43 protein-coding genes and 2 tRNA genes (1 of these 45 running past the window's edge) are annotated in these 57,671 nt (G+C 57.9%); 24 read left to right on the forward strand and 21 right to left on the reverse strand.

What is annotated here, in order from left to right; all coding sequences use genetic code 11:
• Nucleotides 1–65 precede the first annotated feature (65 nt).
• Nucleotides 66–140: transfer RNA gene (locus Q1K07_RS10980), tRNA-Gly, on the reverse strand.
• Nucleotides 141–167: 27 nt separating this feature from the next.
• Nucleotides 168–243, reverse strand: a tRNA-Glu gene (locus tag Q1K07_RS10985).
• Nucleotides 244–570: 327 nt separating this feature from the next.
• Between Q1K07_RS10985 and msrB the strand changes: the two genes are divergently transcribed.
• The 5 genes from msrB (at nucleotide 571) to Q1K07_RS11010 (ending at nucleotide 5,126) form a co-directional block, all read left to right on the forward strand.
• The gene (msrB, locus tag Q1K07_RS10990) at nucleotides 571–969 is read left to right on the forward strand and encodes a peptide-methionine (R)-S-oxide reductase MsrB (RefSeq protein WP_300310725.1); all 399 of its coding nucleotides are present in this window, start codon (nucleotides 571–573) and stop codon (nucleotides 967–969) included.
• Between the two features lie 127 nt (nucleotides 970–1,096).
• Nucleotides 1,097–2,149 (forward strand): ribosome biogenesis GTPase YlqF, encoded by a 1,053-nt coding sequence (gene ylqF, locus Q1K07_RS10995; RefSeq protein ID WP_300310727.1) that lies wholly within the window; start codon nucleotides 1,097–1,099, stop codon nucleotides 2,147–2,149.
• A 26-nt stretch (nucleotides 2,150–2,175) separates the two neighbouring features.
• Nucleotides 2,176–3,405 (forward strand): pyridoxal phosphate-dependent aminotransferase, encoded by a 1,230-nt coding sequence (locus tag Q1K07_RS11000; protein WP_300310729.1) that lies wholly within the window; start codon nucleotides 2,176–2,178, stop codon nucleotides 3,403–3,405.
• A 345-nt stretch (nucleotides 3,406–3,750) separates the two neighbouring features.
• A complete protein-coding gene (gene htpX, locus Q1K07_RS11005) occupies nucleotides 3,751–4,650 on the forward strand; it encodes a protease HtpX (RefSeq protein ID WP_300310731.1) in 900 nt (299 codons plus the stop codon).
• A 110-nt stretch (nucleotides 4,651–4,760) separates the two neighbouring features.
• Nucleotides 4,761–5,126 carry a RidA family protein gene (locus Q1K07_RS11010; protein WP_300310734.1) on the forward strand — a complete coding sequence of 122 codons (366 nt, stop codon included), beginning with the start codon at nucleotides 4,761–4,763 and terminating at the stop codon, nucleotides 5,124–5,126.
• Between the two features lie 142 nt (nucleotides 5,127–5,268).
• Here the strand turns inward: Q1K07_RS11010 and pdxB are convergent, their stop codons facing one another.
• A complete protein-coding gene (gene pdxB, locus Q1K07_RS11015; protein WP_300310737.1) occupies nucleotides 5,269–6,429 on the reverse strand; it encodes a 4-phosphoerythronate dehydrogenase PdxB in 1,161 nt (386 codons plus the stop codon).
• Nucleotides 6,430–6,544: 115 nt separating this feature from the next.
• Here pdxB and Q1K07_RS11020 point away from each other — a divergent pair, with 115 nt between their 5' ends.
• Nucleotides 6,545–6,826 (forward strand): hypothetical protein, encoded by a 282-nt coding sequence (locus tag Q1K07_RS11020; RefSeq protein ID WP_300310739.1) that lies wholly within the window; start codon nucleotides 6,545–6,547, stop codon nucleotides 6,824–6,826.
• Nucleotides 6,827–7,045: 219 nt separating this feature from the next.
• Here the strand turns inward: Q1K07_RS11020 and Q1K07_RS11025 are convergent, their stop codons facing one another.
• Nucleotides 7,046–10,240 carry an efflux RND transporter permease subunit gene (locus tag Q1K07_RS11025; protein WP_300310741.1) on the reverse strand — a complete coding sequence of 1,065 codons (3,195 nt, stop codon included), beginning with the start codon at nucleotides 10,238–10,240 and terminating at the stop codon, nucleotides 7,046–7,048.
• 14 nt (nucleotides 10,241–10,254) lie between these two features.
• A complete protein-coding gene (locus tag Q1K07_RS11030; protein ID WP_300310743.1) occupies nucleotides 10,255–11,514 on the reverse strand; it encodes an efflux RND transporter periplasmic adaptor subunit in 1,260 nt (419 codons plus the stop codon).
• A gap of 779 nt (nucleotides 11,515–12,293) precedes the next feature.
• On the opposite strand from Q1K07_RS11030, the gene Q1K07_RS11035 reads away from it, so the two are divergent.
• Nucleotides 12,294–13,262: a LysR family transcriptional regulator gene (locus Q1K07_RS11035; protein WP_300310745.1), complete on the forward strand. Its 969-nt coding sequence runs from the start codon at nucleotides 12,294–12,296 to the stop codon at nucleotides 13,260–13,262.
• Between the two features lie 39 nt (nucleotides 13,263–13,301).
• Here Q1K07_RS11035 and Q1K07_RS11040 read toward each other — a convergent pair whose 3' ends face one another.
• Both Q1K07_RS11040 and rlmKL read right to left on the reverse strand, forming a co-directional pair.
• Nucleotides 13,302–13,691: a glutaredoxin family protein gene (locus tag Q1K07_RS11040; RefSeq protein ID WP_300310747.1), complete on the reverse strand. Its 390-nt coding sequence runs from the start codon at nucleotides 13,689–13,691 to the stop codon at nucleotides 13,302–13,304.
• A gap of 4 nt (nucleotides 13,692–13,695) precedes the next feature.
• Entirely contained in the window at nucleotides 13,696–15,921 is a 2,226-nt protein-coding gene (gene rlmKL, locus Q1K07_RS11045; protein WP_300310751.1) for a bifunctional 23S rRNA (guanine(2069)-N(7))-methyltransferase RlmK/23S rRNA (guanine(2445)-N(2))-methyltransferase RlmL, read from the reverse strand.
• A gap of 325 nt (nucleotides 15,922–16,246) precedes the next feature.
• Between rlmKL and rmf the strand changes: the two genes are divergently transcribed.
• Nucleotides 16,247–16,453 carry a ribosome modulation factor gene (gene rmf, locus Q1K07_RS11050; RefSeq protein WP_149284152.1) on the forward strand — a complete coding sequence of 69 codons (207 nt, stop codon included), beginning with the start codon at nucleotides 16,247–16,249 and terminating at the stop codon, nucleotides 16,451–16,453.
• 200 nt (nucleotides 16,454–16,653) lie between these two features.
• On the opposite strand, the gene Q1K07_RS11055 is transcribed toward rmf, so the two are convergent.
• Nucleotides 16,654–17,667 (reverse strand): quinone-dependent dihydroorotate dehydrogenase, encoded by a 1,014-nt coding sequence (locus Q1K07_RS11055; protein WP_300310755.1) that lies wholly within the window; start codon nucleotides 17,665–17,667, stop codon nucleotides 16,654–16,656.
• Nucleotides 17,668–17,797: 130 nt separating this feature from the next.
• Here Q1K07_RS11055 and mgtE point away from each other — a divergent pair, with 130 nt between their 5' ends.
• Entirely contained in the window at nucleotides 17,798–19,153 is a 1,356-nt protein-coding gene (gene mgtE, locus Q1K07_RS11060) for a magnesium transporter (RefSeq protein ID WP_300310757.1), read from the forward strand.
• Between the two features lie 77 nt (nucleotides 19,154–19,230).
• Here the strand turns inward: mgtE and Q1K07_RS11065 are convergent, their stop codons facing one another.
• Together Q1K07_RS11065 and Q1K07_RS11070 are read right to left on the reverse strand one after the other, a co-directional pair.
• Complete coding sequence (locus Q1K07_RS11065) at nucleotides 19,231–20,673, reverse strand: FAD-binding oxidoreductase (protein ID WP_300310759.1); 1,443 nt, start codon at nucleotides 20,671–20,673, stop codon at nucleotides 19,231–19,233.
• A 42-nt stretch (nucleotides 20,674–20,715) separates the two neighbouring features.
• On the reverse strand, nucleotides 20,716–21,108 hold the full coding sequence (locus Q1K07_RS11070; RefSeq protein ID WP_149284148.1) for a nuclear transport factor 2 family protein: 393 nt from the start codon (nucleotides 21,106–21,108) through the stop codon (nucleotides 20,716–20,718).
• A 291-nt stretch (nucleotides 21,109–21,399) separates the two neighbouring features.
• On the opposite strand from Q1K07_RS11070, the gene Q1K07_RS11075 reads away from it, so the two are divergent.
• A complete protein-coding gene (locus Q1K07_RS11075; protein ID WP_300310763.1) occupies nucleotides 21,400–22,395 on the forward strand; it encodes an AAA family ATPase in 996 nt (331 codons plus the stop codon).
• Nucleotides 22,392–24,131 (forward strand): cobalamin biosynthesis protein CobT, encoded by a 1,740-nt coding sequence (locus Q1K07_RS11080; protein ID WP_300310765.1) that lies wholly within the window; start codon nucleotides 22,392–22,394, stop codon nucleotides 24,129–24,131. Before Q1K07_RS11075 ends, Q1K07_RS11080 begins: the two co-directional genes overlap by 4 nt.
• A gap of 19 nt (nucleotides 24,132–24,150) precedes the next feature.
• Here the strand turns inward: Q1K07_RS11080 and pta are convergent, their stop codons facing one another.
• Both pta and xsc read right to left on the reverse strand, forming a co-directional pair.
• Nucleotides 24,151–25,155, reverse strand: coding sequence for a phosphate acetyltransferase (pta, locus tag Q1K07_RS11085; RefSeq protein ID WP_300310767.1), 1,005 nt, complete (start codon nucleotides 25,153–25,155; stop codon nucleotides 24,151–24,153).
• A 147-nt stretch (nucleotides 25,156–25,302) separates the two neighbouring features.
• Nucleotides 25,303–27,126 carry a sulfoacetaldehyde acetyltransferase gene (gene xsc, locus Q1K07_RS11090; protein ID WP_300310769.1) on the reverse strand — a complete coding sequence of 608 codons (1,824 nt, stop codon included), beginning with the start codon at nucleotides 27,124–27,126 and terminating at the stop codon, nucleotides 25,303–25,305.
• A gap of 272 nt (nucleotides 27,127–27,398) precedes the next feature.
• Here xsc and Q1K07_RS11095 point away from each other — a divergent pair, with 272 nt between their 5' ends.
• Nucleotides 27,399–28,244: an IclR family transcriptional regulator gene (locus tag Q1K07_RS11095; RefSeq protein WP_300310771.1), complete on the forward strand. Its 846-nt coding sequence runs from the start codon at nucleotides 27,399–27,401 to the stop codon at nucleotides 28,242–28,244.
• 199 nt (nucleotides 28,245–28,443) lie between these two features.
• Here Q1K07_RS11095 and Q1K07_RS11100 read toward each other — a convergent pair whose 3' ends face one another.
• The 4 genes from Q1K07_RS11100 to Q1K07_RS11115 all read right to left on the reverse strand — a co-directional run bounded on the left by Q1K07_RS11100 (nucleotide 28,444) and on the right by Q1K07_RS11115 (nucleotide 36,321).
• Nucleotides 28,444–33,282 carry an NAD-glutamate dehydrogenase gene (locus tag Q1K07_RS11100; RefSeq protein ID WP_300310773.1) on the reverse strand — a complete coding sequence of 1,613 codons (4,839 nt, stop codon included), beginning with the start codon at nucleotides 33,280–33,282 and terminating at the stop codon, nucleotides 28,444–28,446.
• A 219-nt stretch (nucleotides 33,283–33,501) separates the two neighbouring features.
• Nucleotides 33,502–34,605, reverse strand: coding sequence for a tRNA (uridine(54)-C5)-methyltransferase TrmA (gene trmA / locus Q1K07_RS11105; protein ID WP_300310775.1), 1,104 nt, complete (start codon nucleotides 34,603–34,605; stop codon nucleotides 33,502–33,504).
• Nucleotides 34,606–34,657: 52 nt separating this feature from the next.
• Nucleotides 34,658–35,464, reverse strand: a complete 807-nt coding sequence (gene murI / locus Q1K07_RS11110) for a glutamate racemase (RefSeq protein WP_300310777.1) — start codon at nucleotides 35,462–35,464, stop codon at nucleotides 34,658–34,660.
• Between the two features lie 308 nt (nucleotides 35,465–35,772).
• Nucleotides 35,773–36,321 (reverse strand): hemerythrin domain-containing protein, encoded by a 549-nt coding sequence (locus tag Q1K07_RS11115; protein ID WP_300310944.1) that lies wholly within the window; start codon nucleotides 36,319–36,321, stop codon nucleotides 35,773–35,775.
• A gap of 273 nt (nucleotides 36,322–36,594) precedes the next feature.
• On the opposite strand from Q1K07_RS11115, the gene Q1K07_RS11120 reads away from it, so the two are divergent.
• Nucleotides 36,595–37,932 carry a replication-associated recombination protein A gene (locus tag Q1K07_RS11120; protein ID WP_300310779.1) on the forward strand — a complete coding sequence of 446 codons (1,338 nt, stop codon included), beginning with the start codon at nucleotides 36,595–36,597 and terminating at the stop codon, nucleotides 37,930–37,932.
• A gap of 135 nt (nucleotides 37,933–38,067) precedes the next feature.
• On the opposite strand, the gene lolA is transcribed toward Q1K07_RS11120, so the two are convergent.
• Nucleotides 38,068–38,706, reverse strand: a complete 639-nt coding sequence (gene lolA, locus Q1K07_RS11125) for an outer membrane lipoprotein chaperone LolA (RefSeq protein ID WP_300310780.1) — start codon at nucleotides 38,704–38,706, stop codon at nucleotides 38,068–38,070.
• Between the two features lie 215 nt (nucleotides 38,707–38,921).
• Nucleotides 38,922–42,395, reverse strand: a complete 3,474-nt coding sequence (locus Q1K07_RS11130; protein ID WP_300310782.1) for a DNA translocase FtsK — start codon at nucleotides 42,393–42,395, stop codon at nucleotides 38,922–38,924.
• Between the two features lie 337 nt (nucleotides 42,396–42,732).
• Here Q1K07_RS11130 and aat point away from each other — a divergent pair, with 337 nt between their 5' ends.
• From aat to infA, 3 genes are all read left to right on the forward strand, one after another.
• Nucleotides 42,733–43,446 carry a leucyl/phenylalanyl-tRNA--protein transferase gene (aat, locus tag Q1K07_RS11135; RefSeq protein ID WP_300310784.1) on the forward strand — a complete coding sequence of 238 codons (714 nt, stop codon included), beginning with the start codon at nucleotides 42,733–42,735 and terminating at the stop codon, nucleotides 43,444–43,446.
• Between the two features lie 46 nt (nucleotides 43,447–43,492).
• Nucleotides 43,493–44,230, forward strand: a complete 738-nt coding sequence (locus Q1K07_RS11140; protein ID WP_300310786.1) for an arginyltransferase — start codon at nucleotides 43,493–43,495, stop codon at nucleotides 44,228–44,230.
• A 171-nt stretch (nucleotides 44,231–44,401) separates the two neighbouring features.
• Nucleotides 44,402–44,620 (forward strand): translation initiation factor IF-1, encoded by a 219-nt coding sequence (gene infA, locus Q1K07_RS11145; protein WP_013332816.1) that lies wholly within the window; start codon nucleotides 44,402–44,404, stop codon nucleotides 44,618–44,620.
• A 209-nt stretch (nucleotides 44,621–44,829) separates the two neighbouring features.
• Here the strand turns inward: infA and clpA are convergent, their stop codons facing one another.
• The 3 genes from clpA to icd form a co-directional block, all read right to left on the reverse strand.
• Nucleotides 44,830–47,109, reverse strand: coding sequence for an ATP-dependent Clp protease ATP-binding subunit ClpA (gene clpA, locus Q1K07_RS11150; RefSeq protein ID WP_300310788.1), 2,280 nt, complete (start codon nucleotides 47,107–47,109; stop codon nucleotides 44,830–44,832).
• Between the two features lie 204 nt (nucleotides 47,110–47,313).
• Nucleotides 47,314–47,652: an ATP-dependent Clp protease adapter ClpS gene (gene clpS / locus Q1K07_RS11155; RefSeq protein WP_300310946.1), complete on the reverse strand. Its 339-nt coding sequence runs from the start codon at nucleotides 47,650–47,652 to the stop codon at nucleotides 47,314–47,316.
• 465 nt (nucleotides 47,653–48,117) lie between these two features.
• Nucleotides 48,118–49,374, reverse strand: a complete 1,257-nt coding sequence (gene icd / locus Q1K07_RS11160) for an NADP-dependent isocitrate dehydrogenase (protein WP_300310791.1) — start codon at nucleotides 49,372–49,374, stop codon at nucleotides 48,118–48,120.
• A gap of 187 nt (nucleotides 49,375–49,561) precedes the next feature.
• Here icd and Q1K07_RS11165 point away from each other — a divergent pair, with 187 nt between their 5' ends.
• The 8 genes from Q1K07_RS11165 to Q1K07_RS11200 all read left to right on the forward strand — a co-directional run.
• A complete protein-coding gene (locus Q1K07_RS11165; protein ID WP_300310793.1) occupies nucleotides 49,562–50,155 on the forward strand; it encodes a pseudouridine synthase in 594 nt (197 codons plus the stop codon).
• Entirely contained in the window at nucleotides 50,152–50,601 is a 450-nt protein-coding gene (locus Q1K07_RS11170) for an NUDIX domain-containing protein (RefSeq protein ID WP_300310795.1), read from the forward strand. Before Q1K07_RS11165 ends, Q1K07_RS11170 begins: the two co-directional genes overlap by 4 nt.
• Before the next feature lie 264 nt (nucleotides 50,602–50,865).
• Nucleotides 50,866–51,978, forward strand: coding sequence for a tRNA 2-thiouridine(34) synthase MnmA (mnmA, locus tag Q1K07_RS11175; RefSeq protein ID WP_300310797.1), 1,113 nt, complete (start codon nucleotides 50,866–50,868; stop codon nucleotides 51,976–51,978).
• Nucleotides 51,975–52,613 carry a high frequency lysogenization protein HflD gene (gene hflD / locus Q1K07_RS11180; RefSeq protein ID WP_300310799.1) on the forward strand — a complete coding sequence of 213 codons (639 nt, stop codon included), beginning with the start codon at nucleotides 51,975–51,977 and terminating at the stop codon, nucleotides 52,611–52,613. Before mnmA ends, hflD begins: the two co-directional genes overlap by 4 nt.
• A gap of 111 nt (nucleotides 52,614–52,724) precedes the next feature.
• Nucleotides 52,725–54,101 (forward strand): adenylosuccinate lyase, encoded by a 1,377-nt coding sequence (gene purB / locus Q1K07_RS11185; protein WP_300310802.1) that lies wholly within the window; start codon nucleotides 52,725–52,727, stop codon nucleotides 54,099–54,101.
• 128 nt (nucleotides 54,102–54,229) lie between these two features.
• Nucleotides 54,230–55,441 (forward strand): cupin domain-containing protein, encoded by a 1,212-nt coding sequence (locus Q1K07_RS11190; RefSeq protein ID WP_300310804.1) that lies wholly within the window; start codon nucleotides 54,230–54,232, stop codon nucleotides 55,439–55,441.
• The gene (locus tag Q1K07_RS11195) at nucleotides 55,434–55,877 is read left to right on the forward strand and encodes a GNAT family N-acetyltransferase (RefSeq protein ID WP_300310806.1); all 444 of its coding nucleotides are present in this window, start codon (nucleotides 55,434–55,436) and stop codon (nucleotides 55,875–55,877) included. The genes Q1K07_RS11190 and Q1K07_RS11195 overlap by 8 nt, the downstream gene beginning before the upstream one ends.
• Before the next feature lie 346 nt (nucleotides 55,878–56,223).
• Nucleotides 56,224–57,671 carry the 5' portion of an isocitrate lyase gene (locus Q1K07_RS11200; protein ID WP_300310808.1) on the forward strand. Its footprint extends 148 nt past the window's final position, so 1,448 of the gene's 1,596 nt are visible here — the first part of the coding sequence; its start codon is at nucleotides 56,224–56,226; its stop codon lies off the right edge, out of view.

Raw genomic sequence — 57,671 nt, forward strand, 5'->3', positions numbered from 1 at the left:
GGGTTCGAACCCCTGTTCCCGCCGTGAAAGGGCGGTGTCCTGGACCACTAGACGAATGGGACGCATGGAGCGGGAAACGAGATTCGAACTCGCGACCCCAACCTTGGCAAGGTTGTGCTCTACCACTGAGCTATTCCCGCGCTTTCCGATAACCTTGATGAGTCGAGTGGCGTCCCATAGGGGGTTCGAACCCCTGTTCCCGCCGTGAAAGGGCGGTGTCCTGGACCACTAGACGAATGGGACACATGTCGCTCGTCTCGTCGAGGTGGCGCGTATGTTACTGAGCACCCTGAAAAGTGTCAAGCCTCCTCCCACAATTTCGCTGCCGTTTTACTGCACTCCCTTCTGCCCTGCAGGAGCTCTGGCTTTGCACTCTTCTTTTCTTACTACTCTTGAAAGGTAGGTCGCTTGAAAGGTTGATGGATAGGAAGGCATAGCGATGGATAGGATGATGAGGGATCACAGGATGGCGTTGATTGGTCAAATACGCATAAACGTCGTAGCTTGTAACTGTAGCTTGTAGCCAAGGTGAGTCTTTAACCGAGGTGAGTTCGTCACAGGAGTACGCCCATGCGCAAGAAGATTGAAAAGACCGAAGCTGAATGGCGCGAGCAGCTGACCCCGGAGCAGTATCACGTCACGCGCGAGAAAGGTACAGAACGCCCCTTCAGTGGCGACTATCAGGTCACGGATACTGTCGGCATCTATCACTGCGTATGTTGTAACGCACCGCTATTCGAGAATGAGCACAAGTTCGATGCGGGTTGTGGCTGGCCCAGTTTCGATCGCCCGTTGTCCGGAGAAAGCGTCGAGGAACACACGGACACCAGCCACGGCATGCATCGCACAGAGATCACTTGTTCTCGTTGTGGTGCCCATCTTGGACATGTATTCCCGGATGGCCCGACCAGGACTGGCCATCGCTTCTGCATCAACTCAGTCGCACTGAACTTCCACGAAGGCGAGTGAGGCTCTTGCGCTTAAACCCGCCTGCTCATTGATACTTCCCGCCCCCATTAACACTCCCCTACTCAGTACGCGCGGTCGGCCTTCTGGTAAGATGGCCGACCGCTATGATTTTTGCAGGAGAGGTTCCATGCTCGGCTGGTTTCCGGGACACATGAATAAAGCGCGGCGCCAGATACTCGAGGCGCTGCCGGAAATCGACGTTGTCATCGAAGTGCTGGATGCTCGTCTTCCTTACTCCAGCGCCAATCCGATGCTGGCCCACCTCACCCGTCACAAGCCTGTGCTCAAGATTCTGTCCAGGGCAGACCTGGCAGACCCACAACGTACCAAGGAGTGGACGGCCTTCTTCGATGCCCAGGAAAACACCCGGGCACTGGCGATCACCACGACAAATACGCGGGAGTTGAAACGCATTCCCAAGCTGTGCCATGAGCTGGCCGGCCAGGTACGTGCCGACCGTGATGTCCGCGTGATGGTCATGGGCATTCCCAACGTCGGCAAGTCAACCTTGATCAACGGCCTGGCCGGGCGCACCATCGCCAAGACGGGCAATGAGCCAGCCGTGACCAAGCGCCAGCAGAAAGTACGCATTCCGGGCCGCATCGCCCTGACCGACACTCCTGGCGTGCTGTGGCCCAAGATCGAGGACCAGGCCAGTGCCTATCGCCTGGCTGCCAGCGGCGCCATTCGCGATACCGCCATCGATTATGTCGACGTGGCGCTGATTGCGGCTGCAGAGCTGGCCAAACGCTATCCCGATGCCCTCAAGTCGCGCTATAAATTGAAACAGCTGCCAACGTATGAGGCCAACCCGGAAGCCGATAGTGTCGAGGCTGATGGTGGCTTTCGTCTGGACCTGATGGCCCAGGCCGGTTTCGACGGTCACGCCATCCTCGCCGACATTGCCGCCAGGCGCGGTGGACTTCGTGCAGGCGGTGAGATCGACCTGCACCGTGGCAGCGAGGTCCTGCTCCACGAGTTGCGCGACGGCAAGATTGGCCGGCTGACACTTGAAACACCGGCCGATATTCCCGAGGAAGAGCCAGAAGAAGAAAGTCCTGAAGAAACACAACAGGATCTACAGGAAACGGCTGGCCAGGCACCTGCCAACGCCCAGGTTGGCGACGCCAGCCAGAACCAGAAGACACAGGACAACACCCCCGACAACGGGCCCCAATAAACGGATTGAACGAGACCCCCAGCGCCATGGATACGCCCATCCTTCGCAAGTCCCACAAGCTCGACAACGTCTGCTATGACATTCGTGGACCAGTACTCGAGCACGCCAAGCGCCTGGAAGATGAAGGCCAGAGAATCTTGAAACTCAATATCGGCAACCCTGCGCCGTTCGGCTTCGAGGCACCGGAAGAAATTCTCCAGGATGTGATGCGTAATTTGCCCACGGCCCAGGGCTACTGCGATTCAAAGGGACTCTATTCGGCGCGCAAGGCGATCATGCAGGAAAGCCAGCGCAAGGAGATCCCCGGCGTTGGTATCGAGGACATCTTCATCGGCAACGGCGTCTCGGAATTGATCGTGATGGCCATGCAGGCCCTGCTCAACGACGGTGACGAAGTGCTGATTCCGGCACCAGACTATCCGCTGTGGACCGCTGCGGTGAACCTGTCTGGAGGCCGCGGAGTACATTATCTGTGCGATGAGCAGGCTGATTGGGCCCCGGCCATGGACGACGTCCGTGCCAAGGTGACTAGCCACACCCGTGCGATTGTCATCATCAACCCCAACAATCCCACAGGAGCGGTCTATCCACCGGAGGTATTGCACGAGTTGCTCGATATCGCCCGGGAGCACAACCTGGTGGTGTTCTCCGATGAGATCTACGACAAGATCCTCTATGACGACACCGTGCATGTTGCAACCGGCTCACTGGCGACAGAAGACCAGTTGGTCGTGACCATGAACGGGTTGTCCAAGAGCTATCGTTGCGCCGGCTTCCGCAGTGGCTGGATGACCCTGTCCGGCCAGGCAGCCATGAAGCGCTCCCAGGATTTCATTCAGGGCCTGAATATGCTGGCATCCATGCGCCTGTGCGCCAATGTGCCGGCACAGCATGCCATCCAGACCGCGCTTGGCGGCTATCAGTCGATCAACGACCTGATTCTGCCAGGAGGTCGCCTGCTCGCCCAACGCGATATCACCATGGAAAAGCTCAATGCCATTCCTGGTGTCAGTTGCGTCAAGCCCAAGGGGGCGCTCTACGCCTTCCCCAAGCTCGACCCCAAGATGTACGACATCAAGAACGACGAACAACTGGTGCTTGACCTGCTGCTGCAGGAAAAGATCCTGCTGGTTCAGGGAACCGCCTTCAACTGGCCTGATCCGGACCATGTACGCATCGTCACCCTACCCTGGGCCGACCAATTGGGAGATGCCCTGGACCGATTCGCTCGCTTCCTGTCACGGTATCGTCAATAAGAAGCCGTCAGAAAAACAACATGTGCTTGGGTAATATTGGGCAATACTGTCTCACCTGTGCTGTGCTGTGCTGTGCTGTGCTGAACAAATTGTGCAACGACCGTGACAGTATTCCCTGATCTTGAAACCAAGCACTTGAAACTCATACGCGTTGCATATATCTAAGCAGCATGCTGACCCATAACATACCTATGCAACGCGTTCAGGCAACACGTATCCAGTAGTCAGTTCAGAAAACGTTAGACAACGATCTTTCTCTAAAAACTGCAGATTTACCATACCGCTCCTGAGGACATGCCATCTCAGGTGCGGGCAGGGACAACCCCTTCACGGAGATATCCGGCAATGATGAGAATCCTGCTTTTCCTGGGTACCAACCTAGCCGTCGTGCTGGTTGCCAGTTTCACCCTGCGCCTATTGGGGGTGGAGCCTTATCTCAATGCTCAGGGCATCAATTTCAATGCGCTGTTAATCTTCTGCTTCGTCATCGGCATGGCAGGCTCTATGGTCTCGCTGTTCATATCCAAGTGGATGGCCAAGAGATCCACGGGCACAGTGATCATCGAGTCACCTTCCAACCCGACGGAAAAGTGGTTGCTCGACACGGTGGCGGAATTGTCTGAGAAAGCCGGTATCAAGATGCCGGAAGTCGGCATCTTCCCTGCTCAGCAATCCAATGCCTTTGCCACAGGCTGGAACAAGAACGACGCACTGGTGGCCGTCTCTGCCGGCCTTCTCAACCGTATGCAGCCAGAAGAAGTAAAAGCCGTGCTGGCCCACGAGATCGGCCACGTCTCCAACGGCGACATGGTCACTCTGGCGCTGATCCAGGGCGTGCTCAACACCTTCGTAATGTTCTTCGCCCGCATCATTGCCCATCTGCTGGATGCCTTCCTGCGGCGTGATGATAACCAGGGCCTCGGCTTCTTCGGCTACATTGCCGTCGTCACCGTGGCCGAAATCGTGTTTGGCATTCTTGCCTCGATGATCGCCGCCTGGTTCTCACGCTTCCGTGAGTACCGTGCCGATGCAGCTGGCGCTCAACTGGCTGGCTCCGGCGCCATGATCAATGCCCTGGCCCGCCTCAAGGCCGAGACTCAGATGCCAGACCAGATGCCCGATACACTGACAGCCTTCGCCATCACCACCGGCCAGACCCGTAAACTGATGGAGAAACTGTTCGCCAGCCACCCGCCGCTGGACGATCGTATCCGCGCACTCAAGGAAGCCGCCTACCGCGAGTAAGGCCATACCCGCCCCCGCCCTTGTGCGGGGGCCTTTCTTCAGAGTTCATCGCTCATAACCCGCAGCTAATGGCTCGGCATCCCCTTATCCAACCTCCAGCGGAACCTCCCATGGAAATTCATAGAATCAATCCCTCGAAGCGTTGGTCCGACGCCACCGTATTCAATGGCATCGCCCATTTTGTCGAAGTGCCGGAAAGCGACCTCAACGCCGACATCAAGGGCCAGGTCAGCCAGGTACTGGAGCAGGCACAACAGAGCCTGGCAACCGTCGACAGCGACAAGAGCCGCGTATTGTCGGTCACCATCTACCTCACCGACTTTGCCAATTTTGACGCCCTCAACGAAGTCTGGGACGCGTGGTTCCCCGATGGCTGTGGCCCTAGCCGTGCCTGCGTGAAGGCTGAGTTGGCCAACCCGAAATACCTGGTGGAAATGGCCTTTGTCGCTGCCGCCGGAGAGCGCTTTCAGTCATGAAGTGCTGCTATCGTGAATAAAGCCTTCGTGAGTGACAGCTTTCATGAAGAGAAAAAGCTTTCATGAAGAGAAAAAGCCGGCCAATCGGCCGGCTTTTTCATCATTGCCCATCATAAAACCATTCTGAGAAGTCATGCATCAATCATGATGGGCTAACACGAAAACCAGCGCCAGATAGCCATGGCGCCAGCTCAGTAGCACTTCCCTTCAAGGCGACCTCCAAAGTGGCAAACTCACGGCGCAAGGGATAGTTGGCGCGGCAGGCATCAAATGCTTTTCCCGACCTGTCGCAGCCTAGTGCCTGATCGAGACGATCATGATCACGGCGAGGGTCATAAACCGCACGCATGCACAAGCGCAGCGCTTCATCCGGCGAGAGACCTGCCCCCAGCTCCAGCCGCGAAAGTGGCGGTTCAGGCGTCAGATCACCAAAACTGATTCGAGCCGGCTGCCCCAGATGTCGGCTCAAGGCCTGATAGATCTGATGCGTACCGCGCAACTTGCCATCCAGACTGTACCCCGCGATATGTGGCGTCGCCAGATCGACCCGTCGCTCCAGTTCAGCGTCGATGACTGGCTCACGTTCCCATACATCCAGCAGTGCCGTGATATCCCCCTGCTGCTGCAAGCGCTGCTTGAGTGCATCACCATCCACGCAGTCACCACGCCCGGCATTGAGCAATACTGTCCCCGGCCGCAGCGCCGCAATACGCTGCTCATCCAACAGATGATGAGTGGCATGCTTCCCTTCTCGTACCAGAGGGGTGTGCAAGCACAGGACATTGCACTCTTCGATGACACGCTCAAGCGACATGAACTCACCAGCACCTTCCGCAGCAGCCCTGGGAGGGTCGCATAAGCGATGCGTGATCCCCATGGCCGCCAGGCGTCCAGCCAAACGCCCACCAACATTACCGACACCGACAATACCGACGCGCTGATCCGCCAGCGATTCTCCGCGCCGCTCCATGGCCAGCCCCAGCGCAGCCAGGACATAATCCACCACCGCTTCAGCATTGCACCCAGGTGCGCTGGAAAAGCCAATGCCGTGCGATGCCAGGGCCGGCAGATCCACATGGTCGGTACCAATGGTACAGGTCCCGACAAAGGACAGTGGAGAGCCCAGGCCCTTGGCCTGCTCGATGACCGCAGCATCCAGCCGGGTGATCGAGCGTATCACCAGGGCATCGACATCCATCAGTGCACGGGCGTCGATTTCCCGGCCAGGCATACGACGTACCTCGCCCAAGGGTGAAAAACAGATATCGCTGGCAGGCACATTGGCATCGACAAGAATCTTCATGACTTTCCTTGGTCTCGATATACTTTCTCAGCGTACAATAGCGCGATCTTACCCGCAGGTGCGCCCCCCGCGTCACCCGTTGCCGCAATGACTTGAGTTACACCAGGAGCCAACGTTGATCATCCGCTGGGAAACCGACCATGACTACGTCCTCGTGCATATCCACCAGGACATGTTCGGTGACTGGATATTCAGCCGTGCCTGGGGCCAGATTGGCACCCAGTTCGGAGGCCTGAAGCATTCCTTGGCCGATGACCATGCCCAGGCGATGCTGTGGCTGGAGGATGAAACCACCATCCAATCCTCCCGTGGCTTTCGCAAGGTACTCGAAGCGGATGACTCAAGCCCTGAAGCTCAAGAGGCCATGGGACAGCTATCTTTACTCGACACTCTGTAACGCTGGCCGACGCCTCGGCCCTGGCCTCTGGGCACTCTTCACACCTGAATACCCTTCCTATCTGAACACCCCCAATAAAAGACGACACCCCGAAGGCTGGATGTCTTATCCAGCCTTCGGGGTGTTTTCATCGGTGATGGATTCAGTGGGGCACTGGATGCCCCTCTGAATTACCTAACCGCCGACTTTCCTATCCTCTAACGTTCCCGCTCACTACGATCAAGCCAGATACCCGTGTGCCTCATCAGGGTCGTCCGAGCCTTGCGTGGGCTCTTCCTGTTGCTGGCGCCTCTGCTTTCGTGTCACCAGCTTGCGTAGCGCCACGTAGAACACTGGGGTGAGGAACAGCCCGAACAGGGTGACTCCAAGCATGCCGAAGAACACAGCGACACCGAGCGCCTGCCGAACTTCAGAGCCAGCACCTGAGCCCAGCATCAACGGTATTACCGCCGCCGTGAAGGTGATCGACGTCATGATGATCGGGCGCAGGCGCAAGCGGCATGCCTCGAGAGCGGCCTCAATGATGCCCTTGCCTTGCTGTTCAAGCTCGCGGGCAAACTCGACGATAAGAATCGCGTTCTTGCATGCCAGGCCAATCAATACGACCAACCCGACCTGAACAAAGACATTGTTGTCGCCCTTCATCCACCACACCCCCAGCAAAGCGGAAAGCATGCACATGGGGACAATCAGGATCACGGCCAACGGCAAGGTCCAGCTTTCATAAAGCGCCGCCAACACCAGGAACACCAGCAACACCGACAGAGGAAATACAATCAGAGCGGCATTCCCTTGAGTTGCCTGCTGGAAGCTCAGGTCCGTCCACTCGAAGGTCATGCCATTGGGCAGCACCTGGTCAGCCAGCTCGCTCAACACCTGCATCGCCTGGGACGATGACAGCACAGAGGGGTCCGACTCCCCTGCCAGGTCTGCTGCCGGATAGCCGTTGTAGCGCAGCACCGGGTCCGGCCCAAAGGTCTCATCGATGTTCACCATCGTGCCAATCGGTACCATCTCGCCATGCACATTGCGGGTACGCAGATTGGCAATGTCTTCGACACTATCCCGGAAAGGGCCGTCGGCCTGGGCAATCACCTGCCAAGTACGGCCAAACTGGTTGAAGTCGTTGACATAGGTGGAACCAAGGTAGGTCTGCAGCGTCTCGAACAGAGACGTCAGCGGTACCCCTAGGGTCTTCGCCTTGACCCGGTCGACTTCCGCATCCAACTGCGGCACGTTGGCCTGGTAACTGGTGATCGGAAAGCCCATGCCAGGCGTCTGGGCAACGGTCCCTTGAAACGCCTGGATCGCACTCTGCATGGCCCCATACCCCAGTCCTGCACGATCTTCGATGAACATCTGCCAGCCATTGCCATTGCCCAGCCCCAGAATGGGCGGCGGCATGAACGAGAAGGTGAAGCCTTCCTGCAAGGCCGAAATCTTCTGATTGATGCCGGCATTGATTTCCGCTGCCGTGCGCGAACGCTCAGAGAATGGTGCCAGCGTCAGGAAGGCCACCCCGCTGTTGGGCGTATTGGTAAACTGCAGGGCATTGAGCCCAGGAAAAGCGACCGAATGAGTAACATCTTCATCCTGCATGGCCAGTTCACTGACCTTGCTCAGCAAGGCATCCGTGCGTTCCAGAGAAGCCCCTTCCGGCAGCTTGACGCCAGCGATCAGGTACTGCTTGTCCTGGGTCGGAATGAAGCCGGGCGGCACCACCTTGAACATCATGCCTGTCGCCACCAACAGCAATGCATAGACCACGAATACGGATCCGCGCCGATGCAGGGAACGGGATACCGCCCCTTGATAACGCTGTGAACTGCTGGCAAAGAAGCGGTTGAATGGACGGAACAGCCAGCCGAACATCAGATCGATCAACAGCGTCGCCCTGTCCCTCGGCGCATCATGCGGCTTGAGCAGCATGGCTGCCAGCGCCGGCGACAGCGTCAGGGAGTTGATGGTAGAAATCACCGTGGAGACAGCGATTGTCGCGGCAAACTGGCGATAGAACTGGCCGGTAACCCCTGACAGAAAGGCCATGGGCACGAAGACAGCACACAGCACCAGGCCAATCGCAATGATCGGCCCAGAAACTTCGCGCATTGCCTGATGCGCCGCCGCCAGGGGCGACAGGCCTTCCTCGATGTTACGTTCGACGTTTTCCACTACCACGATGGCATCATCAACCACGATGCCAATCGCCAGTACCAATCCAAACAGCGTCAGGGTATTGATCGAAAAGCCGAGCAGGTAAAGCACCGCAAAGGTGCCGACCACGGATACCGGCACGGCGATCAGAGGAATCACCGAAGCCCGCCAGGTCTGCAGGAACAATGTCACCACCAGCACCACCAGCAACACAGCCTCGAACAGGGTCTGAATGACCGAGCTGATGGAGTCACGCACAAAGACAGTAGTGTCGTACACCGCCTCATACTCGACCCCTTCGGGGAACCACTGGGACAGCTCATCCATGGCCGCAATGACTTGCTTCTGGATATCCAGGGCGTTCGCCCCCGGTGCCTGGAAGATACCGACAGCGACAGCGTCCTTGCCATCCAGCTGTGAGCGCAGCGTATAGTCGCCTGCACCCAACTCGAGACGAGCGACATCAGACAGGTGCACCACCTCGCCGTTCGCTCCTGTCTTGAGCACAATGTCACCGAACTCCTGCTCGGTCGTCAGACGCCCCTTGGCATTGATCAAGGTCAAGTAGTCACTACTGGCTATCGGCTCAGCCCCTAGCTGTCCGGCCGAGACCTGCACATTCTGCTCGCGCATGGCCTCCACTACCTCTCCCGAGGTGAGCCCTAGTGCTGCAATGCGATCCGGATCAAGCCAGGCACGCATGGCATAGTCGCCACCGCCAAATATCTGCGCATCCCCTACACCTTCGATACGTGCCAACACATCCTTGACGTGCAAACGGACATAGTTGCGCAGATACAGTGTGTCGTAGCGGCCATCCGGCGATGTCAGATGCACCACCATCAAGAAGGTCGGTGATTGCTTCTGGGTCGTCACCCCCTGACGCCGCACTTCTTCAGGCAAGCGCGCCTGCGCCTGGCTGACGCGGTTCTGCACCTTGACCGCTGCATCATCCGCATCGGTACCTGGGCGAAAGGTCACCGTGATCTGCAGCACACCATCGGAACCAGCGGTGGACTTGAGATACATCATGTCCTCAACCCCATTGATCGCCTCTTCCAATGGCGTGGCCACTGTCTCGGCGATGACCTTGGGGTTTGCGCCGGGGTACACCGTGCGCACGACCACCGATGGCGGCACCACTTCAGGATACTCACTGATCGGAGATTGCGGAATGGTGATCAGACCGGCGATAAAGATGAGTATCGACAGCACCCCTGCGAAGATAGGGCGGTCAACGAAAAATTTCGCGAAATCCATGAAAGGACTCTCCCTCAGGGCGAGTTGGCATCCGCTTCACTGCGAACTTGGCTAATGGTGAGCTGAGCAGCGTTCTCCCCGCTCTCCATCTCGACGCTTTCCGCCACGACCTTCATTCCCGGGAAGAAGATCTGATGGGCACCGCGAACCACGACATTGTCTCCAGCTTCCAGGCCAGCGGAGACTACCCTCAGCCCATCGGCCTTTCGTCCTGTCTGGATGTCCTTGCGCACCGCCGTGCCTTCATCATCGATGACATACACATACTTGCGGTCCTGATCCGTGAGTACCGCCTTGTCATCGATCAGAATGGCGTCTTCCGCATTACCACCAAGCAGTTGAACACGGGCAAACATGCCAGGCGTGAAGACGCCATCCGGGTTGTCGAGTACTGCACGGGTCAATATGGTGCCCGTGGTGCCATCCATGCGGTTATCAACGAAGTTGACTTCGCCTTGATAGGGATAGCCTTGGTCACCAGCCAGACCAATACGCACGGGAGTACTCGCTTCACGAGAGCTGGGGCGCTCTCCGTTACGCGCCAGAGCGTTATATTTCAGGAACGTCTGCTCATCGCTGAAGAAGTGCACATACACCTGATCCAGAGACACAATATTGGTCAGGGCGGTTGTCTCGGTGACCAGATTGCCCTCTGTCACCAGAGCCCGCCCTGTACGTCCTGAAATAGGGGCCCGAACCTCGGTGAATTCCAGGTCCAGTTGAGCCATTTCCAGCTCTGCCTTGGCCGCTGCCAGGTCCGCTTCCGCCTGGGCCGCAACCGCACGGCGCTGGTCCCGTTCCTCGGTGGATATCGCATTGCTCTGCGACAGACGCTCAGCCCTCGCTGCTTCGCCACGACTACGTACGACCTGGGCTTGGGCACGTTGCACTTCAGCCTCGGCCTTCGCCACCGTGGCACGGTAAGGGCGTTGATCGATCACGAACAACACATCCCCTTTTTCCACCTGTTGGCCCTCGGTGTAGTTGACGCTGACCAATTGGCCCGACACTCTAGGGTGTAGCTCTACCCTATCCACTGGCTCGATGCGTCCGGTGAATTCATCCCAGAAGTCGACGTCCCTGACCAGCACATCGGCAACACTGACATGAGGAGGTGGAGGCGCCTGCTGAGCTTCATCCGCCTGACTGTCACAGCCAGCAACAGCAACCAACAACAAGACGCTCAAGATGGCGCGCACGGGCATGTTGCGCGCCCCGGCAATGACCAGCAGCGCCCGTCTGATCACACTGTCAGCCTTGGCTGTATGGTTCATGGGTGCATTTCTCCACTTCGCATTCTGGAAAAAGAAGTCCAAGGTCCGCTAAATGTCGTTTACCGGGCCCAAGAATCGACAAGCACCTGGAGAGATGCTGAATACATCAGCATTCCCCCAAACTACGAGTCCTCAACTACGGGTTCTCAACTACGAGCTCTCAACTACGACTTCTCAACCACGAGTTCTCAACCACGAGCTCTCGACCACGAGATAAATCGACAATGCAGCTTGCACGTTTCAGTGAAGCGCTGGGTCAATGGCCAAACAGGATGAGTGGCAGGAAAAGTTCGCTTCAGACGAGCTGACACGCACTTCCCACATCCATATGGGCCACAAGGTACGCAGAGCACAGCAACCGGAACACAGTATCCGGATGGAGAAGAGAGGATTCTTACGCTCAAGCACTGAGTGCCAACTTGCCAACAGCAAACTGGTACACAATGACCAAAAAGCCGTCATGAGATAGAGGCTATAACGTATGGATTCCGCTGTGATTCACACGCACAGGCATTTATGCATTGCTTGTACTTATTTACGTTAATGCCTATACCTCGGCTTGATTAGCCTATCTTTGAGGGAAATACTGTTTCACTGATGGGACAATCGATTCATTCTGCAGGACAGCAGTACTAAGCGCCCCGCCCGAAAGGGTTAGACCACAAAACAGCTGGATCACCGACAAGCTGGATCAAAAAAGAGCTAGATCACGACAGAACAACATCATCACAGAACTGCACCACAATCCTTACCCGGACCTTTACCTCGGAACAGCTACCATGAACCAGGATCTCAATGACGTCCTGATCTTTGCCAAGGTCGTGGAACAAGGCAGTTTCACTGCCGCCGCACGCATTCTGGATATTCCCAAGACAACCGTGAGCCGCAAGGTTCAAATGCTGGAACAACGTCTGGGAGCAAGGCTGCTCAACCGCACGACTCGTCGCTTGAGCCTTACCGAAGCTGGATCGCTCTACTATGAATACTGCAACCAGATCACTCTGCAACTGAACGAAGCAGAAAGTGCCGTTCACCGCCTGGAAGACAAGCCCCGTGGATGGCTGAGAGTCACGGCTCCCTTTACTCTGTGCACGGAATTTGTCTCGGCACTGATCCGGGACTTCCGCACGCTCTATCCAGAGGTCAAGATCGACCTGGTGCTGTCCAACGATCGCCTCGATCTGGTTGCTCACCAGATCGATGTGGCACTGCGCGTGGGCCCACTTCCCGACTCCAGCCTGGTCGCTCGCCCTCTGGCACGTTATCGCTCCTACATCTATGCCAGCAAACGCTATATCGCTCGTTACGGAGAACCCAAGGAACCTTCCGAGCTGATCCATCACCATGCACTGGCAAAGTCCTCCGACTTGCGCCATCAGCGCTACACATGGCTGTTGCAGAATGGTCAGCGCAGAGAGGAAGTCCCGATTACCCCCATTGCTGTGGCTAACGATCCTTTTGTCCTGCAAGAGCTGTTCGTCGATGGTCAAGGCCTGATGCTGGCCAGTGAAGTGGTGGCCTGCTGGGGGGCCAGGGAAACCGAGCTGCGCCGGATACTTGAAGATTGGTCAGGGCCGGAAGTCGAGCTGGCGGCGGTCTTTCCCGGAGGACAACTGGTATCGCCCAAGGTCCGCACTTTCGTCGACTTCGTCGCCGAGCGACTGCGCCTGGAGAACCTGCCTCCGGACAAACATCGGCAGCCTGAACCACAACCTGAAATTGCCGAAGAGGAAGAAATACCCGCATGAGCTGAAACCTGCTTGCTGATGTTTATCAGCCTTGCGAGATCAATGCTTCCCGAGGACACGCCGGCCACGTACCAGTGTATTGCAGTCATCCCTGTGGTTCTGGGCAGTTGGCGCATCCTCCAGGTAGGCCTGTGCACTTTGCGCCAGCCAGCCCCTGGCGGCCAGCCAGACGGCAACGTCTCTGGCCTCCACCCGACCTTCCAGCGTTTCGCCCAGATCGCTGCTCGCCTGTTCGTTGCGCATCTGCTGCGTGCAAGATGCTACGCAAAGTACAGGAATTCGCTCCCCATAACGGGCCAGCAGAGACGCATCATCGGTAATCTCGACCGGCTCGATCTGCAGCTTGCGATCGGCCAGAGCCACCACCAAGGCTTCCATCCGCTCGCACAGATGGCAACCCAGGGTGGTATAGAGCACAAGATGCGTCATCGACTCAACGATGCTTGATCAAGAAGCAATAGTGCAGGTCCGGGCGACGGTTGAAGTCCGGGTCGAAGGTCTTCTTCGAAATATCTTCCACGACAAACTCCTGGTCAAGCGCAGCATCCAGACTGAAGCGGCGCTGGTTGTTGGAGAAGACCAGCGTGCCTCCCTTGGCCAGTCGGGCCATGGCCAGACGCACCAGACGCGGGTGGTCTCGCTGGATGTCCAAGGTATCATCCATCTTCTTGGAATTGGAGAACGTCGGCGGATCCATGAAGATCAGATCGAACTCTCCATTGGCCGTCTCCAGCCAGCGCATGCAATCATCACGTACGACACGATGGTGGGAAGGATCGAGCTTGTTGAGTGCGAAGTTGTCCCGGGCCCAATCGAGATAGGTATTGGACATGTCGACACTGACACTGTCGCTGGCTCCACCTGCCGCCTCGGTGCCCAGCGCAGCCTGCACGGTGGCCGTAGCGGTATAGCAGAACAGGTTGAGGAACCGTTTGCCCGGCGCCATCTCGCCCAGCATCCGACGAACCGGACGATGATCGAGAAACAGGCCGGTATCCAGATAGTCACGCAGATTGACCCATAGCCGAGCCCTGCCCTCGCGCACTTCGAAACGCTCACCGCTGGCCCCCTGCTTCTGATACTGGGCCTTGCCTTGTTGCCGCTGACGGCGCTTGATCACGACCTTAGAGGCACTGATACCCAGTACCTCGGGAATCACTCCCAAGGCATCGAATAGACGCTTCTGGGCCTGAGCCGGATCCACCGACTTGGGGGGCGCGTACTCCTGTACGTGAACGTGATCCCCATAGACATCGATGGCCAGTGCATATTCCGGCATATCCGCATCATACAGACGGTAGCAGGTCTCGCCACTGCGCTTGAGCCACTTGCGCAGCCTACGAGCGTTCTTTTCCAGGCGGTTGGCGAACATTTGAGCACCCTCGGAGCGTGCTGGTGCCGCCTCATCCCTGGTTTCCATCTCCCGAGCTCGGGTAGACTCGGCCACCTTGTCCGCCCTGTCGGCACGAGCTGCTGACGGTTTCCGATCATTCACATCGATCAGCAGCAGCTTGGCCTCCAGGGGACCATTGTTCAGCGCATATTGCTTATGGGAGCGCATTCCCAAGCGATGGCCGAGATCAGGGTTGCCGGTAAACAGGGCCAGACGCCAACCGGCAAATTCCAGTCGCAGGCGGTGTCCCAGGTCGGTATACAGCTGGACCAGTTCCGGCAACTCTCCCAGACGTTCACCGTATGGTGGATTGGTAATCACCAGACCAGGCTCCGCAGGGTTGAGTACCCGCGGACGCGATAGACGCTGCACACTGCCGCCATCCAGGTGGATCATGGCGGGAATTCCCGCACGCATGGCATTGGTCTTGGCAGCGGACAGCGCCGGAGGGCTCTGGTCGAAGCCGAAGATCACCGTCTTGCAGCGCTTTCGCCCAATGCTGGCACGCGCTTCGGCTTCACGCTTGAGCTCCGCCCACAGCGCAGCATCATGGCCCAGCCAGCCATGAAACCCGAACCGCTCCCGAGACAGGTTGGGAGCCATATCCGCCGCCATCAGTCCGGCTTCGATCAGCAACGTCCCCGAGCCACACATGGGGTCGATCAAGGGAGCAGCATGACGCGCCATCTCCGGCCACCCCGCACGCACCAGCAGCGCTGCTGCGAGATTCTCCTTGAGCGGAGCATGCCCCGTATCACGGCGATATCCTCGGCGATGCAGACTGTCTCCGGAAAGATCGATGCCCAGGGTCAGTCGTCCACGGTGCAGATTGGCATACAAGCGAACATCAGGCTGGCGGACATCGACATTGGGTCGCGGCAGGCCTGCGGCCAGCATACGGTCCACCACGCCATCCTTGACGGTCTGGGCACCAAAGCGGGTATGGCGTATCTGATCGCTACGCCCATGGAAGTCAACGGCGATGGTCGCACCCGGGCGCATATGCTGGCTCCAGTCGATGCTGGCCACGGCATCACGTAGCGCATCCGGCGTCTCGATACCCTCGGCCCGGCTAAGACACAGGATCACTCGGTTGGCCAGACGCGACCAAAGACAGGCCCGATATGCCCCCGCCAAGTCTGCCTGGACGTTGACGCCAGCAACGGTGGTTTTGCCTTCCTCCGCACCCAGTTCAGCTAGCTCAGAGGCCAGCAGCAACTCGATGCCTTTAGGACAGGTTGCCAGAAGGTCAAGCTTCTCAGGCACTTGTAACTCCTTCGATGAATGCCTCAAGCCACGCCTAAAACAGGGCGGGCTAATGTGACGTTACAGTAAACAGCTTGTTACAATTCTTCGGTCGACAGCGCCATCCGCATTGCGCTATCAATTGAACTGTAGCTACAAGAGTCAACGCATGCGTCCCCGTCAACAAGCCTTCATGCAGATTTAGCCAACCATGGCTATGCTGGCGAGGTTTGGGCGTTAAGGGCTCGCCTCTATCTGGTATCTACACACTTTTCAGCGCTGTCACTGCAGCGGTTGATATCAGGAGCGGCGGGTCAGATTGGTACCTTTATCATGAGGTAGACCCATGAAACGACAGAAACGTGATCGCTTCCAGCGCGCTTATGTGCATGGTTATAAAGCAGGTGTCTCGGGCCGCTCCCGTGATGACTGTCCAAGCCAGGATATCAATCTACGCGAATACTGGATGAGCGGTTGGCGTGAAGGTCGTGGGGATCAATGGTCCGGCATGACAGGTGTCTCCGGCATCCACAAGAACCCCATGGTGCTCTAACCCCCTGCGGTTGTGAGACTTCTTTCAACAACCAACACACAAGCCCGTGGCCATGATGCCATGGGCTTTTTGCTTTCCTGATATCCGCGTTCCTGATACCTGTTTTCCTGATATCTGCTTTGTTTCCCCCGATAATGATACCGTGATATGCATCATTTCTCTCAACGCGATCTGAACCGGCTTCGCCGTCCGTTGTGCGCTCAGGCCTTCTGCAAGGCTCGAGCACACTCTCCCACCAGTTCAGGCCCACGATAGATGAAACCGGAGTAGATCTGCACCAGGTCCGCACCGGCAGCACGCTTGGCCGCCGCCGCCTGTCCGCTGTCCACGCCGCCGACACCAATGATCGGCATCTCGGGCAGCGCCTGGCGCAACAGAGATATCACATGGTTGGAAGCGACAAACACGGGTCGCCCGGAAAGCCCACCCTGTTCATCGCCATGCTCGAGCCCTGCCACGGCATCCCGGGAAACCGTGGTATTGGTGGCAATCACACCATCGATACCACTACGATTCAGCGCTTGGGCCACCAACGCCACTTCTTCGTCGTCCATATCCGGTGCGATCTTGACCGTCAGCGGCACTCGTCGGCCGTTTTCTGCATCCAATCGCGAGCCTTCTTCACGCAGGCGTCCAAGCAACTGATCAAGATGCTCACCAAACTGAAGATTTCGCAGACCCGGGGTATTGGGCGAGGAAATATTGACCGTGATGTAATGAGCATGCGCGTGAACACGCTTGAGGCAATAGAGGTAGTCGTCCACGGCATCCTCGACGGCCGTGGTCAGGTTCTTGCCAATGTTGATCCCGATGACACCACGGTAACGGCTGCTCCTGACGCGCTCGACCAGATGATCGACCCCAAGGTTGTTGAACCCCATACGATTGATGATGGCCCCCTGTTCAGGCAGACGAAACAGACGTGGCTTGGGATTGCCCGCCTGTGCTTTCGGGGTCACGGTACCCACTTCAACGAAACCGAAGCCCAGTGCGCCCAATGCATCCAGATGGTCGGCATTCTTGTCCAATCCTGCTGCCAGCCCGATGCGATTGGGGAAGCTCAGCCCCATCACCTCGACCGGATCGTCGACCTTGGCCCCCCCCAGACACCCCGCGAGACGAAAGCGCTCCAGCCAGTCCAGCGAGTTGAGCGATAAACCGTGGGCGACCTCTGCATCAAGGCGAAACAGCAAAGAACGGGCGAGATCGTACATGGGGTCTCCAGGTCAACAGGTAAAAATAGTGGTTCTGCATAGATTTGGTGCGCGAGTATAGCGCAATTTCCCCCTCGGTTATGGTCTACTACCGGCTCTTGAAATTTGGATCAGCAGCCGGGAGGAAGCCATGGCAGAAGAAATAACAGAATCTCTCGAAAGCCTGCTGTCACGCATCCATCAGGCCCTGGAAGAAGGTCGCCCTGATGAGATCAGTGCTGCCATTGCCGACCTCGAACCTGCCGAGATCGCCCTGCTCCTCGAGTCGTTGCCACTGCATGAGCGTACCTTGCTGTGGGAGCAGGTACCGACAGAGCTCGATGGAGAAGTGCTGCTGCATGTGCATGACGAAGTGCGCAGCACCCTGCTTCAGGACATGGATCCCGAAGAGATCGTGGCGGCCACCGCCAGCCTCGATACCGCGGACCTGGCCGAACTGTTCGACGACCTGCCCAAACCGGTCGCGGAAGACATGTTGCGCTCCATGGACGAGTTGCAACGAACTCGGCTGCAGGAGACATTATCCTTCGAGGAAGACAGCGCCGGCCGTCTGATGCGCACCGATACCATTGCGGTGCGTGCCGATGTGATGCTGGAAACCGTGCAGCGTTTCCTGCGCTGGAAAGCCTCCATCCCCGACAACACCGACAATCTGATGGTGATAGATCGTACCGGGCAGTTCATGGGCGTCCTGCCATTGGCACGCCTGGTTTCCCATGACCAGGAGACCCTGGTGGAAACGCTGATGGATGCCGATGTCGATGCCATCCAGGTGGACATGAAATCCCGGGACGTGGCGACCCTGTTCCAGACCCACGACCTGACATCGGCCCCGGTAGTGGACAAGGAAGGTATGCTGCTGGGCCGTGTGATCATCGATGACATCGTCGATGTCATCCAGGAGAATTCCGAACAGGCCTTGATGAACATGGCGGGTCTGGATGAGGAAGAAGACCTCTTCGCCCCGGTCGTACCCAGCGCCAGGCGGCGCGCTGTCTGGCTTGGCATCAACCTGCTCACCGCATTTCTGGCTGCCTGGGTCATTGGCCGCTTTGAGGCCACCCTGCAGCAGATCGTGGCCTTGGCAGTATTGATGCCCATCGTGGCCAGCATGGGCGGTATCGCCGGTAGTCAGACACTGACACTGACCATTCGCGGCCTGGCCCTGGGTCAAATCAGCAGGACCAACAGCAACTGGCTGCTGTACAAGGAAATCGGTATCTCCCTGATCAATGGCGTGGTCTGGGCCCTGGTCGTTGCCATGCTTGCCATAGTCTGGTTCGACAGTGTTCCCATCGGCGCCATCATCGCCGCAGCCTTGGTCATCAACATGCTGGCCGCTGGTGTCTGCGGTATCGTCATCCCGCTGTTTCTCAAGCGCATCAATATCGATCCCGCGCTTTCCAGTTCCGTGATCCTGACCACCGTCACTGACGTGGTCGGCTTCATGTCGTTCCTGGGACTGGCCACCGTGTTTCTGCTGTAGCGCCAGTCACACCGCTCTGCCGTCGGCAAGGGAGCTATCATCGCCACCTATTGCCGACGGTTCCGCCATCATTCAGCTCACAGCACCTCGTCCTTCAGTTGATACCAGCGATACAGGCAGCGTTGCCCCAGGCGCCGAAACGGTGCCAATGCCTCGGACTCGATCTTCTCGAGCAAGTTGGGGTAAGGCAGCTTCGAGGTGAAGATCGGCAGATCCAGGCTCGCGCCCTCTCCTGCGATCCATTGCGCCAAGCGCTTACCTGCCTGAGCCGAGTACATCACGCCATTACCGCCATAGCCCAATGCATAATAGATACTTTCACGAGGGTCTGGCTGGTGGATACGCGGCATCATGTCATGGCTGACATCGACCCAGCCCCACCAGGAATAATCGATATCGATGCCTGCCAATGCCGGAAACTTGCGCTCCAGGTCACCAATCAACATCGCTTCATACTTTTGCTTGGGAGCATCACGCCCGGTAATGGCACTACGGCTACCGATCTGCACCCGGTTATCCGGTAGCAAGCGATAGTAGTGGCGCAGAATCCGGGTATCGGTCAGCACCTGTCGGGTACGGAAACCTGTGGCCTCGACTTCCGTCTCGCTCAACGGGCGGGTCACAATGGAATTGGAGAGAATCGGCAATAGCCGATTCTTGAGCGACCGGTGCAGCTGGCCCGTGATATATCCCCCCGTCGCGATGCCGACGGCACGCGCCTTGACCACGCCACCGGGAGTGCGCAAGTAATGCACGTCATCACGGCTTTCCCAGCCAAGTACCGGACTGGCAGGATGCACCTTGACGCCCAAGGCACGGGCCTTGCGCTGATAGCCAAACGCGAGCTTGCCTGCATGAATGCCGATACCTTCAGGTTCATGCATGGCCCCAGCCGCTTCCCGATCATCCACCCATTCACGCCGCACGCTGTCTGCATCGATGATGCGTGCATCGTAGTCGAAGGTGTCGCGTAGCAGCCGCGCCTCCTTCTCAAGCCCGGGCATCATCCGGGGCTTGTGAGCGATATAGAGGTGTCCCCCTGGCTGAGGGTCACACTCGATATCTGCGATGAGTGACTTGAATGTCTGCATGGCATCCACGCATTCACGATGCAGACCAAGTGCTGTGTCGAGTCCGTAGCGTTCGATCCACTGGGAACGCTTCAAGCGTCCGGAAGCACACTGGGCCTGGCCGCCATTGCGGGTACTGCATCCCCAGGCAACGCGATTGGCCTCAAGCACGGTCGCCTTGATGCCGTATTGCTCGGCAAGGAAGATCGCCGCTGTCAGGCCAGTGAACCCTGAACCGATGATCACCACGTCCGCATCAATGTCGGCTTCAACGGGGCCATCATCCGCCGGTGGCTCGCCCGCCGTACCAATCCAGTAGGTCGGAGCATAGTCGCAGCCGCTTCCTGTCCGAGGTGTGGTCAAGGGGTCATAGGCAGGGTCGTAAGGTGTCTGGGCCGGTGTGGCACGTTCACTATGTGCCGGCGAGACGCTGGGCTGCACATCCAACATGATGATCTTCCTCCTTCCTGGCCAGATGATCGTGTCGCCGTATCAGGCGCCCTGGACGGGGGTTGCCGGACGTTGTTTGCGATAGGCGTTCTTTACGGCAATCTTGCCGTCCCTGAAAGTGAAGGCATCGATCATGCGTGCCTCTGAACGCATGCCGTCTGCGCTAGTACCGCGATAGGTACTCTCGCTGTAACCCCGATCACCGATCACCACGTGCACACCATCGACCCACTCGGCATCCGCTGCGTTCTCCCAAGCTGCACGCAGGCCAGCCCGAACTGCGTCCTTGCCGATGAAGCTCTTGCCCAGCAGTTCAGGCCCTGCCACTGCATGGAATTCACAATCGTCGGTCATCATCTCCATCACAGCATCGATGTCATGACGGTTGAGGGCGGCACTGAAATCCGCCAGGAACTGGGCATCAGGTTGGCTCATGAGAGGTCTCCATTGTTGTTGATTCGACACCATCGAGCCTACGACCGCGCAGGTCATGACGCTTAGCACCAGTTGTCAGCCATCTCTTGGACCAGTCATGCTTCTCATTGCATCTGGCCGTCATGCGTCTGTGTGCCACCCTGGACAGCCTTGTGATAAAAACCAAAAATCTCATTTTTCGGAACTTTTCTATATGTTTTCCGAAACCATTTGAGATATTTTTCGAAACGTGATTATCCTGATGGCAGCACCCCATTTCCGCTCCATTCCGCCCTGGAGGATGACCACACCATGGCCGATGCATCTCTCTCCCTTGATGGCATCCCTGCGCGGCACTACCGCAGTGCCAAGGAACTGTTCGGTATCGAATCCAACCTGCAGGTGCCGGTTTTCGACGAGCAGGATGACCACGTTCCTGCTATCGATGACGCCTATCGGTTCAACCCTGATGTCACTCTGGCGATACTCGCCGGCTTCACACGCAATCGCCGGGTGATGGTCCAAGGGCTGCACGGCACCGGCAAGTCGACCCATATCGAGCAAGTCGCAGCCCGCCTGAACTGGCCCTGTGTCAGGGTCAACCTGGATGGCCATATCAGTCGTCTGGACCTGGTGGGAAAGGATGCCATCGTGATACGTGATGGTGTTCAGGTCACCGAATTTCAGGAAGGTATCGTGCCCTGGTCCCTGCAACGTCCAGTGGCCCTGATCTTCGATGAGTATGATGCTGGCCGGCCTGACGTCATGTTCGTCATCCAGCGTATTCTGGAGCGCGATGGTCAGTTCACTCTGCTGGACCAGAACCGGGTCATCCAGCCTCATCCCATGTTTCGCCTGTTCGCCACCGCCAACACTCTGGGCCTGGGCAACCAGGACGGCCTGTATCATGGCACCCAGATGCTCAACCATGCCCAGGTCGACCGCTGGAACATTGTCGCCAAGCTGGATTACCTGCCTCGCGACGAAGAGGTCAAGATCGTGCTGGCCCGGGTCCCCAGCAAGGACACGGAGCGTGGACGACGGCACATCGATGCCATGGTCGCAGTGGCTGAACTGACTCGCCAGGGCTTTGCCAATGGCGACCTGTCGACGCTGATGTCACCTCGCACGGTGATCACCTGGGCAGAAAACTGCGAGATATTTCGTGATCCGGCCCTCGCCTTCCGCTTGTCGTTCCTCAACAAGTGCGATGAGCACGAACGTGCTCTGGTCGCCGAGTTCTACCAGCGCTGCTTTGATGAGGAGCTGGAGGAGTCGGTGATCAACGATAGCGAGGCTGGAGCATGAGCGAATCGTCTGCTACCGATCAGCTACCCAGGCAACGCCGTCGACAGCAGTATCTGGAAGAGCTGGAAGCCGCAACACTGCGTGCCCTGAGCGCAGACCGGTCATGGCACTATCGCAGCCGGCGACTATATCAAGGTGCTTCCCGAGTGGCATTGCGTGCTCCGCACCTGCGTCTCGACACCCATTGCCTTGATGCGCCGGACTATCGAGCGGTCAGTGATGCCATGGCGATGCGGCAGCGACATAGTGATGCTCAGTTGCATGAAACCCTGCGCCCCAAAGGGCCAGAGGCACGCCTGATCTACGATCTGCTGGAACAGTTGAGAGTCGAGGCGCTGGCCACAGCTGACAGCCCGGGCATGACCCATAATCTGCGCCAGCGATTCCAGCGCTGGTCATTGGCCTTCCATCACGCCCAGCTTACCGAGACGGACCTGGGACTGTTGCTGTTCTGCCTGATACAGATCTGCTGGTCGCGTCTCATGGCCCAGCCAGTGATCGAAGAAGTCGAAGATCTTATCGAAGCCACGCGGGCCTCTATCGTTCCTGGATTGGGTCATGCCCTGGCGGGACTGCGCCGAGAACGTCATCATCAGAAGGTTTTCCAGAAGCATGCGCGTGCCGTGGCCGATTGGATTGACGAACGACTGTCCGGTTTCGAGGTCCAGGACGAACGAGACCAGGAAGGCCAGGACCCGAAGCGCCAGTTGGCCTTGCTGCTGGATAGTGAAGACGATATTGACGAGCCGGTGCCTCTGGCGCCCAGTGGACACAGTCGACTGTTTGATCATCATCGCCGCCGTTATCGCGCCTTCACCCTGGCCTACGACCGTGAGCTGGAGGCCGAAACCCTGATCCGGCCAGTCCTGCTCGAAGAGTATCGCCATCGTCTCGACCAGCGCATCTCCGACCAACGCATCAATGTGCGTCGCCTGGCACGCTTCTTTCGCAATACCCTGACCCAGCCGGACCGGGATGGTTGGCAGCACGGAGAAGAAAGCGGTGTTATCGATGGCCGGCGCCTGGCTCAGGTCGTCGCCTCTCCCATGGAACGCCGCCTGTTTCAGCGCGAGCGCTATCATCCACAGGGGGATGCCCAGGTCTGTTTCCTGATTGACTGCTCCGGCTCCATGAAGGCCCACGGGGAAGCCATTGCGGTTCTGGTCGAACTGATGACCAGGGCTCTGGACATGGCAGGCATTGCCACCGAAGTGCTGGGCTTCACCACCTCGACCTGGAATGGAGGACGAGTCCACAAGGACTGGCTCAAGGCCAGGCGTCCCGAGGCACCAGGCCGTCTCAATGAAGTCCGTCACCTGGTCTTCAAGCACGCGGCACAGCCTTGGCGCCGGGCACGACGCGCCTTCGGTGCTCTGCTCAAGGCTGACCTGTACAAGGAAGGTATCGATGGGGAAGCCGTGGAATGGGCCTGCCAGCGGCTACTCGGTGCAGACGTCAAACGGCGCCTACTGGTGGTGCTGTCCGATGGCAGTCCATCGGACAGTGCCACTCACCTGGCCAACGACCGCCACTACCTGGACAACCACCTTCAAGCCGTGGTCGAACGCTACGACCGCCCAGGACAAGTGGAAATAAGCGGACTTGGCGTAGGCCTGGACCTGAGTCCTTACTATCGTCAGCACCGCATCATCGACCTGGCCCAGACGCTGGATAATGCCCTGGCGGAGGAAATCGCCCTTCTGCTGGTGAAACAGCACCGCCAAGGACGGCGCTGAGACCGCCGCCCTCCTGCCATCATGCAGACTGTCGCTGTGCCTGCACCGTGGTCACGGCGATGACATTGAGGATGTCCTCTACGCTGCACCCTCGTGACAGGTCGTTGGCCGGTTTGGCCAATCCTTGCAACAACGGTCCGATTGCCTCGGCTCCCCCTATACGCTCTGCCAGCTTGTAGCCGATGTTACCTGCTTCGAGCTCAGGGAAGACCAGCACATTGGCCTGCCCCTTGACTCTGGAATCCGGCAACTTGCGTTCCGCCACCTCGGCGACAATCGCCGCATCCAACTGCACGTCTTCGTCGATGGCCAATTGCGGGCGCTGTATCTTTACCTTGCGGGCTGCCTGGACCACCTTGTCTACCGAGGCATGTCGCGCACTGCCACTGGTCGAGAACGACAGCATCGCAACTCTTGCCGGCTCATCGAGCAAGGCTTCGGCACTGTCGGCCGCGGCCATGGCGATCTGTGCCAGTTCATCGGCATCAGGATCCACCACCAGCCCGCAGTCCGAGAAGATCATCCCGCCCTTGAGATTGTGAAACGGCTTGCACAGCATCATCAGGAAGAAGCTCGACACGAGGGTCACCCCTGGCGCTTTGCCAATCAGTTGAATGGCGGCCCTCACCACATCAGCCGTGGTGTTCACTGCGCCGGCAACACTACCATCCGCCAGCCCAGCACTGACCATCAGGTTGGCGAATATCAGTGGTCCCAGCACGCTCGCGCTCGCCTGCTCCCGGCTCATACCCTTGGCTTCGCGCAAACGGAACAAGTGCTCAGCCAATGTTTCGGTATATGGCGAGATGCGAGGGTCGATCAGCGTGACAGCACCCAGTTCAAGATGCTCTTCTTCTGCCCGGGCCTTGATGCGCTCGCTGTCTCCCACCAGCAGGATCTCCGCATAGCCTTCCTGCGTTGCTCGCATGGCGGCTTCCAGCACCCGGCGATCTTCGCCTTCACATAACACAATCCGACGTGGTGCGGCCCGCGCCATGTCGCGAATATGGTTTAACGCCTTCATTGTTGTTCGCTCCGGCTTGCCTTCATGTCAGGGGCTCCTGGGCGACAACCCAAGGTCCTGTAGACAATGCCCCTGTAGACCATGCCCCTGCAGACAAAACCCCGGCACAGGGCCGGGGCAGTATCAACGCAGGGTCATTCCCATGGATCAGACGTAGTCCTGGTATTTTTCCAGCAGACGCACCGGCTTCTTGAGTGCATCGCGGCGGAAGGGATCGCCCAACTCGCGGGTACACATGATTTCGATGATGGTGGTCTTGCCTTCATTCATCTGCATGTCCACGGCTTTCTTCAGTGCCGGCCCCACGTCCTCGAGACGGTCCACTGTGATGCCTTCTGCGCCCATGGCACGGCCAATCTCGGCGAAGCTCTGGTTGTCCAGCTCCCCCGCGACGAAGCGCCGGTTATAGAAGTCGACCTGGTTCTTCTTCTCTGCTCCCCACTGGCGATTGTGGAAGACCACCGCCGTCACCGGAATGTCGTGGCGTACCGCTGTCATGGTTTCCATCATGCTCATGCCCCAGGCGCCATCACCGGCATAGGCAATGGCCGGACGATGCGGAGCGGCCGCCTTGGCGCCAATGATGGTGGGCAATGCATAGCCACAGTTACCGAAGCTCATGGGAGCAAAGAAGCTGCGCGGCTTTTCGAAGCGCAGGTAGCTATGCGCTACAGAGTTGATGTTGCCGATGTCGGTCGACACCATCACATCTTCTGGCATGGCTTTCTCCAGCTCGCGCAGCACCTGGCGTGGATGCAGATACTGGCCACCGGAGAACGGCGTTTCTTCCTTGGCCTCCTCGATGGCGTCGAGGCTGAATGGGTCACGTTCGTGGGTCCATTCATCCAGTTCCTTTTCCCAGGCTTCCTTCTCTGCCTTGATCTTGGCCAGGCGCTCATCCTTGGTCGCATCGCAGGCCAGTGCTCTGTCTTCGAGGCGCCTGGACAGCTCGATGGCCGCCGCCTTGGCATCACCGCAGATGCCGACGGAGATCTTCTTCACCAACCCCAGCATCTTGTGGTCAGCATCGACCTGGATGATCTTGGCCTCCTTCGGCCAGTAGTCCATACCGTGCTGCGGCAAGGTGCCGAAGGGTCCCAGGCGTGTGCCCAGCGCCAACACGACATCTGCCTGGGAAATCAGCTTCATGCCAGCCTTGGAGCCCTGATACCCCAGCGGTCCGCACCACTGAGGATGACTCGCCGGGAAGGAGTCATTGTGCTGATAGCTGTTGACCACAGGAGCCCCCAGACGCTCGGCCAGTGCCTTGCACTCCTCGACGCCATCCGCCATGACCACGCCACCACCAGAAACAATGACGGGAAACTTGGCTTCGGCCAGCAGTGCCGCAGCTTCATCCAGAGACTGGGCGCCACCCGGACCACGGTCGATACGACGAGGCTCGGGAATCTCTGCCTCGATTTCACCATAAAAATAGTCACGCGGAATATTCAACTGCGTAGGGCCGATCTCGGACATGGCGCGATCGAAGCAACGTCCGGTGAACTCGGCCATGCGTGCAGGGTTGGTGACATGGCCCTGATACTTGGTGAACTCCTGGAACATTGGAAGCTGATTGCATTCCTGGAACCCGCCCAGGCCAATGCCGGTGGTACCGGTCTCTGGCGTGATCATCACCACCGGACTATGCGCCCAATAGGCAGCGGCAATGCCGGTCACGCAGTTGGAAATACCCGGTCCGTTCTGGCCGATCACCACCCCATGGCGCCCTGATACCCGGGCATATCCATCGGCCATATGTGCCGCGCCTTGCTCGTGGACCACGGGAATCAGGCGAATGCCAGCAGGAGCAAAGATATCCATGGCATCCATGAAGGCAGATCCCATGATGCCGAACATGTCGGTAACACCATTGGCGACAAGGGTTTCAACAAAGGCTTCAGAAGGTGTCATTTTCTGCTTGCCTTGAACGACCTGGCGATTGTCGCCGTTATTGTGGTTGTGGCTCATAGCTCCTCCAGGAACGCCTCCAGAGGCGCCTTGTGCAAGGCTCATCCGGAAGTTCGTCTAAAGACTCTTTGTGAATGCTAGGCGTGAATGCTGGGCGACAAACATGTCGCGCCACTCATAAAACCATTTTCCGATACAACATGTCTCGTTATTAGAAACATGACAAAAAACTAGACCAGTCATCCCTGACCGTCAACTGAAATTTCGAAAAACGGTACAAATTGATTTCTTTTCAGAAACGGATAGACTTTGGCTTCAGGGAGGATGCCACCATGACCACATCGCGTTTAGATGCCCGAAGCATCGAAGGAGATACCCCGGCCCAGCGCTTGCTGGCTCTGCTTGAGGTCATTGCCGAAAAGGATCAGTACTTCACGTTGCAGAGCCTCGTCGACGAGACAGGCATGCCCAAGCCAACGCTGCATCGCATGCTTCAGCAACTGGAAAACTCCGGCATGCTCCAGCGCGAAGCCGACAATCGCCACTACAGCAAAGGCACCCGACTGCGCCGGCTGGCAGAAACATTACTGCTCAACGATACCGTTCAGGGCGCACGCCACGCGGTGCTCGCGGAGCTGGTCAGGGAAGTCGGAGAAAGCTGCAATATCACGGCCCTGGCGGGAGCAGAGGTGCTTTATCTCGATCGTGTCGAGACATCCGCCCCTCTGCGGTTCTATCTGCACCCAGGCTCCCGGGTACCGGCACACTGCTCTGCCAGCGGCAAACTGTTCCTGGCCCAGATGAGTCCGTCACAGCGTCGGCGCCTGCTGGCAGAAGTGCCTTTGACCTCCTTTACCCGCAACACCATTACGGATATCGACGCCCTCGAAGCCGAGATCGAGGAGGTCAGGCAGCAAGGTTACGCCTTCGATGACGAAGAATTTCTGCCCGGGCTGTTATGTATCGCCGTGCTGGCCCCCAACCCCAGTGGTGTGTCCAATGTCGGGCTGGCCATTCAGGCTCCGATCATGCGCATGGATCGCCAACGTGCCCTGGAATGCCTGCCCGTGCTGGAGCGTGCTGCCGCCGCCATCGCCCGGATCAACCAGGGAGCCGTGCCAGACAACATGGATGACGCGGAGAGTGACAGGCAGGAGATTCAGCAGTTGGAAGGCTAGGGACACCCCTCCTGCAAGCTGGTCTGCTTCAAACCGACTTGGAAGCGAATAGACTTAAAAGACAAGGGGCGCCATATGGCGCCCCTTTCTATTTTGCAATTCATACTACATTGCAATTCGTACTGCGTTGCAATTCACACTTGCTGCAACTCCATCACACATGCACCACGACGTGATGCCTTGTGCCAGACTATCAGCATCATGCTTCACGGCTGCTTTCTGCCAGATCGACCAACTCACGCACCGCCACGGCAAACAGCGGGAAGCTGGCCGGAGTACCGCCGTTGACTTCATTGACCAGGCGGCACCAGCGCTCATGCATGCTGGAGTGATTGGTCATCCACTGGTCGACGCGTGCCGACGTTTCGCGCGCACCGCCTTCCATCTGCAACACGCTTGCAGTGAGTGCCATCTGCTGCCGCTCGATGTCATCACGATACGCTTCACGCGCCTGGGACTGCCAACCATCCTTGACCGGCAACGCTGTTACCTGCTGAATCATCCAGGGCAATTCCAGGCGAGCACCGATTTCGTAGTACACCTCGGCAACCTTCTGCGGCTTCTCATCGACCTGACGAGCCGTCTGGATGATACCGAGTGCCGCATACAGGCTACCGGCAGCGGCAACCGTGGAAGCCAGTGCTTCAGGCACACCAGCTGCCACCAGTTCCTGACGACGGGCTTCCCAGGCTTCCTGCTCTTCACCACGCAAGTGCTGGCCGATCTTTTCCTGCAGCTGGGCAATGCGTGGTGCGAAATAGGCAATACAATCTGTTGCCGACATGGCAGAGCGCAGACGCAGGAACCAGCGAGTAGCCCGACGAATCATGCGCATCAGGTCCAGCATCATGGAATACTGGATATCGGTCGGCACCTTGTTGTCCAGCGCTTCGATCTGATCCCACAGACGCGGCAGCTGGAAACACTCGCGAGCAATCACGTAGGCGCGCGCAACATCGGCACGCCCGACACCGGTGGAATCCACCAGGCGACGCACAAACACGATACCCATATGATCGACCAGGTCATTGGCCAGCTGAGTCGATACGATCTCGCGTTTCAAGCGGTGATGGTAGACTTGGTCGTGGTACTTCTCGAGCAGCACCTTGGGGAAGCCACGTTCGACATGCTGCGCCACAACCGTGTCATCCGGTACATCAGAGGCAATCAAGTCACCCTTGAGTGCGCTCTTGGCATAACTGATCAGCACTGACAGCTCGGGCAGTGTCATCCCCTGATCATTGGCTGCACGTTCCTGGAGGTCCTCATCCGAAGGCAGGAATTCCAGCTCCCGATCGATCTGACCTGCGGCTTCCAGCTCACTGATGAAACGACGATACGGTCCAATTCCCTGATGGGACAGCAGCTCGGACAAGTCCAGAGACTGACTCTGACGATAGTTGCTGATCAGTACCAACTTGCTGACTTCATCCGTCATTTCCGCCAGTAGCTGGTTGCGCTGTTTCTCGGTCATGTCGCCGTTGGCCACGACTTCATCGATGAGGATCTTGATGTTGACCTCATGGTCGGAGCAGTTGACGCCAGCCGCATTGTCGATGAAGTCGGTATTGACCCGGACCCCCTTGACCGCAGCTTCCATGCGTCCACGCTGGGTCAAGCCCAGATTGCCACCCTCACCCACCACGCGGCAGTTCAGCTCGCAGCCATTGATGCGCAGGGCATCATTGGCCTTGTCACCCACATCAGCATCGGTTTCCGCACTGCTCTTGACGTAAGTGCCGATACCGCCGTTCCACAACAGATCGACCTGTGAGCGCAGCAGTGCCTGAATCAGGTCATTGGGCGCCAGGCGATCCTCGCTGATACCAAAGCGCTCCTTCATCTGAGCAGAGATGGGAATCCACTTGGCGGCACGAGAGAACACGCCACCACCTTCAGAAATCAGTGACTTGTCGAAGTCTTCCCAGGTCGAGCGTGGCAGCTCGAACATACGCTTGCGCTCCTTGAAGGTCGCTGCAGCATCCGGGTTCGGATCAATGAAGATATGCAGGTGGTTGAAAGCGGCTACCAGACGGATGGTCTTGGACAGCAGCATGCCATTACCGAAGACATCACCGCCCATGTCACCGACACCCACCACGGTGAACTCATCCTTCTGGGTGTTCACGCCGAGGCCACGGAAATGACGCTTGACCGACTCCCAGGCCCCCTTGGCGGTAATCCCCATCTTCTTGTGGTCGTAGCCATTGGCGCCACCTGAGGCGAAGGCATCACCCAGCCAGTGGCCATACTCGATGGAGATGGCATTGGCGATATCGGAGAAGGTTGCTGTGCCCTTGTCCGCAGCCACCACCAGGTAGGGATCATCCTCATCATGACGCACGACATCCCTGGGAGGTACCACATCCCCACCGACCAGATTGTCAGTGACATCGAGCAGGGCGCGAATGAACGTCTGGTAGCAGGCGATGCCTTCCTTCTGCACCGTCTCACGATCGGCACCTTCCGGCATGCGCTTGCAGACGAAGCCGCCCTTGGCTCCCACTGGCACGATGACCGAGTTCTTGACCTGCTGAGCCTTGACCAGGCCCAGCACTTCTGTGCGGAAGTCCTCGTGACGATCGGACCAGCGCAGACCACCGCGAGCCACCTTGCCGCCACGCAGGTGCACACCTTCGACCCTGGGAGAGCAGACGAAGATCTCGAACATGGGGCGCGGCTTGGGCATTCCGGTGATTTTGGAAGGCTCCAGCTTGAAGGACATGTAGTCTTTGAAGGCGCCAGCCTCGGTGCGCTGGTAATAATTGGTACGCAGTGTGGCCTGGATCAGTTCCACGTAACGACGCAGCAGGCGGTCATCGTTGAGGCTGGCCACCTCATCGAGCATGCCGTTGATACGTTCGATGCAGGCATCGACCTCGCCTTCGGCTGGGCGCTCTTCCGGGTCGAAGCGCAACTCGAACAGCGTGACCAGCTCGCGGGTGATATGCGGATAGCTGGCCAGTGCATTGGCAATGAAGTCCTGAGAGATACCAAAGCGAATCTGCTTCAGATAGCGTGCATAGGCACGCAACATCGCGACTTCACGCCAATCCAGGTTGGCACCGATGATCAGGCGGTTGAAGCGATCATTATCTGCCTCACCCACCCAGATGCGCTGGAAAGCCTCAACGAAGGGCGCACGCATCTCCTGCAGATTGACCTCGGTCGCGGTGTGGTGCTCCAGGTCGAAGTCATGGATCCAGTACTCGGCATCCGTGGCATGCAGATCATAGGGACGCTCCCCAAGCACTCGCAGGCCCAGGTTTTCCATCATCGGCAGAACGTCGGACAGCGGGATCCGTGCGCCCTTGTGAAACAGTTTGAGATTGACGCCGCTGCCTTCTTCTTCGATCAGGCGATACAGCGACAGGGCCAGCGTATTGCCCTCATCCAACTCGCCGATATGCTGTAGATCATAGACGGCGGTGCGCGCGTTGAAGTCCTCGCGATAGCTGGCCGGGAAGGCATCGCGGAAGCGCTGCATGAGCTGGTTGGCCTGCTCCTCACCATAGCTATCGATGGCGGCATTGAGCAGATCATCGCGCCAATTGCGCGCCATCCGTGTCAGCTTGGCCTCCAGCGCCTTGAGGTCGTACTCCACCGGTGCATCGCCATTGAAACGCAGGATGAACTGAATACGCGCCAGCACCGACTCCGACAGATAGGTGTTGAAGTCACCGAAGGTGGCATCCAGTTCCTCACACAGGAATTCCTGCAGGCGGACACGCAATTCCGTGGAGAACACATCTCGAGGTACGAACACCAATACGGAATAAAAGCGACCGAAAAGCTCTTCACGGATGAACAGTCGGACCTTGCGACGCTCGCGGATATCGACGATGCCCAGAGCTGTCTGAGTCAACTCATCGGTATCGATAAGGAACAGGTCATCACGTGGATAGACTTCCAGGTTATGCAACAGCTGCTTGCCGGTGTGGCCCTTGGGATCGAAGCCGGCGATGTCCATGACCGCCTGAAGCTTGCGCCGCAGGATTGGGACATGTTGTGGAGATTCGTGATAGACGCTGGAGTCGAACAGGCCCAGGAAGCGGCGCTCGCCGATCACATTGCCCTTGGCGTCATAGCGATCGACGGTGACCTGATCCATGTATGCGGGACGATGCACTCGAGAGTGTTGGGAGCTCTTGGCGAAAGACACCAGTTCGGGCACCAGCACGAACTTGCCGTCCTCGACGCCCTGGTCGGTACGAATGCGCTGCCGATACGGAGAATCCTGCAGACGAAACAGCCCCATTTCACTGCCTTCAGTCTGCTTGAGCTGCTGGCTACCAGCCTGCCCGGTCACTTCGAACTCGTCATAACCCAGGAAGGTGAAGTGCTCATCCTGCATCCATTCCAGGAATGCTATGGCTTCCTTATGGTTGGCTGCATCGATCTGCTTTGGACACGAGGCCTTCAACTCATCCAGTGCTTCAGTGACCTTCGCTCTCATGGGAGCAAAATCGGCCACGGCAGTACGCACTTCCTTCAGCGCATCCTGAAGACTCTGTTCGATACTGGCCAGTTCCTCAGGATCGGAGTGCCGGTCCACCTCGATGGCAATCAGGGACTCACGGTGTCCAGGCTCACCATTCTTGGCCGAGGATAGTCCACTGACGCGATGATGGCGGTCACGCTCCACTGTCAATACAGCGTTATGAATCGCATGTACGGTCATGCCACGGCGGTTGAGCTCGATACGCACAGAGTCGACCAGGAACGGCATGTCCTCGTGCAGTACAGCAACGAAAGTATGGTTGGACTGCCAGCCATGCTCTTCGAACTCGGGGTTCAGTACGCGAACCTTGGGAGCACCGGGATCGAACTGCTGCAGAAAATGCCACAGCGATAGAGTGGCACCGTAGAAATCATCGAAGCGCCGGTCGATCATGTCCTCGACCGGCGCATTGGCGTAGAAGAGACGAGCAAAGGCGATGACGCGCTCTACTTTTTTCTTGTCGAGGCCGGCCGTGAGCCGTTCCTCAAGCTGCTTGAGCAGATCCTCGCGACTGTCATCCTGTGCGGTATGTTGCATCCTGACCTCAGCTGGCAGTGGCCACCCCTCGGTAGTGTGGCCTGGGAAATACGGTGCCCATGAAACAAGCCGCTCCCTTGCTAGAAGCGGCCCATGGTGACGTGGGCTCAGCTTACGCCAATCCTCTTCCCTTCCCTACCGACATGCCTGCCTTCTCATGCTGTATGTCGGTTGTGCATCGGGGCTTGACATACTGCTGAAACGCTTCTCCACTCCTGGTCAGCGGCGTTGCAGCAGTACCCCACACTCGCAATGATCGGTGAAGGGGAACTGATCGAACAGAGCAAAACGCATCACCTGGTGCGTTCTGGTCAACTGTTCGAGATTTTCGGCCAGGGTATCCGGATTGCATGACACATAGACAATGCGCTCATATCCACTTATCTGCGCACAACTCGACGCATCCAGCCCTGCCCGTGGTGGATCGACCAGCACTGTAGAGAAGTCATAGCTTTCCAGATCCATCTCGTCCACCCGCCGCCCTTTCTTGTCACCTTTCAGGGCAGCAGAGAAGTCTTCTGCTGACATACGGGCGACGTACACATTGTCAGTGCCGTTGCGCTCGATGTTCAGCCTCGCACTGGACACTGAGGTACGCGAAATTTCTGTGGCCAGGACCCGACGAAAGTTGTCCGCCAGGGCAATGGTGAAGTTGCCATTGCCACAATACAGCTCGACCAGATCACGCTCCTGGCTGCCTGTCGTGACATCCCTGGCCCAGCTCAGCATGGACATGCAGATACGTGCATTGGGTTGGGTAAAGCTGTTTTCCACCTGCTGGTAATGCAGGACTCGGCCGTCGACCTCCAGTTGCTCCCATACATGATCACGGGTCAGCACGATACGCTGCTTGCGTGACCGACCAATGATCATGACATCAAGCACGGCCTCCAGCTTACGCGCATCCCGCTCCCAGTCCTCATCCAACGGACGGTGATAGACCAGAGTCACCAATGCATCGCCGCTTAGCGTCGTGAGAAACTCGACCTGGAACAGCTTGCGGCGCAGCACGGGATTATCACGAATGGCGTCGAGCAATGCCGGCATCAGGTCATTGATACGCTGACTGGCCACCGCAAACTGATCGACCCGCACAGGCACCTTGCGGTTCGGATCTTGCGGATCGTTTTCGAACATCACGTAATAAAGGTCGTCGCCCTCATGCCAAAGACGAAACTCACAACGCTGGCGATAGTGGCTAGGCGGTGAAGGATAGACTTCCAGCTCAGGTACGGAGAATCGGGCGAACTGGGTTTCCAGGCGATCACGCTTGGCAGCGAGCTGCTCGTCATAGCGCTCAGGATCGACAACGGGAATGGCCACGGCGGCTCCTGTAGAAGACGGTAAAAATGAACGGAAATGCAGATTCGTGTAATCAGGCGCGAGGAACTGACAGCAATGTCGGGGAGTTGAAGCCAAAGGAGGCAAAACCTTGAGCCATGGCAAGTGTTCTTTCTGGCTCGAGTGCCGTAACCAACACCAGGCCAGGGGCATCACTCAACTCCGGTGTACCCGCCACCTGGGCAGTGCGTCGGGCAATGGCATCACCGGAATCGATCCAGGCGAACTCTCGGCCCAGATGCTCCTCGGCTGCCTTGGCCAGCAGATCGCGCAACAGGGGGAAATGCGTGCAACCTAGAACAATCGTGTCGATCTGGCGATCCTGCTGTAGAGGGCTTAGAGCCTGACACAATACATCCTGATCCGGAGAGCAACCCAGAATCCAGCGCTCAGCCTGAGTGACCAGAGGGTCAGCAGCAATGCGCATGACCTGACAGCCAGGGGCAAAGTCATCGATCAGGCGTTGGGTATAGGAACGCGCCACGGTCGCACTGGTGGCCAACAGGGCCAGGTGTCCGCTCCGGCTTTCCCGGGCGGCTGGCTTGATGGCGGGTACCGTTCCCACTACGGGAATTCGTAGATGCCCTCGCAAGGCATCCAGAGCCAACGTACTGGCAGTATTGCAGGCAACGACCAATGTTCCCGCTCCACTGGCCTCGACCGCTGCAGAGCATACCGCCAGGATACGCTCCACCAGCCAGGCGTCTTCCCGTATGCCATAGGGCAACATGGCATTATCGCAACAATAGGCCAGTGCCCCGCCCGGTATACGCTGACGTAACGCTGCCACCACCGACAGGCCGCCAACGCCTGAGTCAAAAACCAATACCGGCCCTGTCATCTACGCTCCTATTCCCTGCAGTGCGTCCCTGCAATGCGTCCCTGCTGTGCGTCTCTGAAGGCGTCCTTGAAGAGCACGTCCTCGAAGCGCACATCTTGGCAGTGAGCGATATCGAGCTGGGCGGTGATGAGTGATGCGGTGAGCCATGTCGCAACGCAGCAATAGCATATCGTCCCACCCGGCGGGGCAGGACGATATGCTATGAAAACTCGGGACAACGGGTCTAAAGAAAAGGTGGCAAATCATGAATGGTGCCGCTGAGAGTGTTCCGACAAACGGGGCGGCGCCATTCTACCCTACTCGAACCCTTAAGCCGAGATGCTATCGGGCTCTTCTCGTAGTTCTGCGTAAAGTTCGGGATAGGCGGCCTGCAAGCGTTCAAGCTCAGAAGCCGCCTTGGGCGGCAGTGCCGATGCCAGTCGTTCAAGATCCTCATCGGTAAAATGGTTGTCGATCAGAGGGAACAGCTGTTCGCGCTCGTCGCGCAGATAGGTGCGGTGACTATCGAGATAGTCGTGCAGATCCTCAGCAAACTTGTCCATTGGAATAGCGACATCCATCAGAATCATGTCGATATCCCGAGAGAGTCGAGATAGACGGGCCTTGAGCTTTCGATAGTCCCCTGACAGTTGTGCCGTCACCGCCTCGCTTTCAGGGGCGACGCTCTTGAGTCGTTCTGTGCAGATTTCTTCCAGCGGCAGCGTAAAACCAGCCATGTAGTCCAGAATATAGTCCACCACTTCCCTGATCAGCTGGAAATTGGGACGCTCTCCTCTGGCGAGGGTCTTCTGCTTGAGCTGAAGAACGTGCAGTATGCGTGCCATATTGGCATGATCCTGGCGCAGTTGTTTCAGCATGGGCATGGCGGAAACCTCCTCTGGCGCATAACAGGGCGGAAGGTACTCTAGGATTAGACCTGCCTTCGCGAGTCGGGTTCCGGCTCCTCCTGTCGTTTATAGCCATCAGATAAAGTTTGTTCCAGCATAAGCCGGAGCCCGGAATGTATCACCCTAGACGTAAATCGAGAATTCTGCCTGTCGTTATTTGCTGCAGGGAAAGTAATCTTTATCTTACACGCCAGCCCAGCTCTGGAGCTGTCGCGATTCACCCGGTGATTGCAGGAGAGCGTGATGGATTTGTTTGAACAGGCTCACCAGGATGCCAATGCCCCGTTGGCGTGGCGCATGCGCCCAAGGAGCCTGGATGACTACCTTGGCCAGCAGGCACTGGTCGGCCCTGGCAAGCCGCTTCGCCGCATGGTCGAGGAAGGCTTCGTACGCTCGATGATCCTGTGGGGGCCTCCTGGCGTCGGCAAGACCACCCTGGCCGAGATTCTGGCCAGTGCTTCACATGCCCGCCTGGAACACCTGTCTGCCGTGATGGCGGGGGTCAAGGATATTCGCGAGGTGGTGGAACGGGCCAGGGCCGCCCAAGCCCATAGCCAGCCTACCGTGTTGTTCCTCGATGAGATTCACCGCCTCAACAAGAGTCAGCAGGATGCCCTGTTACCCCATGTGGAATCCGGCCTGCTCACCCTGATTGGCGCGACAACCGAAAACCCATCCTTCGAGGTCAACTCTGCCCTGCTGTCCCGGGCCAGGGTGCATGTTCTCAAGTCGCTCGATGAAGGCGAGTTGATCGAAGTGATGCGGCAGGCGCTTGCCGACCCCGAACGGGGTCTCGGTCAGCGCCGGATTCTGGTTGACGAAGAAGTACTGTCGATTCTGGCTCGCGCGTCAGCCGGTGATGCCCGACGCGCCTTGGGGTTGCTGGAAACTGCCTGTGACTTCACTCAGCCGGAAGGTGGTGCGGAACGCCTTCCACAACAGGCCCTGGAAAATGTCATTGGCCATACGGCCAGTGCTTTCGATAAGCAGGGTGATCATTATTACGACCTGTTGTCGGCCATTCACAAATCGATACGCTCTTCACGCCCGGATGCTGCGCTGCTGTATATCGCCCGCTTCATCCAGGGAGGAGGCGATCCTCTCGACGTCGTCCGACGGCTAAGTGCCATTGCCTCAGAGGACGTGGGCAATGCCGATCCCCGAGCATTGCCTCTGGTCATGGCTGCCTGGGACGCTTATCTGCGCCTGGGGGATTACGAAGGCCAAAGAGCCATTGCTCATGCGGCCATTCATCTCGCCGTGGCCCCCAAGAGCAATGCCATAGACCAAGCCTGGAAGCACGCCCAGCAGTTCGTTGCCAGTCAACCAAGCCTGGAAGTTCCGATCTATCTGCGCAACGCCCCGACCAAGCTGATGGAATCCCTCGGCCATGGCGACGGTTATCGTTATGCACATAACGAGCCCAACGCCTATCCTGCCGGCAGCAGCCACGACTGCTGGCCCGATGGCATCTCCCCGCAACGCTTCTATCAGCCGACCCAATATGGTCAGGAAGAGCGCTTTGCTCGCATCATGACCTGGCGTGCCCAACTTGATGAGCAGGCCGATGACATGCCATGAAAGCTCTGTGAGTTCCTTGTCTTTCTCGCTGGCATGAAAAATGCCTCCCGGTAGCTCTGGGAGGCATTTTTCGTTCTTCGTTTCTCTCTGGCCTGCTCACCTGTAGCGAACACGGTGATGCCAGGCGTCACCCATTCAGGGCGACTGACGAATGATATCTGTATCGGACGGCAGCTCCAGACGGAAGCGACCGTTATCCATGGAAGCATTCTGCTCGACGTTCTTGAACTCGATCGCCGTACGCTGACCGGTGCTGTCAGTCATCTGCAGGAAGCCCAGTCGCTCGCTGCGGAATGTCAGCTTGAGTTCTTCAAACAGGGTATCTGCCGCCTTGGGTACCAGCGTAAAAGTCTCGTTCACACCCTGCTGGCTACTGGATACCTCGTAGTTCTCTACCAGATCGCTCGCACTACCGGAGAGCAGCAGAGCCGGTGTGTGCGTCACACGCTGGTCCAGCGGTTGAATCGTCGCCTGTTGCAGATCAGGATCGTACAGAGTGACTTCGTTGCCATCGGAAACCACTACCTGCTCATAGGGTGCATCGACTTCCCAGCGGAACTTGCCCGGACGGGACAGCCACATATGGCCTTGGGCATGCTGCAGGCGCTGACCACTACCATCCAGAATCTGCTGGTCAAAGTCCGCTGAATAGGTATTGAGCGGCTGGAGCATGCGAGTCAGGCGTTCGGCGCCATCCGCCAGAGCAGTGATGGGAACCAGCAGGGCCACCGCCATGGCAGCGAGGCTCGAAGTCAAAGTACGTCTCAGGGTCATGGGCTTCTCCTTGATGATCCTGGTGATGCCACACGAAAATGTCAGTGTGACGCGCTGTCTGGTATGACGTCAGTATGCCGGGCAAGTTGCCCGAATAAAGCGAAAATCATGGACTTCCATGGTCGTTACACGCTGAGTGGAGAGTGTCGCCATTTCACAACACCCTCCACTCATCTTGTCGCAGTCCAACTTGCCGAAACTTTACTTGTCGAAACTCAACTGCCAACGGGTGGCGGCGCCAATACCTCGCGCGCGCCGTTACTTCCCATCTGTGAGACCACTCCAGCCATCTCCATGGATTCAACCAGCCTTGCGGCACGGTTGTAACCTATCTTGAAGCGGCGCTGCACAGCCGAGATGGAAGCCCGACGGCTCTCTGTCACGAAGGCGACAGCCTCGTCATAGAGTGCATCCTGCTCAGCATCGCCATCATCGCCGGTGCCATCTGCCTCGAGGCCGGTCAAGGCATCAGCAGAAACGCCGCCGGACAGTATCTCATCGATATATTCCGGCTCACCACGGCGCTTCCAGTCTTCGACCACGCGATGCACTTCGTCATCATCGACGAAAGCGCCATGTACACGGGTCGGCTGGCCAGAGCCCGCCGGGAGATACAGCATATCGCCGTGCCCCAGCAGGTTCTCTGCTCCCCCCTGGTCGAGGATGGTACGGGAATCGACGCGGCTGGAGACCTGAAAGGCCATGCGCGTGGGAATGTTGGCCTTGATCAGGCCGGTGACTACATCAACGGAAGGACGCTGTGTTGCCAGCACCAGATGAATACCTGCTGCACGGGCCTTCTGCGCCAGACGTGCAATCAGCTCTTCCACCTTCTTGCCGACAATCATGAACATGTCGGCAAATTCATCAATCACCACCACAATGTAGGGCAGCTTTTCCAATACGGGCGGCGTCTGATGCATTTCCCATGGTTGAGGCTCCCATAACGGATCCGCCACCTGGGCGCCATGACGCTCGGCCTCATCCAGCTTGCTGTTGAAGCCGGCGATATTACGCACCCCCATCGCAGCCATCAGCTTGTAACGACGCTCCATTTCGGCGACACACCAGCGCAGGCTATTGGCGGCTTCCTTCATGTCCGTGACAACCGGCGCCAGCAGATGGGGAATGCCATCGTAGACCGACAGCTCCAGCATCTTGGGATCGACCATGATCAAGCGCAGCTCACTTGGCGTGGCCTTCAGCAGCATGGAGATCAGCATCGCGTTGACCCCCACCGACTTGCCTGAACCGGTTGTGCCAGCCACCAGCACATGGGGCATCTTGCCAAGGTTGGCGATCACCGCAGCACCACCAATGTCCTGTCCCAAGGCCAGTGTCAGGGGAGAAGCTTCCTGGAGGAAGCGCTCGGAGTCGATCACCTCGCGCAGGCGAATCATGGCGCGATTGGGGTTGGGTATCTCGATACCGACCGTGGGCCGGCCAGGGATGACCTCCACCACACGTACACTCTTGACCATCAGCGAACGAGCCAAGTCCTTGGCCAGATTGCTGATCTTCGACACTTTCACCCCGGCAGCAGGCTTGATCTCGAAGCGGGTGATCACCGGCCCCGGCCAGGTATCGACCACTTCTGCCTTGACCCCATATTCACGCAAACGCATCTCGAGCAGTTCCGCCATATCCTGCAACTGCTCTGGCGTGTAGTTGGGCTGGTGAGGCTCCGGTGGTGTCAGCAGCCTCATGCTCGGAACCTCGCCATCCGGCTCTGGCAGGTCATCCAGGCCCGGGCGCTGGCTCTGCAGGTGCTCTACCGTCCACAAGGTCGGACCACCGGCTTCTGCAGCTTCCCGCGCCTGTTCAGCAGTTGCCACACGGCCTGATACCGCCTGCTCATCGCCTTGTGCACCAGGCGGCTGAGAAGCTTCGGGGAACGACGTCCCAGGCGGCACCGAAGCCGGTAACGGTGTGGAAACGTGAGCCTTGTCGGCTCCCCCGCCATCGGCAGAATCTTCTTTCCTGACGTCGCCATGCAGGGGGGCTGATGGCGCACTGGCCACATAGTCCGAGGCAAAGTCATCATCAGGCAATACCGGCTCAGGAATGTCTTCTGCACGACGCTCGGCCTTGGGCGCTTCCGGTGTAGAGAAAGCATGCGAAGACTCAGGCGTCGACACCTCTCCTTCACGAGATGCCAGGACTGCTGCAGCTGCAACCGTGCCAGCAACACCTGCAGTAGCCATGGCAACATCCTTGGCACTGGACTCTGGACCGCTCAGAGGTTTTTCAACAGGCTGAAGCTCTTCAACTGGCTGAAGCGCCTCTACTGATTGAAGCGTTTCAACAGCCTGCGGCTCTTCGACAGACGGAAGCTTATCTGCAGGCTGAGGCTCCTCGACAAAAGGTACTTCGGCATGTGCCGGCTTGTATTCGCCAGGCTTGTTGACCAGTGCGTGCACAGAGATACGCGGTTTTGCCACCGGCTTTGACTCCGGTGTAACCGTTTCAGCAGCAGGCTCGGCTGTTGGCACGGGCTGAGATGTATCAGGAGAAGCATCATTGCTGGAGCTGACGGACGGCGGCTCTCCCGTGGCCCTGGCCATTCCCTCAGAGGCTATTTCAGGGGCTGTGCGAGGCGCTTGCTGAGGCTCTGTACGCTCAGCACGCAATGGCAGCGTCTCCCGTGGCTCGTCGCTGTCCGGCTCCTTGCCCTGTTCAGGTGTCGCGCTGGAAAAGGCACTGCCCAGCGTTGGCTCAAGAGCCTCTTTCTGGGACCCCGTACGGCTCTGCTGCTTGCGTTCAGTCTTGGCGTATTGCTCGGTATAGGCAGCACCAGGTTGCTTGGCGGAAGGCGTCTGCTCGGGGACATCCCACGGAATCTCACTGTTGCCATCATTGCCAAAAGCGGGCTCCTGACGCTTGCGGGAGTCACCCAGGTCTGGTGCCTGTGAATCACGCCTCTTTCGAAACGAAGGCAACAGGCGCTGCCACCAGTGCGGCTTGCCAGTCTCCTCGGCAGACTCAGGCGAAGGAACGTCATCGGTCTTCGCCTTACTCTGTTCAAGCTCAGGGCCGGCATCTCGGCGGAACCGCTGGATCAGCGACAGGGCACGGTGACCCATTTCATCAATCACATTGAACCAGGACAAGCCGGTGAAAAGCGGCAGGCCACACAGGATCCCGGCCACGGCCAACAGGCCCGTGCCACCGGTACCCACCAGCAAGCGCAAGGCCCCGGCCAGGCCTTCACCAAGAATTCCGCCGGTCGAATAGGGAAGAGGGCTATTCGGATCGTAGAAGTACAAAGCCCCCAATGTCGTGGACCCCAACAACAGCAAGACCAGCCCACCACAACGTACCGCCAGGGCGGTGGCATCCCAGTCGATGCGGACCTGACGCGAACGGATCAGCCACCAGGCTGCAAAGCCCAACATGCCCGGCCACCAGAGAGCACTGACACCAAATAGCGAATACAGCACATCGGCCAACCAGGCACCGACCGGCCCCATCCAGTTACTGACCTCGGTTTCAGGGCCACTACTGGACCAGCCCGGATCTGCCGAGTTGAAACTGAACAATGCAAGCAGCAAGAATACGCAGGCGGCCAGCAAGACAATGATCACACCTTCCGTAGCAGAGCCCTGAAGACGCAGGCCAACCTTCTTGGCAGTCTCCTTGGCGGCTGCCGCCGTCGCCAACGGCGACGTGGATTTCTTCTTGGCAGTCAAACGGCCTCCCTCGCGCCCCTGAGGGCGTCTCCAACGTTCTTTCTGGGGGCCATGATACCGAGCCAGAGCACAAGGTTATAGGCCTGAAGCACCTCCAGGTGGTTTTTATCGGATACGGAGGACAGGTTTCTCAGCTCCGGGGCTAGGCAGGAAAATCATCATGAGCGGATCACAGAGCGGCCGTCTTGGGCTGGCCGAAAAAAAACCGGCCCGAGCAGATTCAGAAATCTTCGCAAGGAAGCGGAAAAAATAGCTCTGGACGTAGGTGAGAAAGAACCTTGAGCATGATCGGCGCACAGGTCAAACTTGCATTTTCTCTCATATCAAGAGCCCCACCATGCTGCCCTGGCTCCCCGAGCACCCAGTTCAGTTCCCCCCTGTCAGTAACGCCCTGGATGATCCTGAGGGCCTGCTGGCTGCCGGAGGATCACTCACCTGCGATTGGCTGGTGAGCGCCTACCGCCGCGGTATTTTTCCATGGTACGGCGACGACCAGCCCATTCTCTGGTGGAGCCCCAATCCGCGAATGGTACTGTTCCCTGATCAGGTACGTGTCCGCCGCAGCTTGGCAAAACGCATTAGAAATGCCGGTTTTCAGGTAACTGCCAACCAGGCTTTTGATCATGTCGTTGCAGCCTGTGCAGCGCCGCGCAAAGGCGAACCAGGCACCTGGATCACTCCGGAAATGCAGGAAGCTTATGAAACCATGCATCGCCGCGGCATTGCACATTCCGTGGAAGTGTGGAAACAGGACGCCTTGGTAGGGGGCTTGTACGGTATTGCGCTGGGGCCGGTATTCTTCGGCGAATCCATGTTCTCTCTCGAGCCCGATGCCTCCAAGGTGGCTCTGGTCCACCTGGCCCGATGCATGGCACATGACGGCGGCAAGCTGATCGACTGCCAGATGCACACCACACACTTGCAAAGCATGGGAGCCAACAGCATCGCCCGAACAACCTTCATCAGCTATCTTGATAAGTGGTTGGGTGAGGATAAACCCGATGTGACGCGACCTGACTGGTCCTTTGAATCCATTGGATCTGCATTGTGAATCCACGTGCCATTTTCTGCGGCAAATTCTACGGAGAAGGCATACCTTGAGCAGCAATACTCCGCGGCAGCCAGTACGCGATCTGCGCTTCTTTCTCACAGTGCCCCATACCTGCAGCTACCTGCCGGATAAAGAAGCCACTACGCTGTTTCTCGACCCCAAGGAGTCACCTGGCCAGGCTGTCTATGACTCTCTTACCCTGCTCGGCTTTCGCCGCAGTGGCCAGCACCTCTATCGACCTCATTGTGAAGGCTGCAACGCCTGCATATCCGTACGCATTCCTGTTGCAGAGTTCACGCCAAATCGAACCCAACGTCGCTTGATGCGGCGCAATGCCGACCTACGGGTGACGAACTGCCAGGCCCAGTTCAAGCAGGAACATTACGACCTGTATGCACGCTATATCATTACGCGGCACCACGATGGGGACATGTTCCCTCCCAGTCATGAGCAGTACCGGACATTCCTCAGCCTGGATCAGCCATATGCACGAATGCTGGAATTCCATCTTGGTGACAAGCTGGTCGCTGTCGCTGCCTTCGATGAGCTTCGCCACGGATTATCGGCCATCTATACCTTCTTCGACCCGAGCGAAGCATTCGAACGGCGCTCTCTAGGCACCCAGGCGGTTCTGACATTGATCCAGAAAGCCAGACATCATGGCCTCCCACATCTCTATCTGGGCTATTGGATCGAAGAATGTCAAAAAATGAACTATAAAAGCACTTTTTCCCCTCTCGAACGGCTCGACGGTCGCCAATGGCGTCGCCTTATCCCTGTCTGACAAGCTAAACTTAATCAAAAGCCACCCTCGAGCATGGCTCGTGGAGGGCTCGTTTGCGCGCTATTTTTGCCATCTGCCGCGGCATACGGCAGAATACCGCGCTACCCGAACGCCAGGAGGAACTTTCATGTCTCCGGCGTTGTCCTGATCCATCAGCGAGGATTCGCCTATATGGCACGCGAAGACCATATCGAAATGGAAGGCGTCGTCGTCGATACCCTTCCCAACACCATGTTTCGTGTCGAGCTGGAAAACGGCCACGTCGTTACCGCTCACATCTCTGGCAAGATGCGCAAGAACTATATCCGCATCCTGACGGGCGACAAGGTCAAGGTAGAGCTGACACCTTACGATCTGTCCAAGGGCCGCATCGTCTACCGCTCCCGTTAAGCCCCATCGAGACGGAACACTTGGCGTGGGCAACGCAGCATGATGGCGCAGTATACGCTGCTCTCACCCTCGCCCCTGCTCTGTAAGCTTCACGCAGCTTGCCGCAGTTCTCTATAAGCTTGTCTGCTTACTGCGCCCCTATACAGCGACGCCCCGTCGCTGGACGGGGCGTCGGCAGTTATGCCAGAACTTCATGCTGAACATCGAGATCAGGGAGTGTCTGCTGCCAGCTCCACATCCGCAGACAGACTCAACTCTCCGTTCTCCAGCGTGACGTGGACGACACCACCATGCTCTGCCAGATCGCCGAACAGAATCATCTCGGCCAATGGTTTCTTGAGTTTTTCCTGAATCAGGCGAGCCATCGGGCGCGCGCCCATGTCGGGGTCATATCCTTGCTCCGCCAGCCAATCCCGGGCCTCATCGTCCACTTCCAGCTGAACACGCTTCTCATCCAGTTGCGCCTGTAGTTCGACAAGGAATTTGTCGACCACGTTGCGCACCACTTCCACAGGTAGAGCGTGGAACTGGATGATGCCATCCAGGCGGTTGCGGAATTCCGGCGAGAAGGTCTTGCGAATCACCTCCATGGCATCGGTAGAGTGGTCCTGGGTCTGGAACCCGATGGAACGACGCGTCGCCTGCTCCACCCCCGCATTGGAGGTCATGATCAGAATGACGTGACGGAAGTCGGCTTCACGTCCGTTGTTATCGGTCAGGCGGCCATGGTCCATGACCTGCAGCAGCAGATTGAAGACCTCAGGATGTGCCTTTTCAATCTCATCCAGCAGCAATACACAGTGAGGCTGCTTGGTAATGGCTTCGGTAAGCAGCCCGCCCTGGTCATAACCGACGTAGCCGGGAGGCGCACCGATCAGACGCGATACGGTATGACGCTCCATGTACTCGGACATATCGAAGCGTACCAGCTCCACGCCCATGATCGTGGCCAGCTGACGTGCCACTTCGGTCTTGCCGACCCCAGTAGGGCCTGCAAACAGGAAGCTGCCAACCGGCTTGTCCGGTGCCTTGAGCCCTGCGCGGGAAAGCTTGATCGCCGCGGCCAGGCTATCGATGGCCTCGTCTTGACCGAATACCAGCATCTTGAGATCACGATCCAGGTTCGCCAACAACTTGCGATCGGAACTGGACACACTCTTTGGCGGAATCCTGGCAATCGACGCCACCACGGCCTCAATCTGATCCACGTCGATGGTATCGATACGCATCTCAGGAGGCAGCAAGCGCTGATGGGCACCGGCCTCATCAATGACATCAATGGCCTTGTCCGGCAGATAGCGGTCATTGATATAGCGATCAGCAAGACGTGCTGCGCATTCCAATGCTGCATCGGTGTACTTGAGCTGGTGGTGCTCCTCGAAGCGTGAGCGCAATCCTTTGAGAATGCGGATGGAGTCCTCCACCGAAGGGGCCAGCACGTCCACCTTCTGGAAACGACGAGCCAGAGCACGGTCTTTCTCGAAAATACCGCGGAATTCCTGGAAGGTTGTGGAACCGATACAACGCAGCTCACCGGAAGACAGCAGCGGCTTGAGCAGGTTGGAAGCGTCCATCACCCCACCGGAGGCGGCACCGGCACCAATGACCGTATGGATCTCGTCGATGAACAGAACGGCATTGGGTTGCTTGCGCAGTTCACCGAGGAGACCCTTCAAGCGCTTCTCGAAGTCGCCGCGATATTTGGTGCCTGCCAGCAGCGCGCCCATGTCCAGGGAATACACTACGGCATCAGCGATGACATCAGGTACGTCTTCCTCAACGATACGCTTGGCCAGGCCTTCGGCAATGGCTGTCTTGCCGACACCCGCCTCACCTACCAACAGCGGATTGTTCTTGCGCCGACGAGCCAGAATCTGCACCACCCTCTCGAGCTCGTGATCACGCGCAATCAGAGGGTCGATCTTGCCCATGCGTGCCTGCTCATTGAGGTTCGTGGCAAACCCGGTCAACGGATTGCCACCAGACTCGCTGACGCCCTCCTCACCCTCTTCCGACTCAGGAGATGACGGCGCCGGGCTCTGGCCATGCCCTGCCACCTTGGAAATGCCGTGGGCGATGTAGTTGACGGCATCGACCCGGGCAACATTCTGCTGCTTGAGGAAATAAACCGCCTGGCTCTCCTGTTCGGAGAAGATGGCTACCAGCACATTCGCTCCGGTCACTTCACTCTTGCCGGATGACTGCACGTGAAATACCGCGCGTTGAAGCACCCTCTGGAAGCCCAGGGTAGGCTGGGTTTCACGTTCGCTCTGATCCTCAGGAATCAGAGGTGTGGTGGAATTGATGAAATCCTGCAGGTCGGACCGCAGCTTATCAAGATTGGCCCCGCAGGCACGTAGCACATCGGAGGCAGCTGCATTATCCAGCAGCGCCAGCAACAGGTGCTCCACGGTCATGAACTCATGGCGCTTCGAGCGCGCCACAGTGAAAGCCGTGTTCAGGGTCAGTTCAAGTTCTTTGCTCAGCATGGCAGTCCCCTTCTCGCCGCCTAGGGCTTGCGTCGGATCTTTTGTGGTCCGGCATCATCAACATCGGGCACAAACGCCGCCGTTGCAAGTTCTCCTTCAACGTTGCGGTTCTCGCTGCCCGCTAACCCATGCCGTGAGCCCGTCCCGTAAGTCAAGAGCATCGCTGGATAACGTGAAACGAACGACTGAGTCCATCGCGTGAAATCAGTCTGCTGACTCGATGTCACTCAGCAGCGGATGCTGACACTCTCTTGCATATTGATTGACCTGATGACTTTTGGTTTCCGCAATATCTCGAGTGAAGATACCGCAAGTTGCCTTGCCCTGGGTATGCACCGTCAACATGATCTGTACTGCGCTCTCGCTATCCAGATGAAAAAAAGTTCGCAGTACCTCAACGACAAACTCCATGGGGGTGAAGTCATCATTATGCAAGACCACCTTGTACATGGGTGGCCTGGCCAGTTCTGGATCAGCCGCCTGAGTGGCCAGATCCCCCTCTTCCTCCTCGGTCGGTTGCGGCGGTCGCGTCATGCCCGCCATCGTGCTCACTACTGCGGATGTCGGCCACCTGGCCCAGTTATCATCATACTGGTTGAACATAAGCCTCACATCATCGTATTCATGCACCGCTCACGACCCAACCTCCTACAGCTGGCCATCTCCCTGCAGACTATCATGACAAGCTCTCATGACAGATTCTCATGACAGATTCTCCTGCAGGATGGTAATACCTGAGAGATAGACACCCTGTCGAGCATTGGACGTCGGTCAAGCAGCTTGGTTCTCAACTTTATCTTCATTATCGGGCCAATCACTCACGCTTTCACGTAAAACCATACTCTCGACAGGCAATTTCTGATGCACTGCCCTTGAAAGCATGCGGGGGAAAACGTGTTGGTATAAACCTGCCTGTATCAACATAGCCCGGTCATGCGTCTGGCTCAGATATGAAAAGCCCCCACCTGTCGCCAGGCGGGGGCTTGCATCATGTCAGCTCGTCAGCACTTACATGTTGGCTGCAACAGCCTCTCCGAATTCGGAGCACTTCAGCAGCTTGGCATTGTCCATCAGGCGCTCGAAGTCATAGGTGACCTCGCCCTTGGAGATAGCCGATTCCATGCCCTTGATCACCAGATCGGCAGCTTCGACCCAACCCATGTGGCGCAGCATCATTTCTGCGGACAGGATCAGGGAGCCCGGGTTGACCTTGTCCTGACCGGCATACTTCGGAGCAGTACCGTGAGTAGCCTCGAACATGGCAACAGTGTCAGACAGGTTAGCACCCGGAGCGATACCGATACCGCCCACTTCAGCTGCCAGAGCGTCGGATAGGTAGTCACCGTTCAGGTTCAGCGTGGCGATGACATCGTACTCGGCCGGACGCAGCAGGATCTGCTGCAGCATGGCGTCAGCGATAACATCCTTGACCACGATGTCCTTGCCGTTCTTCGGGTTCTTGAAGGTCATCCAGGGGCCGCCGTCGAGAAGCTCGGCGCCGAACTCTTCCTTGGCCAGCTCGTAACCCCAGTCCTTGAAGGCACCTTCGGTGAATTTCATGATGTTGCCCTTGTGCACCAGGGTCAGCGACTCACGGTCGTTGTCGATGCAGTATTGCAGGGCCTGACGCACCAGACGCTTGGTACCTTCTTCGGAAACCGGCTTGACACCGATACCGCAACCTTCCGGGAAACGGATATTGGTGACGCCCATTTCTTCGCGCAGGAACTTGATGACCTTGTCGGCTTCGGCACTGCCAGCCTTCCACTCGATACCAGCATAGATATCTTCAGAGTTTTCGCGGAAGATGACCATGTCCACGTCACCCGGGTTCTTGACCGGGCTCGGCACGCCGGTGAACCAGCGAACCGGACGCTGGCAGACATACAGGTCGAGTTTCTGGCGTAGAGCCACGTTCAGAGAACGGATACCACCACCCACCGGCGTGGTCAGCGGACCCTTGATGGAAACGACATAATCCTTGACCACTTCCAGAGTTTCTTCTGGCAGCCAAGTATCAGCGTCGTAGACCTGAGTCGCCTTCTCACCGGCATAGACTTCCATCCAGTGGATCTTGCGCTCGCCGTTGTAGGCCTTCTGCACAGCGGCGTCGATTACAATCTTCATCGCCGGAGTCACGTCGATACCGATACCATCACCTTCGATGAACGGGATGATCGGATTATTCGGTACGTTCAGGGTGTTGTCGGCGTTGGCGGTAATCTTTTCGCCGCCCGCAGGGACGACAATTTTCTGGAAACCCATGGAGAACTCCCCTGTCTGGTCTTGTGAAGAAGGCCGTGGGAATGGCATCGAAGGTGCACTCCAGTTGCCGCTTCTCACAGCTCCCCCTGTTCAGTGGAGCGCGGAGTATAGCATTACCCCCCGCTCACGGAGTAGGCTTTGTCGACAATCTTTCTCTCTTTGCCCTGACGAGCCCCATCATCGCTTCATGAGCCAGCTTTATTTACTGCACAAACCCTATCGTATGCTGTCCCAGTTCACGGACAGTGAAGGCCGGGATACTCTTTCCGACGTGATCGACATACCTGGCATCTATCCTGCCGGGCGCCTGGACTATGACTCGGAGGGGCTGCTTCTGTTGAGCGATGACGGCGAATTGATTCACCGCATCAGCCATCCGCAACACAAGCAACCCAAGACCTATCGTGTCCAGGTCGAAGGTCAACCCAGCGATGACGCCTTGCAGGCTTTGCGTAAAGGGGTCACGCTCAAGGATGGACCAACATTGCCAGCCAAGGTTCGTCGACTCGCGGATTCCGGCCTGCCGGAGAGAGAGCCGCCATTGAACCCCAAGCGCCACCCGGATACATGCTGGCTTGAACTGACAATCACCGAGGGACGCAATCGCCAAGTGCGCAGGATGACAGCACACGTCGGCCATCCCACTTTACGCCTGGTCCGGGTCGCCATCGGCCCTTGGCGACTTGATGGTCTGACCCCAGGCCAGTGGCAATGCCAGACTCTGCATGCTCCAAAGCGACCTGCAGGCCACCCATCACCACGTTCAAGGAGGCACAAATGATGCGCTGGACACCCCATGTCACTGTGGCCACCGTGGTCGAGCGTGCAGGCCGCTTCCTGATGGTGGAGGAAAACCGCGGGGGCCCGCATACCCTGTTCAACCAGCCCGCGGGGCACCTTGAACCTGGAGAACGCATCCAGGACGGCGCCCTGCGAGAGGTTGCCGAGGAGACCGCATGGAGGGTCGGCATCACCGACTATCTTGGCATGTATGTCTACCATGCGCCGGACGGACAGACCTTCCATAGTCACGCCTTCTTCGGCATGGCCCTGGCCCACCTCGGCAACGAACTGGACCCAGGCATCCTCGACATTCACTGGCTGACCTTGGAGGAAGTCGAAGAGCTCGACCGGCAAGGCCGCCTGCGCAGCCCTCTGGTGCTGCGTCGTATTCGTGATGCCCTGGCCGGCAAGACCTATCCCATGGAGGTGCTTCACGAACGGTAAGCCGCTCGTCGCCTGGCCCCGCTTCGTGTATAATTTCGGCCCATTTACGACATCTCAGTATCAGCGCAGGCTTGCGACGCCCACAAGACTCGTGAATGCCCGCTCCTGTACGAGAAAGCGGTTATTGAGCTGCTCTGTTTTCGTAGAAACTGCTCTTTTTCTAGAAACCGCTTTATATAGAGGCAGTTATAGAGAATATAGAGGCAGTGATAGAGACAGTCTTTATAGAGACCGCTTATAAAGAATTGCTATTAGAGAATTGCTATGTCCGCGCCCACCGGCAAAGTCATCGTCGGCATGTCCGGCGGTGTCGACTCCTCCGTCTCGGCCCTGCGCCTGCTTGAACAAGGCTACGAAGTAGAAGGCCTGTTCATGAAGAACTGGGACGAGGACGACGGCACTGAATATTGTACCGCCAAGGAAGACCTGGCGGACGCTCAGGCTGTGTGCGACAAGCTCGGCATCAAACTGCATACGGCCAATTTCGCGGCTGAATACTGGGACAATGTCTTCGAACATTTCCTCGCTGAATACAAAGCGGGGCGCACGCCCAATCCCGACATCCTGTGCAACCGCGAAATCAAGTTCAAAGTCTTTCTCGACTACGCAGAGATGCTCGGTGCCGACCTGATCGCCACTGGTCATTATGTGCGTCGCGGTGAGCGCGACGGTCGTCCACGCCTGCTCAAGGGCCTGGATGCCAACAAGGACCAGAGCTACTTCCTGCATGCTGTACCGGAGGCCGCCATCGGTCGCACGCTGTTCCCTGTGGGCGAGATCGAAAAGCCTCAGGTCCGCGCCATTGCCGAACGCCACGGTCTTGTCACGGCGAAGAAAAAGGACTCCACCGGTATCTGCTTTATCGGGGAACGTCGTTTCTCCGACTTTCTCAAGCAATACCTGCCTGCTCAGCCAGGTGCTATCGAAACGCCGGACGGTGACAGAATCGGCGAACACATGGGGCTGATGTACTACACCTTGGGCCAGCGCCAAGGGCTGGGTATCGGCGGACTGGCCAGCTACCCCGAAGACCCCTGGTACGTGGCGGCCAAGGACCTCGAGCGCAATGTGCTGATTGCCGTACAAGGTAAGCACCACCCGCTTCTGTACACCGACAGCCTGTCCACCGAGGCCATGGACTGGGTGGCAGGTTCCGCACCCACCAGTGAAGGACGCTTCACCGCCAAGACACGTTATCGCCAGACAGATGTCCCCTGCACCATGCGCACACGTCCCGATGGCGGTGTCGATGTTCACTTCGACGAGGCGCAACGTGCCGTGACACCCGGCCAGTCTCTCGTACTCTACTCTGGCGATGTGTGCCTCGGTGGCGGTGTGATCAATGCAACTTGGAATGCGCAGGAGAAAGCGGCATGAACGAGTCCGTCCCGATTCACCGCGCCCCCGAGTCGCCCATCGCACGCCAGGTCATCGCCCTGGCAGGTGTGTTCCAGGCTGCTCACCTGGCCGACTCCCTGGCTCGCACTGGACAGGCTGATAGCCGCGCCTGGGAAACCCAGATCAATGCCACGCTGGAAACCCAGCCTCCGACCTTCGAGTCGATTTACGGTGGCCACCCCAACAACCTGCGTATCGGTCTCGAAACACTGGAGGCCGTTGTAGGTAAACGCCAGGTCAACCCTGTGGTACTGCGCTATGGCTTCAGCATCATGCTGCTGATGAACAGGCTACGCAGTGACAACGCCATGATGGATGACCTGGGGGGACGTCTGGAACGTATCCGGGCCCAGGCGGAACACTTCGGCAACACCCACGAGAATGTTGTTGCCAGCCTCGGTGAGGCTTACCAGCAGACCATTTCGACACTCAAGAACCGCATCGTCATCCAGGGTGATCCTAGCCTGCTGCAAAGCCCCATGATGCCGGAACGCATTCGTGCAACCTTGCTGTCAGGTATTCGCTTCGCCCTGCTGTGGCATCAACAAGGCGGGCGCCGCTGGAAACTGATGTTCCAGCGCAACTCTCTCAAACGTGCCCTGGACGAACTCTGAAGCTGCCTGATCGAACGCAACGACACTCTCGTGGCTCAGGACAGGCTCGCGGGAGCAGAACAAGCCTTCACCCCAATATCAACTGACTTTCTGAACAGCCGGAACCTCATCATGCAACTCTCCGCTCTTACCGCCCTTTCCCCCGTCGATGGCCGCTACGGCAGCAAGGCTGAGTCCCTGCGCGAGCACTTCAGCGAATTCGGCCTGATTCGTGCCCGAGTCACTGTCGAGATCCGCTGGCTGCAACGCCTGGCCGAGTTGCCCGGTATCAGTGAGGTTCCTGCGCTGTCTTCTGCCGCTTCTGATTTCCTCGATCGCCTGGTCAATGAGTTCAGCGAAGCCGATGCTCAGCGCATCAAGGAAATCGAGCGCACCACCAACCATGACGTCAAGGCGGTGGAGTACTTCATCAAGGAGAAGATCGAGGCCCAGCCCGAGCTGCACGCCATCACCGAATTCGTGCACTTCGCCTGCACCAGTGAGGACATCAACAACCTGTCCCATGGCCTGATGCTGCAAGGTGGCCTGTCCACCCTGCTGCCGGTCATGCACGAAGTGGCCGACTCCATCGCCCAGCTGGCCGAGCGTCATGCCGAGCTATCGATGCTGTCACGTACCCACGGCCAGACCGCCAGCCCCACTACTCTGGGCAAGGAAATGGCCAATGTTGCCTATCGCCTGCGCCGTCAGCTCAAGCAAATCGAAAGCGCCGAGATTCTGGGCAAGATCAATGGTGCAGTGGGCAACTACAACGCCCATCTGACTACCTATCCGGATGTGGATTGGGAGGCAAATGCCCAGACCTTCGTCGAGAGCCTGGGCCTGACCTTCAATCCTTATACGACCCAAATCGAGCCGCATGATTACATCGCAGAGCTGTTCGATGCGGTATGCCGCTTCAACACCATCCTGATCGATTTTGATCGTGATGTTTGGGGCTATATCTCGCTGGGCTATTTCAAGCAAAAGACAGTAGCTGGCGAAATCGGCTCTTCCACCATGCCGCACAAGGTCAACCCCATCGATTTCGAGAACTCCGAAGGCAACCTGGGACTGGCCAATGCCATCCTTGGCCATCTCGCTCAGAAACTGCCGATTTCGCGCTGGCAGCGGGACCTGACCGATTCCACCGTATTGCGTAACCTGGGTGTCGGCATGGCTTATGGCCTGATCGCCTACCAGGCCTCTCTCAAGGGCATCGGCAAGCTAGAGGCCAACCCCGAGCGTCTGGCAGAAGACCTCGACAGCAGCTGGGAAGTCCTGGCCGAACCGATTCAGACGGTGATGCGTCGCTACGGCATCGAGAAGCCCTACGAGAAGCTCAAGGAACTGACGCGCGGCAAGCGTATCGACCAGGCAGGTTTCGCTGCTTTCATCGACACTTTGGCCTTGCCGGACGAGGTCAAAGCAGAGCTCAAGGCACTGACTCCGGCGACCTATATCGGTAACGCCGTCGAACAGGCGCACAAGCTCTCTACCATGCGTTAAGGGAATACTTGCCGCCCTTCGGGCTCACGAGAGGCCAGGGCTTGCAATGATGAGGCTGCCGGTGCTGCTTTCGCACACCGGCAGCCTCTTGTACTTTATGGCTCAGCCACTTCTCTACAGGATGCGCTATGTCCGCCTACGACTCTCCTATCGCCCTGCTTGGTGGTCTGACCACCCATGATTTTCTGCGCGATGTCTGGCAGCAGAAACCGTTACTGATCCGGGGAGCTTTCCCTGACTTCGAAAGCCCACTATCCCCCGACGAGCTAGCAGGACTGGCCTGCGAAGACAATATCGAGGCTCGCCTGGTCGAGGAGCAAGGTCCCGATGGTCCATGGCAAGTCAGCCACGGCCCCTTCGACGATGCCACCTTCGCTCGACTGCCAGAACACGACTGGAGCCTTCTGGTCCAGGCAGTGGATCATTATGTACCGGACGTCGCGGCACTGTTGGAGCATTTCCACTTCCTGCCGCGTTGGCGTCTGGACGACATCATGATCAGTTACGCGCCGCCAGGGGGCAGTGTCGGTCCTCACGTCGACCAGTACGATGTATTCCTGCTGCAGGCCAGTGGCCAGCGCCGTTGGCAACTGGGCGGCAAAGTCGGCGATGATGCCCCCATCATCGCTGGCATTGATCTGCGCATTCTCGAAACCTTCGATATCGAACCTGAACATGACTGGGTGCTGGAGCCGGGTGACATGCTCTACCTGCCACCCGGCTGGGCTCACCATGGTGTCAGTCAGTCCGATGATTGCATGACAATTTCTGTGGGCTTTCGCGCGCCCTCTGCCGATGAGGCCATCACCTCCTTTGCCGACTATCTTGGCGAGCGCCAGCCGGCCTCTCATCGTTATGGCGACCCAGGCATGGCGCCTCCCCGGGATCCCGGAGAGCTGGACGATGAAGCCGTTCAGCGCATGCGCTCGTTGATTCTCGATACTCTGGATGACCCTGCGCAACTGGCCCAGTGGTTTGGCCGCGTCATGACCCAACCCAAGTATGTGGATCAACTGGTGCCCAGCGAGACACCTACCGAGGTGGACGATCTTGTTGCTGCACTACAGGAAGGCGAACAACTCGAGCGTTCACCTGGCTCTCGTTTTGCCTGGCGCGCGCTGGAGAATGGCCTGGCGACGCTGTTCGTCGACGGCGATGGACATGACTGCGACCTGAATCTGGCCCGCACCCTGGCAAGCCTCGACCCTGTCGATGCCGAACTGCTCAGTCATCCCGGAGCACCTCAGTTGCTGACCCAGTTGCTGGATGCCGGCAGCCTCACCTGGCTGGATGAAGATGACGTTGATGAAGAGAACGATCAGGACGACGACCATGAATGACACAGTACGTATTGAAAGCGGTTCCTGGGAACAGCTCGGCGAACCTGCCAGTCATATTCGTCAAGTCGTCTTCGTGGAAGAACAGAACGTGCCTCTCGACGAAGAATGGGATGGGCTCGACCCTCAGTGCCTTCACCTGCTGGCCTGGGTCGAGACAAGTGAAGGAGAAAAGGCCCTGGGTACTGCCCGACTGCTGCCCGATGGCCATATCGGCCGTGTTGCTGTACTCCAGGAAGCCAGAGGCCTAGGTGTCGGCGCCAGCCTGATGCGTGCCGCGATCGAAGCCGCACGCCAGAGAGGCCACGATCATGTGGCCTTGGCTGCCCAGACCCATGCCCTGCCTTTCTATGAACAGCTCGGCTTCAAGGCTGAAGGAGATATCTTTCTTGATGCTGGCATTCCGCATCGCAACATGACATTGAATTTCAGCAAATAAGTGCCCCCTCCGTTTCTCTTCTCCAGGGAACTCGACTACAAGAATGTGCTCTCCAAAGGCATTCTTGTAGTCATACTACAACCCCACCTACCCCCAAGTGACAATGGTCAAGCCCCGCCACAGTAGGACATAGTCGCTAACAAGACGGCATGCGCTGCACTGCAATGACAGCCAGATTGCTTATCTTGTAGTCACAACATGCCGCACCAATCAGATTCATGGCAGCCATGGAAAACATGGTGAGTACAGCAACAGAATCTGGCTATAGTTAGCAACGATTGTTAGCAACTGCAGCATTGAAGTTTCGCAGGTGTTCCCACTCCAGATACGAAAGGACGGCCCGACCATGACCTTCAATGACGACCTCAAGGCAATGACCCAGCTGCGCGAGGCCCACGCCAATCACTGGGCAAGCATCAGCCCCGAAAATGCCGCCCGCATGCGTGCCCAGAACCGGTTTCAGACGGGCCTGGACATCGCCCGCTACACCGCGAGAATCATGCGCGAAGACATGGCCGCCTACGATGGCGACAGCTCCCTCTACACCCAATCTCTGGGATGCTGGCACGGCTTCATCGGTCAACAGAAGCTGATTTCGATCAAGAAGCACTTCGGCAATACCAAGCGCCGCTATCTGTACCTGTCCGGCTGGATGGTTGCTGCTCTGCGTTCAGAGTTCGGTCCACTGCCTGACCAGTCCATGCATGAAAAGACCAGCGTGCCAGGTCTCATAGAAGAGCTTTACACTTTCCTGCGCCAGGCAGATGCCTGGGAGCTCAACCACCTCTTCCGGGATCAGGAAACCGCCCGTCAGGCCGGAAACAGCGACAAGGTTGCCGAGCTGCAAGCCAAAATCGATAACCACGAGACTCATGTGGTGCCGATTATCGCTGACATCGACGCCGGCTTTGGCAATGCCGAGGCCACCTACCTGCTGGCGAAGAAGATGATTGAAGCGGGAGCCTGCTGTATCCAGATCGAGAACCAGGTGTCCGACGAGAAACAGTGTGGCCACCAGGATGGAAAAGTGACCGTTCCCCACGAGGACTTCCTGGCCAAGATTAATGCCGTACGTTACGCCTTCCTTGAACTGGGAGTGGACGATGGCGTCATCGTCGCGCGTACCGACTCCCTGGGCGCAGGCCTGACCCAGAAGATTGCCGTTTCCCATGAGGCAGGTGATCTGGGCGATCAGTACAACAACTTCCTTGATGGCGACGAAATCACCTCCGCCGACGACATTGGCCCTGGCGATGTCGTGATCAAGCAGAACGGCAAGCTGATCAAGGTCAAGCGCTTGGCTTCTGGTCTGTTCCAGTTCAAGCCTGGCACTGGCGAAGATCGAGTGGTGCTGGATTGCATCACCAGCCTGCAGAACGGTGCCGACCTGATCTGGATCGAGACAGAGAAGCCTCACGTCGGCCAGATTGCAGGGATGGTCAACCGCATTCGAGAAGCCGTGCCAAATGCCAAGCTGGTCTACAACAACTCACCATCCTTCAACTGGACCCTGAACTTCCGCCAACAGGTATTCGATGCCTGGGAAGCTGAAGGCAAAGATATGTCCGCCTACGATCGTGCCAAATTGATGGGTGAAGAATATGACGCCACCCCGCTGGGCCAGTTGGCGGATGAATGGACTCAGAACTTCCAGCGCGATGCCGCTCGTGAAGCCGGTATCTTCCATCACCTGATTACGCTGCCGACCTATCATACCGCGGCCCTGTCCACCGACAGCCTGGCCAAGGGCTACTTCGGCGAAGAAGGCATGCTGGCCTACGTGGCGGGTGTCCA

It is taken from the genome of Halomonas sp. (assembly GCF_029263665.1).
Lineage (GTDB): Bacteria > Pseudomonadota > Gammaproteobacteria > Pseudomonadales > Halomonadaceae > Halomonas.

What these genes read in the sequence shown, in the direction of transcription:
- Q1K07_RS11120 (WP_300310779.1), top strand. Translation starts at nt 36,595, where the DNA reads ATGGATTTGTTTGAACAGGCTCACCAGGATGCCAATGCCCCGTTGGCG.
- Q1K07_RS11055 (WP_300310755.1), bottom strand. Translation starts at nt 17,667, where the DNA reads ATGTACGATCTCGCCCGTTCTTTGCTGTTTCGCCTTGATGCAGAGGTC.
- Q1K07_RS11040 (WP_300310747.1), bottom strand. Translation starts at nt 13,691, where the DNA reads ATGACGCATCTTGTGCTCTATACCACCCTGGGTTGCCATCTGTGCGAG.
- Q1K07_RS11190 (WP_300310804.1), top strand. Translation starts at nt 54,230, where the DNA reads ATGTCCGCCTACGACTCTCCTATCGCCCTGCTTGGTGGTCTGACCACC.
- hflD (WP_300310799.1), top strand. Translation starts at nt 51,975, where the DNA reads ATGAACGAGTCCGTCCCGATTCACCGCGCCCCCGAGTCGCCCATCGCA.
- Q1K07_RS11010 (WP_300310734.1), top strand. Translation starts at nt 4,761, where the DNA reads ATGGAAATTCATAGAATCAATCCCTCGAAGCGTTGGTCCGACGCCACC.
- aat (WP_300310784.1), top strand. Translation starts at nt 42,733, where the DNA reads ATGCTGCCCTGGCTCCCCGAGCACCCAGTTCAGTTCCCCCCTGTCAGT.
- Q1K07_RS11070 (WP_149284148.1), bottom strand. Translation starts at nt 21,108, where the DNA reads ATGAGCCAACCTGATGCCCAGTTCCTGGCGGATTTCAGTGCCGCCCTC.
- Q1K07_RS11100 (WP_300310773.1), bottom strand. Translation starts at nt 33,282, where the DNA reads ATGCAACATACCGCACAGGATGACAGTCGCGAGGATCTGCTCAAGCAG.
- Q1K07_RS11115 (WP_300310944.1), bottom strand. Translation starts at nt 36,321, where the DNA reads ATGCTGAAACAACTGCGCCAGGATCATGCCAATATGGCACGCATACTG.
- Q1K07_RS11080 (WP_300310765.1), top strand. Translation starts at nt 22,392, where the DNA reads ATGAGCGAATCGTCTGCTACCGATCAGCTACCCAGGCAACGCCGTCGA.
- lolA (WP_300310780.1), bottom strand. Translation starts at nt 38,706, where the DNA reads ATGACCCTGAGACGTACTTTGACTTCGAGCCTCGCTGCCATGGCGGTG.
- ylqF (WP_300310727.1), top strand. Translation starts at nt 1,097, where the DNA reads ATGCTCGGCTGGTTTCCGGGACACATGAATAAAGCGCGGCGCCAGATA.
- rmf (WP_149284152.1), top strand. Translation starts at nt 16,247, where the DNA reads ATGAAACGACAGAAACGTGATCGCTTCCAGCGCGCTTATGTGCATGGT.
- purB (WP_300310802.1), top strand. Translation starts at nt 52,725, where the DNA reads ATGCAACTCTCCGCTCTTACCGCCCTTTCCCCCGTCGATGGCCGCTAC.
- pdxB (WP_300310737.1), bottom strand. Translation starts at nt 6,429, where the DNA reads ATGAAGATTCTTGTCGATGCCAATGTGCCTGCCAGCGATATCTGTTTT.
- icd (WP_300310791.1), bottom strand. Translation starts at nt 49,374, where the DNA reads ATGGGTTTCCAGAAAATTGTCGTCCCTGCGGGCGGCGAAAAGATTACC.
- xsc (WP_300310769.1), bottom strand. Translation starts at nt 27,126, where the DNA reads ATGAGCCACAACCACAATAACGGCGACAATCGCCAGGTCGTTCAAGGC.
- mgtE (WP_300310757.1), top strand. Translation starts at nt 17,798, where the DNA reads ATGGCAGAAGAAATAACAGAATCTCTCGAAAGCCTGCTGTCACGCATC.
- Q1K07_RS11095 (WP_300310771.1), top strand. Translation starts at nt 27,399, where the DNA reads ATGACCACATCGCGTTTAGATGCCCGAAGCATCGAAGGAGATACCCCG.
- Q1K07_RS11165 (WP_300310793.1), top strand. Translation starts at nt 49,562, where the DNA reads ATGAGCCAGCTTTATTTACTGCACAAACCCTATCGTATGCTGTCCCAG.
- Q1K07_RS11170 (WP_300310795.1), top strand. Translation starts at nt 50,152, where the DNA reads ATGATGCGCTGGACACCCCATGTCACTGTGGCCACCGTGGTCGAGCGT.
- pta (WP_300310767.1), bottom strand. Translation starts at nt 25,155, where the DNA reads ATGAAGGCGTTAAACCATATTCGCGACATGGCGCGGGCCGCACCACGT.
- msrB (WP_300310725.1), top strand. Translation starts at nt 571, where the DNA reads ATGCGCAAGAAGATTGAAAAGACCGAAGCTGAATGGCGCGAGCAGCTG.
- infA (WP_013332816.1), top strand. Translation starts at nt 44,402, where the DNA reads ATGGCACGCGAAGACCATATCGAAATGGAAGGCGTCGTCGTCGATACC.
- clpA (WP_300310788.1), bottom strand. Translation starts at nt 47,109, where the DNA reads ATGCTGAGCAAAGAACTTGAACTGACCCTGAACACGGCTTTCACTGTG.
- murI (WP_300310777.1), bottom strand. Translation starts at nt 35,464, where the DNA reads ATGACAGGGCCGGTATTGGTTTTTGACTCAGGCGTTGGCGGCCTGTCG.
- Q1K07_RS11195 (WP_300310806.1), top strand. Translation starts at nt 55,434, where the DNA reads ATGAATGACACAGTACGTATTGAAAGCGGTTCCTGGGAACAGCTCGGC.
- Q1K07_RS11075 (WP_300310763.1), top strand. Translation starts at nt 21,400, where the DNA reads ATGGCCGATGCATCTCTCTCCCTTGATGGCATCCCTGCGCGGCACTAC.
- Q1K07_RS11030 (WP_300310743.1), bottom strand. Translation starts at nt 11,514, where the DNA reads ATGAACCATACAGCCAAGGCTGACAGTGTGATCAGACGGGCGCTGCTG.
- Q1K07_RS11065 (WP_300310759.1), bottom strand. Translation starts at nt 20,673, where the DNA reads ATGTTGGATGTGCAGCCCAGCGTCTCGCCGGCACATAGTGAACGTGCC.
- Q1K07_RS11035 (WP_300310745.1), top strand. Translation starts at nt 12,294, where the DNA reads ATGAACCAGGATCTCAATGACGTCCTGATCTTTGCCAAGGTCGTGGAA.
- Q1K07_RS11000 (WP_300310729.1), top strand. Translation starts at nt 2,176, where the DNA reads ATGGATACGCCCATCCTTCGCAAGTCCCACAAGCTCGACAACGTCTGC.
- mnmA (WP_300310797.1), top strand. Translation starts at nt 50,866, where the DNA reads ATGTCCGCGCCCACCGGCAAAGTCATCGTCGGCATGTCCGGCGGTGTC.
- htpX (WP_300310731.1), top strand. Translation starts at nt 3,751, where the DNA reads ATGATGAGAATCCTGCTTTTCCTGGGTACCAACCTAGCCGTCGTGCTG.
- clpS (WP_300310946.1), bottom strand. Translation starts at nt 47,652, where the DNA reads ATGGCGGGCATGACGCGACCGCCGCAACCGACCGAGGAGGAAGAGGGG.
- Q1K07_RS11025 (WP_300310741.1), bottom strand. Translation starts at nt 10,240, where the DNA reads ATGGATTTCGCGAAATTTTTCGTTGACCGCCCTATCTTCGCAGGGGTG.